General features: G+C 49.1%; 40 protein-coding genes and 3 tRNA genes. 17 read left to right on the plus strand and 26 right to left on the minus strand.

The genetic code is table 11. From position 1 onward, the window contains the following. Positions 1–190, plus strand: a 190-nt coding sequence (locus ABY802_RS04860) for an agmatine deiminase family protein (protein WP_372625885.1), incomplete at its 5' end; no start/stop codon positions are given. Between the two features lie 50 nt (positions 191–240). Here the strand turns inward: ABY802_RS04860 and ABY802_RS04865 are convergent. Next, on the minus strand, positions 241–873 hold the full coding sequence (locus ABY802_RS04865; protein ID WP_372625886.1) for a hypothetical protein: 633 nt from the start codon (positions 871–873) through the stop codon (positions 241–243). Positions 874–991: 118 nt separating this feature from the next. On the opposite strand from ABY802_RS04865, the gene ppiC reads away from it, so the two are divergent. Then, positions 992–1,267: a peptidylprolyl isomerase PpiC gene (ppiC, locus tag ABY802_RS04870; protein WP_372625887.1), complete on the plus strand. Its 276-nt coding sequence runs from the start codon at positions 992–994 to the stop codon at positions 1,265–1,267. On the opposite strand, the gene ABY802_RS04875 is transcribed toward ppiC, so the two are convergent. Continuing rightward, positions 1,264–2,535 carry a DEAD/DEAH box helicase gene (locus ABY802_RS04875; RefSeq protein WP_372625888.1) on the minus strand — a complete coding sequence of 424 codons (1,272 nt, stop codon included), beginning with the start codon at positions 2,533–2,535 and terminating at the stop codon, positions 1,264–1,266. The genes ppiC and ABY802_RS04875 overlap by 4 nt on opposite strands. A gap of 90 nt (positions 2,536–2,625) precedes the next feature. On the opposite strand from ABY802_RS04875, the gene ABY802_RS04880 reads away from it, so the two are divergent. From ABY802_RS04880 to ABY802_RS04905, 6 genes are all read left to right on the plus strand, one after another. Then, the gene (locus tag ABY802_RS04880; protein ID WP_372625889.1) at positions 2,626–2,895 is read left to right on the plus strand and encodes a GIY-YIG nuclease family protein; all 270 of its coding nucleotides are present in this window, start codon (positions 2,626–2,628) and stop codon (positions 2,893–2,895) included. Beyond that, positions 2,888–3,790: an AEC family transporter gene (locus tag ABY802_RS04885; protein WP_372625890.1), complete on the plus strand. Its 903-nt coding sequence runs from the start codon at positions 2,888–2,890 to the stop codon at positions 3,788–3,790. Before ABY802_RS04880 ends, ABY802_RS04885 begins: the two co-directional genes overlap by 8 nt. A 9-nt stretch (positions 3,791–3,799) precedes the next feature. Then, complete coding sequence (locus tag ABY802_RS04890; RefSeq protein ID WP_372625891.1) at positions 3,800–5,107, plus strand: mechanosensitive ion channel family protein; 1,308 nt, start codon at positions 3,800–3,802, stop codon at positions 5,105–5,107. After that, positions 5,108–5,926 carry an NAD-dependent epimerase/dehydratase family protein gene (locus tag ABY802_RS04895; RefSeq protein ID WP_372625892.1) on the plus strand — a complete coding sequence of 273 codons (819 nt, stop codon included), beginning with the start codon at positions 5,108–5,110 and terminating at the stop codon, positions 5,924–5,926. A 119-nt stretch (positions 5,927–6,045) separates the two neighbouring features. After that, positions 6,046–7,389, plus strand: coding sequence for a DUF4397 domain-containing protein (locus ABY802_RS04900; protein ID WP_372625893.1), 1,344 nt, complete (start codon positions 6,046–6,048; stop codon positions 7,387–7,389). A 246-nt stretch (positions 7,390–7,635) separates the two neighbouring features. After that, positions 7,636–8,337 (plus strand): hypothetical protein, encoded by a 702-nt coding sequence (locus tag ABY802_RS04905; protein WP_372625895.1) that lies wholly within the window; start codon positions 7,636–7,638, stop codon positions 8,335–8,337. A 66-nt stretch (positions 8,338–8,403) separates the two neighbouring features. On the opposite strand, the gene acnA is transcribed toward ABY802_RS04905, so the two are convergent. Both acnA and tyrS read right to left on the minus strand, forming a co-directional pair. Further along, a complete protein-coding gene (gene acnA, locus ABY802_RS04910; protein WP_372625896.1) occupies positions 8,404–11,118 on the minus strand; it encodes an aconitate hydratase AcnA in 2,715 nt (904 codons plus the stop codon). A 164-nt stretch (positions 11,119–11,282) separates the two neighbouring features. After that, positions 11,283–12,485: a tyrosine--tRNA ligase gene (gene tyrS / locus ABY802_RS04915; RefSeq protein ID WP_372625897.1), complete on the minus strand. Its 1,203-nt coding sequence runs from the start codon at positions 12,483–12,485 to the stop codon at positions 11,283–11,285. Positions 12,486–12,632: 147 nt separating this feature from the next. Here tyrS and ABY802_RS04920 point away from each other — a divergent pair, with 147 nt between their 5' ends. Both ABY802_RS04920 and ABY802_RS04925 read left to right on the plus strand, forming a co-directional pair. After that, positions 12,633–13,973, plus strand: coding sequence for a peptidoglycan DD-metalloendopeptidase family protein (locus tag ABY802_RS04920; RefSeq protein WP_372625899.1), 1,341 nt, complete (start codon positions 12,633–12,635; stop codon positions 13,971–13,973). A gap of 12 nt (positions 13,974–13,985) precedes the next feature. Next, positions 13,986–15,068: an anhydro-N-acetylmuramic acid kinase gene (locus ABY802_RS04925; RefSeq protein ID WP_372625900.1), complete on the plus strand. Its 1,083-nt coding sequence runs from the start codon at positions 13,986–13,988 to the stop codon at positions 15,066–15,068. 58 nt (positions 15,069–15,126) lie between these two features. Here the strand turns inward: ABY802_RS04925 and ABY802_RS04930 are convergent, their stop codons facing one another. From ABY802_RS04930 to ABY802_RS04990, 13 genes are all read right to left on the minus strand, one after another. Further along, positions 15,127–16,257, minus strand: coding sequence for a sodium ion-translocating decarboxylase subunit beta (locus ABY802_RS04930; protein ID WP_372625901.1), 1,131 nt, complete (start codon positions 16,255–16,257; stop codon positions 15,127–15,129). Positions 16,258–16,280: 23 nt separating this feature from the next. Further along, positions 16,281–18,059, minus strand: a complete 1,779-nt coding sequence (gene oadA / locus ABY802_RS04935; RefSeq protein WP_372625902.1) for a sodium-extruding oxaloacetate decarboxylase subunit alpha — start codon at positions 18,057–18,059, stop codon at positions 16,281–16,283. 12 nt (positions 18,060–18,071) lie between these two features. Beyond that, entirely contained in the window at positions 18,072–18,314 is a 243-nt protein-coding gene (locus ABY802_RS04940; RefSeq protein WP_372625903.1) for an oxaloacetate decarboxylase subunit gamma, read from the minus strand. Positions 18,315–18,567: 253 nt separating this feature from the next. Then, positions 18,568–19,131, minus strand: a complete 564-nt coding sequence (locus tag ABY802_RS04945) for a membrane integrity-associated transporter subunit PqiC (RefSeq protein WP_372625904.1) — start codon at positions 19,129–19,131, stop codon at positions 18,568–18,570. Continuing rightward, a complete protein-coding gene (gene pqiB / locus ABY802_RS04950) occupies positions 19,128–20,801 on the minus strand; it encodes an intermembrane transport protein PqiB (RefSeq protein WP_372625906.1) in 1,674 nt (557 codons plus the stop codon). The genes ABY802_RS04945 and pqiB overlap by 4 nt, the downstream gene beginning before the upstream one ends. Beyond that, entirely contained in the window at positions 20,801–22,129 is a 1,329-nt protein-coding gene (locus tag ABY802_RS04955; protein WP_372625907.1) for a PqiA/YebS family transporter subunit, read from the minus strand. The genes pqiB and ABY802_RS04955 overlap by 1 nt, the downstream gene beginning before the upstream one ends. Positions 22,130–22,461: 332 nt before the next feature. After that, positions 22,462–22,538: transfer RNA gene (locus tag ABY802_RS04960), tRNA-Arg, on the minus strand. Positions 22,539–22,573: 35 nt separating this feature from the next. Continuing rightward, positions 22,574–22,650, minus strand: a tRNA-Arg gene (locus ABY802_RS04965). A 12-nt stretch (positions 22,651–22,662) separates the two neighbouring features. Next, positions 22,663–22,752: transfer RNA gene (locus ABY802_RS04970), tRNA-Ser, on the minus strand. A 162-nt stretch (positions 22,753–22,914) separates the two neighbouring features. Beyond that, complete coding sequence (gene csrA / locus ABY802_RS04975; RefSeq protein ID WP_372625908.1) at positions 22,915–23,115, minus strand: carbon storage regulator CsrA; 201 nt, start codon at positions 23,113–23,115, stop codon at positions 22,915–22,917. A gap of 241 nt (positions 23,116–23,356) precedes the next feature. Continuing rightward, on the minus strand, positions 23,357–25,978 hold the full coding sequence (gene alaS / locus ABY802_RS04980; protein WP_372625928.1) for an alanine--tRNA ligase: 2,622 nt from the start codon (positions 25,976–25,978) through the stop codon (positions 23,357–23,359). A 10-nt stretch (positions 25,979–25,988) separates the two neighbouring features. Further along, a complete protein-coding gene (locus ABY802_RS04985) occupies positions 25,989–26,456 on the minus strand; it encodes a regulatory protein RecX (RefSeq protein ID WP_372625909.1) in 468 nt (155 codons plus the stop codon). 2 nt (positions 26,457–26,458) lie between these two features. After that, entirely contained in the window at positions 26,459–27,205 is a 747-nt protein-coding gene (locus tag ABY802_RS04990; RefSeq protein WP_372625910.1) for a hypothetical protein, read from the minus strand. Positions 27,206–27,398: 193 nt separating this feature from the next. Here ABY802_RS04990 and ABY802_RS04995 point away from each other — a divergent pair, with 193 nt between their 5' ends. After that, on the plus strand, positions 27,399–27,905 hold the full coding sequence (locus tag ABY802_RS04995; RefSeq protein ID WP_372625911.1) for a TIGR00645 family protein: 507 nt from the start codon (positions 27,399–27,401) through the stop codon (positions 27,903–27,905). Positions 27,906–27,941: 36 nt separating this feature from the next. Here the strand turns inward: ABY802_RS04995 and ABY802_RS05000 are convergent, their stop codons facing one another. Further along, the gene (locus tag ABY802_RS05000; RefSeq protein ID WP_372625912.1) at positions 27,942–28,703 is read right to left on the minus strand and encodes a substrate-binding periplasmic protein; all 762 of its coding nucleotides are present in this window, start codon (positions 28,701–28,703) and stop codon (positions 27,942–27,944) included. A gap of 168 nt (positions 28,704–28,871) precedes the next feature. Here ABY802_RS05000 and ABY802_RS05005 point away from each other — a divergent pair, with 168 nt between their 5' ends. Beyond that, positions 28,872–32,534, plus strand: coding sequence for an ATP-binding protein (locus ABY802_RS05005; protein WP_372625913.1), 3,663 nt, complete (start codon positions 28,872–28,874; stop codon positions 32,532–32,534). Between the two features lie 10 nt (positions 32,535–32,544). On the opposite strand, the gene metH is transcribed toward ABY802_RS05005, so the two are convergent. Genes metH through metA form a run of 3 tightly spaced genes read right to left on the minus strand, consistent with a single transcriptional unit; the run spans position 32,545 to position 37,209 of the window. Then, the gene (gene metH / locus ABY802_RS05010) at positions 32,545–35,166 is read right to left on the minus strand and encodes a methionine synthase (RefSeq protein ID WP_372625914.1); all 2,622 of its coding nucleotides are present in this window, start codon (positions 35,164–35,166) and stop codon (positions 32,545–32,547) included. Continuing rightward, complete coding sequence (locus ABY802_RS05015) at positions 35,166–36,230, minus strand: homocysteine S-methyltransferase family protein (RefSeq protein WP_372625915.1); 1,065 nt, start codon at positions 36,228–36,230, stop codon at positions 35,166–35,168. The genes metH and ABY802_RS05015 overlap by 1 nt, the downstream gene beginning before the upstream one ends. A gap of 43 nt (positions 36,231–36,273) precedes the next feature. Then, the gene (metA, locus tag ABY802_RS05020) at positions 36,274–37,209 is read right to left on the minus strand and encodes a homoserine O-succinyltransferase (RefSeq protein WP_372625916.1); all 936 of its coding nucleotides are present in this window, start codon (positions 37,207–37,209) and stop codon (positions 36,274–36,276) included. Between the two features lie 346 nt (positions 37,210–37,555). Here metA and ABY802_RS05025 point away from each other — a divergent pair, with 346 nt between their 5' ends. Continuing rightward, the gene (locus tag ABY802_RS05025) at positions 37,556–38,110 is read left to right on the plus strand and encodes a hypothetical protein (RefSeq protein WP_372625917.1); all 555 of its coding nucleotides are present in this window, start codon (positions 37,556–37,558) and stop codon (positions 38,108–38,110) included. A 28-nt stretch (positions 38,111–38,138) separates the two neighbouring features. Then, entirely contained in the window at positions 38,139–38,519 is a 381-nt protein-coding gene (locus tag ABY802_RS05030) for a hypothetical protein (protein ID WP_372625918.1), read from the plus strand. Between the two features lie 113 nt (positions 38,520–38,632). Here the strand turns inward: ABY802_RS05030 and ABY802_RS05035 are convergent, their stop codons facing one another. Both ABY802_RS05035 and ABY802_RS05040 read right to left on the minus strand, forming a co-directional pair. Then, positions 38,633–38,932 carry a type II toxin-antitoxin system RelE/ParE family toxin gene (locus ABY802_RS05035; protein ID WP_372625919.1) on the minus strand — a complete coding sequence of 100 codons (300 nt, stop codon included), beginning with the start codon at positions 38,930–38,932 and terminating at the stop codon, positions 38,633–38,635. Continuing rightward, on the minus strand, positions 38,929–39,171 hold the full coding sequence (locus tag ABY802_RS05040; RefSeq protein ID WP_372625920.1) for a type II toxin-antitoxin system ParD family antitoxin: 243 nt from the start codon (positions 39,169–39,171) through the stop codon (positions 38,929–38,931). Before ABY802_RS05040 ends, ABY802_RS05035 begins: the two co-directional genes overlap by 4 nt. Positions 39,172–39,205: 34 nt before the next feature. Here ABY802_RS05040 and ABY802_RS05045 point away from each other — a divergent pair, with 34 nt between their 5' ends. After that, entirely contained in the window at positions 39,206–39,553 is a 348-nt protein-coding gene (locus tag ABY802_RS05045) for a DUF2569 family protein (protein WP_372625921.1), read from the plus strand. 247 nt (positions 39,554–39,800) lie between these two features. Here the strand turns inward: ABY802_RS05045 and ABY802_RS05050 are convergent, their stop codons facing one another. Next, positions 39,801–40,364: a hypothetical protein gene (locus ABY802_RS05050; RefSeq protein WP_372625922.1), complete on the minus strand. Its 564-nt coding sequence runs from the start codon at positions 40,362–40,364 to the stop codon at positions 39,801–39,803. 137 nt (positions 40,365–40,501) lie between these two features. Here ABY802_RS05050 and ABY802_RS05055 point away from each other — a divergent pair, with 137 nt between their 5' ends. Both ABY802_RS05055 and ABY802_RS05060 read left to right on the plus strand, forming a co-directional pair. Then, complete coding sequence (locus tag ABY802_RS05055) at positions 40,502–41,482, plus strand: FAD:protein FMN transferase (RefSeq protein WP_372625923.1); 981 nt, start codon at positions 40,502–40,504, stop codon at positions 41,480–41,482. 81 nt (positions 41,483–41,563) lie between these two features. Beyond that, the gene (locus tag ABY802_RS05060; RefSeq protein WP_372625924.1) at positions 41,564–42,361 is read left to right on the plus strand and encodes a substrate-binding periplasmic protein; all 798 of its coding nucleotides are present in this window, start codon (positions 41,564–41,566) and stop codon (positions 42,359–42,361) included. 83 nt (positions 42,362–42,444) lie between these two features. Here ABY802_RS05060 and ABY802_RS05065 read toward each other — a convergent pair whose 3' ends face one another. Together ABY802_RS05065 and ABY802_RS05070 are read right to left on the minus strand one after the other, a co-directional pair. Beyond that, positions 42,445–44,022, minus strand: coding sequence for a hypothetical protein (locus ABY802_RS05065; protein WP_372625925.1), 1,578 nt, complete (start codon positions 44,020–44,022; stop codon positions 42,445–42,447). 25 nt (positions 44,023–44,047) lie between these two features. Further along, entirely contained in the window at positions 44,048–46,468 is a 2,421-nt protein-coding gene (locus ABY802_RS05070; protein ID WP_372625926.1) for a LamG domain-containing protein, read from the minus strand. Positions 46,469–46,629 lie beyond the last annotated feature (161 nt).

The following is a 46,629-nucleotide window of genomic DNA, read 5'->3' on the forward strand; positions in this document are numbered from 1 at the left end:
CTCTTACATCAATTTTTATTTGTGTAATGGTGGCTTAATTATGCCCACCTTCGATGACCCGAACGACGACGTGGCCGCTAGGATATTGCAACAGCTATACCCGGACCATCAGGTTGTGAAAGTACCTGGCCGGGAAATTTTACTGGGTGGTGGCAATATCCACTGTATTACCCAGCAGCAACCAGTTTAACAACACAAAAGGGAGCTTGCAGCTCCCTTTTTTAAAACGGCATAATTAAGCTATTTATATTCAACAACCATATAATACTCGTTCATTAACAAGTTTTTACGGCAAGCGTGCTGACGCATATTCGACCCTCTTAAACGCTCAAAACCACAGCGCATAAATTGATTTTCTGCACCGTATTTTTTCTTGAACTCTTCATATAACGGATTCAGAGAATCGAGTTGCTCCTGAGTCAGGTTCGCCGTTAACTCTGCATACCGGCGCTTCCAGTCAGTCGTATCTTGCTCGAGCGATAAACGCATCCAAACCAAACCTTCTTCAACATTAACCGGCACATCCTCTCCTGAGACCATTAACAAGCCAGCAAGATACTGCGCATATTTATCACCATAGCGGGCATAGCGTAAAATTTCAGGGAAAGCTTCGGCAAATTGTTTCTTTTGCACCAGTGCCAACATACTTTGGTAGTCGGCTGCATACAGCATAGACCGCATGCGCACTTCCTCTCGCTGCGGCGTATTTTCTTCTGCGCTAACAAAACTACTGCCACCGGCAATTAGTCCACCAGCCAATAATAGTGTTGATACAATGTTTTTCATAAATCCATTTCTCTTCAGGTCTGTTTGCAAAGAGTATAGCAGGCCTGAAATTTCAATCTGCTTACAAATTGTAAAACAATATGTCATATATTACGGCCAGTAACACATACTCCTTTTTTTATTTTAAAATCAGACTATAAAGTTTATATAACAACAGTTTAATGACTATAATCATACAGTTGAAATTTAATCAAAGTGATTATTGATGAAAGCCTGTGCCTTACATATTCTGGTAAACACCCGTGAGCAAGCTGAAAAGCTAAAGCAGCAATTGGCCAAAGGCGCCGATTTCGGCAAACTGGCAAAGCAGCATTCCCTGTGTCCGTCAGGCAAGAAAGGCGGTGATTTAGGTGAGTTTCGCAAAGGCCAGATGGTGAAGGCCTTTGACGATGTAGTATTTAAGCTGGCAATTCTTGAAGTGCACGGCCCAGTGAAAACCCAATTCGGTTTTCACCTGATTAAAACCCTGTATCGTAGTTAAGCCTTGCCGAGTGCTTTGGCTCTGAGTTTTGCTTTTAACTTACCCTGAGCCTGGCGTTTGGCTGCACCGTCGTTGCGCCCAGGCCGCTGACCTGGCGTGCGGGCAATGGCTTCATTCGGTGCCTGGTAACTTGGATCGTGTTCGTAGCCAGGTATAACTTGCGTTGATAACACCTGTTGCGTCAGTTTCTCAATATCCTGCAATGCGCCTACATCTTCCGGCGTTACCAGGGTTACTGCTATGCCGCTCATGCCGGCACGGCCGGTACGGCCAATGCGATGCACATAGTCTTCAGCAATTTGCGGTAAGTCGTAGTTCACCACATAGGGGAGTTCGGTAATATCCAGGCCACGGGCGGCAATATCGGTTGCCACTAACACCCTGACCAAACCCGCTTTAAAATCGGCTAATGCCTTGGTACGGGCGCCCTGGCTTTTATCGCCATGAATAGCAGCTGTTTTTAAACCGTCTTTTTGCAATTGTTTGGCTAGACGATCAGCACCATGCTTGGTTCGGACAAACACCAGTACCTGCGGCCAGTTTCGAGCACCAATTAAATGCGACAGCATTTCGCGTTTTCGATGCTTATCTACCAAGTAGACCTGTTGGGTAACTCTGTCAGCCGTTGCATTGGCCGCCGCCACTTCCACCAGTAGCGGGTTATCTAACAGCTCGTCTGCCAGCTTTTTAATATCGTTAGAATAGGTAGCAGAAAATAACAGCGTTTGTCTTTTCGGCGGCAATTTCGCCATAATACGCTTAATATCCACCACAAACCCCATGTCCAGCATGCGGTCAGCTTCATCCAGCACCAATACTTCCAGTTGGCTTAAATCAATGGTTTGTTGGTGTAAATGGTCTATTAAGCGTCCGGGAGTCGCCACCAGAATATCCAGCCCCTGCTCTGCCTCATCATACTGTGGCCTTATAGACACGCCGCCGTAGAACACAGCACTGCGACACTGCACATACCGGCTATAAGTCAACACGCTATCATGCACTTGCTGCGCCAGCTCTCGGGTAGGTGTTAGTACTAGAACCCTTACCTGGCCAGCAGTTAACACTTTAGGTGCATTGAGCAAGTGCTGCAGCAGTGGTAAAGTAAAGGCTGCAGTTTTACCGGTACCCGTCTGAGCACCGGCTAACACATCTTTACCGGAGCGAATAAGCGGAATACTGCGTTGCTGTACCGGTGTGGCTTCAGTATAGCCCTGCTCGGTTAATACCCGTAAGATAGGCTCTGCCAGCCCTAAAGATTGAAACGACATTGGTTATCCTGACTGCGCCTAAGCCAGAATGGCTAAGGCTAATTAAAGCGTGATTATAACAGATGCGCCAATAACAAGATATTCAGCAGCATGACAGCAGCACCCTGGTTTTTATATATGATCCGCACTGCGGGCGGCCAGCTTTATACTGGCATCAGCACCGATCCGCAGCGCCGGTTACGCCAACACAATGGCGAGCTGAAAGGCGGTGCAAAAGCGCTACGTGGTAAAGGCCCACTGCAGCTGGTTTACCAGCAAATTATGACTAACCGGGCCGAGGCCAGTAAAGCTGAGTATCAGTTAAAACAACTTTCAAAAGCTGCAAAAGAGCAGCGGATAAGCGAGCCACGTGATGGATAATTTTTACCTGGTACTGGCGTATCTGGTTATTGGCTTTGGCTTACGACGGTTGCCGGCCATGCCGGAAAATAGCGGCATTGTTCTCAATATCTATGTGTTATATGTTGCCCTGCCGGCCCTTATTCTGAAAAACGTACCACTGTTACAGTTCTCCACTGAACTGCTGATCCCGGCACTCACTCCCTGGCTGCTGCTATTAGCCGTGGTTGCGGCAGTGCTGTTAATCAGTAAAGTATTTAACTGGACCCGCGAAGTTACCGGGGCCCTGTTAATCGTATTGCCGCTCGGTAACACCTCGTTTTTAGGCTTCCCGATGACCCAGGCACTGTTTGGCAGTGAAGCGATGCCTTATGCTGTGGTGTATGATCAGGTTGGTTCTTTTATTGCCCTTGCCACTTACGTCACCATCGTCGCCGCTATTTACAGCCCGCAGGTTAGCAAACCAACCGCCAAAAGCATTGTGATAAAAATTATCTCTTTTCCATCTTTTATTGCGCTGGTTGCGGGACTACTACTAAAAAATGCGACTGTCCCCCCTCTGGCTGACGCCCTGATTAACAATCTGGCGGCGACCTTGGTACCTGTGGTAATGATAGCAGTCGGTTTTCAGCTAAGCTTTCGTTTTAGCAAAAGCGAAATATCGCCACTAATATCAGCATTGACCATTAAGTTGTTAATGATGCCTGTGCTGGCATGGGCAATCTGGCGCAGCCTTGGCCAGAGTGGACTGGCGGTGGATATCAGTATTTTTCAGGCAGCAATGCCACCGATGATCTCGGCCGGTGCCATTGCCATTATGGCGGGCCTGGCACCACGTTTAGTCAGTGGCATTATTGGTTTTGGTATTTTAATCGGGTTAGTCAGTTTACCCGTGGTTTATTGGTTACTGCGTTAAAGGAACATTATGGAAAAGTTGAACGAAATCGGCAGGTCAGTACTGACCAGCGTGCAACAATTTGATTTCTGGTGGCAGCTGCTGGCACTAGCTACCGCGTTGTTGCTGGCCTCACTGGCTAATCAGCGTTTACAAGCTTTATTAGAAAAACAACATGTTCTGGACACCGGCTTGCGCCATCTGGCGGTGCGCAGCATTCAACGCTTACTATGGCCGTTAACCGCGCTGGCGGTATTAATACCTGCCAAAATTGTTTTTGAAATGAACACTTTGCCGGTGCAAATCCTTGAAGTTGCCGTCCCGGTGTTAGTAGCCCTGGCTGTTATCCGCTTGGTTGTGTATATCCTGCGTAAGGCGTTCAATGTCAGTCCGTTACTAAAGTCCTCAGAAAACGCCCTGGCCGGTATTATCTGGTTTGGCGTATTACTGCATCTGGCAGGCTGGTTGCCCGGAATACTGGCGGTGCTGGAAAGTCTGGCCATGACCGTTGGCGAAACCCGCATCTCCGTACTGGCAGTGCTAAAACTGATATTAATGATTGCGCTGGCCTTTACCCTGGCAATCTGGCTGGCTGAATTTATCAGTCGACGGGTGCAACGCTCAGCCCACATTAGCCCGAGCATGCAGGTCGGCTTTGCCAAATTCAGTAAATTTTTATTGATCACCATTGCGTTTCTGGTCGCCCTGAATGCTGTCGGTATTAATCTGAGCTCACTGGCGGTGTTTGGTGGTGCCTTGGGTGTCGGCCTTGGCTTTGGTTTACAGCGTATCGCTTCCAATTTCATTAGTGGCTTTATTCTGGTATTTGACCGCTCTATTAAACCCGGTGACATTATTACCGTAGGGGATAAGTTTGGCTGGGTAGAGCAACTCAATGCCCGCTATGTCGTAGTGCGCAATCGTGAGGGCGTTGATACCCTAATTCCAAATGAAAATTTGATCACTTCTGAAGTGATCAACTGGAGCTACGCCGATACCAATGTCCGACTCATTATCAAAGTACAAATTAGTTATGACGATGATCCGGAGCAGGCATTAGCCCTGATGTTAGACTGCGCCAAGGTATCGCCACGCATTCTGACAGAGCCGCCACCGACTGTGCGGCTGATGGAGTTTGCCGATAGCGGCATTGAGCTGCAACTTCGGGTATGGATTGCCGATATGGAAAAAGGCACCGGTGAAATCCGCTCAGATATTAATCTGGCAATCTGGCGCGCTTTTAAAGCAAACAAGATCACTATTCCGTATCCGCAGCGTGACTTACATATTAAATCGGGCTGGCCTCCTGCCCCTCCAATCACAGCGAAAGAAGAGTAAATGGCAGATATTTTAGTAGTTGGCCTGGGCGATTTAGGTAGCAGAATCGCCATAGGTGCCTTGCATGCCGGAAATGCAGTGTGCGCCATGCGGCGCAATAGCCAATGCCCACAAGGTATCAGACTTGTGCAGCACGATGCCACACTGCCCTGGCCAGATATAACGGGCACCTTTACCGACGTCATATTATGTGTTGCGCCCGATGAGCGCAACGAAAGTGCCTATCGTCAGGCTTACCTGACAATAGGCGAGCGAGCACTGCAGTGGTTAGCGCAACATGCTAATCCGCCGCATGTCTGGGTCGTTAGCTCTACCGGTGTATATGGCCAGCAAAATGGCGAATGGGTGACCGAAGAGAGCCCGCGTCAACCTAGCTCTCAAACGGCAAAAATACTGGTGGCAGCAGAGGATTTCTGGTTTAACAGCGGTGTTGCTTGCACCATACTTCGCCCCGCTGGTATATATGGCCCGGGCCGTACCATGATGATTACAATCGCTAAAAAGGCCATCCATTTTATTGAAAATAAACCGGTCTACACCAACCGGATAGAAGTGTCAGACTGTGCCAGAGCTATTGTATACCTGGTTCAGCAGCGCCTGCAGGGGGTTAGAGTCGCTGATGCTTATAATCTCACTGACTTGCAGCCGGCTCCCTACACGGAGGTCATTGATTTTTTACAGCAGCAACTGCAAATCATCCCTGTCTCAGTAGAACAGCGCAATAACGGTAGTAAAAGGGTTAGCGCTAACCGTCTGCAACAAACGGGTTTTGACTGGCATTACCCCGATTATCAAGCAGGCTATCTGGCGTTGTTGTAAGGGGTTGCTGCGAACTGTAATTAAGCGTAACCAACTGTTTGTATTGGTAAAACAGCGTAGCTATACCGTCTATTATTCCTTAGGCTGTGCCGGTTTAACTCACCAGCATGGAACCTGATATGAAAACAAACTTTTCCACTCTACCCTTGTTATTAACCGCAACATTTAGCAAAACCCTGCTGCTTGGCGCGGTGCTTGCCCTAAGCGCATGCGGCAGCAGCGATGATCAACCGGAACCAAGCAAAAGTTATGTTCAGTTTTATAACGGTGCTCACACCAGCGCCGCACCTACCTTTTTACTAAACGATAGCACCATAGGCAGCGCCCGTTTCGCCGATGCCACAAACATCATTACCGTAGACAGTGCCAGCTATACACTGGATATTAAGGAAGCGACAGTCAGCAGCCCGCTGCTTTCTGCGGAATTAAACCTGAGCAAAGATCAGAAGCAGTTACTGATCCTGACCAATAGCACGGATCAATATGATTTCCTGAGCCTGAGCTTTGCTCGTGAAAAAGCGCTGGACGACGAATTCGATATGTATCTTGCTAATTTAGCCGTAAGCCAGCCCGCGCTGGATGTTTATCTGAGTGCGGCAACAGACACCTTTGCTGACGCGGATTTACTTGAAAACTTAACACTAAACGAACTGAGTACTGACGCCCGTCGAAAGGCTACCGGCAAATATAATCTGTATCTGGCAGCGCCCGGTGCTGCTCAGCCACTGTTCGTTGCCAAAAATCTCGATTTTGCTTATGAAAGTACTTATGTACTGGTTATCCGTGATCAGTTTGGCCCGATAGCCAACCAACTTGCTGTCGACGTGATTTTAAATTCCAGTAGTGTCGCCCGCCATACTCACCAAGATGCGCAGGCCCAATTCCGCTTATACAATAGCTTGTCACAGCCAGTGAATGTAGCATTAGATAACATTACGGTAGCCAGCTTTGCTGCGGGAAGTCTCAGCAGTTACAGTACATTGCAAAAAGGGGATTACAGCCTGTCGGTACATGACACTGCAGGCCAGCTACTCCTCAATAGTGCCTTGCTCAGTGCAATGGCTGGCGAAAGTCAGTTGGTGCTGTTATATCAGAACGAAAATGAGCGGCTCGAAGCACTGGCAGTTAAAGAGAGTGAAAAACCCCAAATTCAAGCCAACGATGTTATTGTCAGTAACCTGGTTGCTGATTTTAACCGGCTGCAATTTTATTTCATTCGTGACGATGAAACGATCGCTACCGCCAGACACCATATTAAAAACCTGGAATTTAAAAAACAACAAAGTCTTAATTTACCAAAAGACTATTACGCTATCGCTCTGGTCCATGTTGCTGAAAATGGCAGTACCACCCTGCTGGACAAAACGGACAGTATGATGTTGCAGCCTGGCAAACGCTATTTGCTCAGCGCCGAGCAAGACGATGCAGCGCCATCAGGCTATAAATTAAACCTTACTTTTTAAAACGATAACCAGCAACGCCACGAATTTCTTCGCGGCGTTGTTACTATTAAGCTGACAAACTTCAGTTTTTAGTAAATACTTAAGCGTTTATCAAGCTGACACGAGATCAGGGCCAGGCCTTTTTAGGGTTGTTAAGTATTTATGCCAATAGCTAAATCAGCGACACAAATATCAGCAGCATTTAAATCTGCCATACTGAGCCGACACAGAATCAGACAAGCTATAGCCATTGTTTCGCTGCTTGGTATGCTGACACTCCCCTCCTTACTTTGGGCTAAACCGCAACCGCTGCTACGGGGTGGTGTTGTCCAATCTTTCCCGGGTATCGCTGTCACTAAAGGTAATATCGAGCCAGAAGCAGCATATGGCCATGCTGAAATTATCAACTGCCTTGAATCAGCGCTCAACGTGGATATTGAATGGCAAAGTTTACCAACCGATCGCCTGCTTAAACTTACCCGCGAAAATGAACTGGATCTGATTTATCCGATGGGCTTTTCTGCCGAGCGAGACAGCTTCCTGCAAGCAAGTATTTGGCTGACCAAAGATGATGACTACTTTGTGTTTAAAAGCGGGGTGGTGACAGCAGAGGAGTTGCAGCAGGGTCAGGCTAAAAACCGGAGCATTGGCGTAAAACGCGGCTCGCCCCAGTTACACTTTATGCAAAGTAATCAGTATCAGCATATTCATCAGGTTTATGACTATCAGCAGTTGTTGCCTTTATTGAAAATGGACCGGGTAGAGTTGCTGGCTGTACCGCAACCTCTGGCAGAGCAGTTACAGTCTGCAATGCAGGCTGATGCAACAGAACATAATTTGCAACTTTACAACTACTACACCCGGGATGCGGGTTTTTATCTGTCGCCTGAATTTGCCAATGCCAACCTGCAGCGCTTCAATACAGCGGTTATTGAGTGCCGTCAGTTTGTGATAAACGCTAAGCCATAACACAAAAAAGCTGACATTACGTCAGCTTTTTACCAAGCGTTGTAACAAACGCCAGTAGCACCATACCTAGGCTGTGCCAATCATCCGACGTAATACATAATGTAAAATACCACCATGCTGGTAGTACGCTAACTCGTTACCGGTATCAATCCGACACAACATATCAATTTTCTGCTGGTCGCCATCCGGATAAGTAATTAGCACCGCAACCTTTTGTTTTGGCTTTAAAGTATTCAGACCACTAATACTAAAGGTTTCCGCACCGGTCAGTTGCAAATGCTTGCGATCAACTCCGGCCAGAAACTGTAACGGCAATACCCCCATCCCGATCAGATTTGACCGGTGGATCCGCTCATAAGATTCTGCCAGCACTGCACGAACCCCCAGCAGCAACGTACCCTTCGCTGCCCAGTCCCGGGACGAGCCGGTGCCGTATTCTTTGCCTGCAACGACCACCAAGGGTGTTTTCTGCTGCCGATAACGCTCTGCTGCATCATAGATATCCATTTGCTCCGCCGATGGCTGATGCAGCGTTACCCCACCTTCGGTGCCAGGTACCATTTCATTGCGAATTCTGACATTGGCAAACGTACCCCGTACCATTACTTCGTGGTTACCGCGCCGTGAGCCGTAAGAATTAAAGTCAGCTTTACTGATCCCAAGCTCTTTCAGATAACGCCCGGCCGGACTACTTTCTTTAATGCTGCCAGCCGGCGAGATATGATCGGTTGTTACCGAATCACCCAGCAATGCCAGTACCCGTGCATCACTGATATCTTTTATCGGTTCTGGCTCGCGGCCCATGCCCTGAAAAAAGCTGGGTTGGCGAATATAACTTGATTCCGGCCAGGTATAGGTTTTATCTTTGGGTACTTCAATTGCTTGCCAGGTATCATCACCACTGAATACGTCGGCATATTCGCTTTTAAACATACTGCTTTGCACTTTGGCCACTTCATCGGCAATTTCTTGATTGGTCGGCCAGATATCTTTTAGATAAACCGGTTTGCCATCTTGATCATTGCCGATAGGCTCTTCGCTAAGATCAATATTGACTGTACCTGCCAGCGCAAACGCCACTACCAGCGGCGGTGAGGCTAACCAGTTAGATTGAATAAACGGATGGATCCGGCCTTCGAAATTACGGTTACCAGACAATACTGCTGACACATTGAGGTTATTGTCAGTTATTGCCTGTTCCAGTTCTTTGGCCAGCGGCCCGGAATTACCAATGCAGGTTGTGCAGCCATACCCCACCAGATTAAAACCCAGTTGCTCCAGTGACGTCATCAGACCCGCTTTTTCAAGATAGCGCGTCACCACCTTTGACCCAGGGGCCAATGAGCTTTTCACCCAGGGTTTGCGGTTTAAGCCTTTTTTAAGTGCATTTTTTGCCAGCAAGCCCGCGGCCATAAGCACACTGGGGTTAGAGGTGTTGGTACACGAGGTAATGGCCGCAATAACCACCGCATGATGATCAAGTTTAATTTTCTGGCCATCAAGCTCAAAATGCCCATCATCCGCAGGTTGCGGCTGCGCGCCACCTTCATCATCCATGGCAGCTTTGCGCTCTTCAGCCGATTTCAACTGTAAGGCCAGCACATCATCACAATGTTGTTTCAGGGCCGGTAAACTAACCTTGTCCTGTGGCCGTTTCGGACCTGCCAGCGACGGCACTACTTTACTTAAATCAAGGTGAAGCACATCAGTATAAGTTGCCTTGTGACCCGGCTTACGCCACAGGCCCTGTGCCTGACAGTACGCTTTTACCCTGGCGATGACCTTGTCGTCACGACCGGTTAATGCCATATAATCGAGAGTTATCTGATCAACCGGAAAAAAGCCGCAGGTCGCGCCGTATTCTGGTGCCATATTGGCGATGGTTGCCCGGTCGGCCAGGCTCAGGTGATCCAGGCCATCACCAAAAAACTCGACAAATTTACCAACAACGCCGTGTTTGCGCAGCAACTCGGTAACAGTTAATACTAAGTCCGTTGCGGTAATGCCGGCAGCGAGCTTACCGGTGAATTCTAATCCGACCACTTCAGGAATAAGCATCGATACCGGCTGGCCCAGCATCGCCGCTTCTGCTTCGATACCACCAACACCCCAGCCTAATACCCCCAGGGCGTTAATCATGGTGGTGTGCGAATCGGTACCGACCAGGGTATCCGGATACGCTTGGGTGCCTTGCTCAGTATCTTTCGCCCAGACACTTTGGCCGAGGTACTCCAGGTTTACCTGATGGCAAATACCGGTGCCCGGCGGCACGACTTTAAAATTAGCAAAGGCTTGCTGACCCCAGCGTAAAAAGGTATACCGCTCAAAATTACGCTCCATCTCAATCGCCACATTTTGTTTAAATGCGTCTTCAGTAGCGAAATGATCCACCATCACAGAATGATCAATGACCAAATCCACCGGCGATAACGGATTAATTTTCTTTGGATCTTCACCGAGCTCTGCCACGGCCGCCCGCATCGCTGCCAAATCAACAACCGCCGGCACCCCGGTAAAATCCTGCATCAATACTCTGGCTGGGCGAAAAGCAATCTCCCGATCTGCATGGCCGTGTTTCTGCCAATCGACCAGCGCCTGAATATCTTGCTCGGTTACGGTATCCGCATCGGTATTACGTAGCAGGTTCTCCAGCAGCACTTTTAGGCAAAAAGGCAAGCGGTCAACCGTGCCATGAAGGGTAGCAGCTTTGGTTAGGCTGAAAATCTGATACTCCTGCTCTGCAACTTTCAGTACGTCGGCGTAGGGATTACTCTGGCTCATAACATTCCTCGGTTATTGCGTCTTGTCTAAGTGTAGTGCATCGGGGCGCAGATGCGAAAAAGCAAGGCAACACGTTAGTAAATTTCGCCGGCAACAGCCAATAAAAAGGCCGCCTGATGGCGGCCTGCTGACAAGCGACTTAACACTGTTGTGCTAAAACGACATCAACTCAGGGTAACTTTAGCAAACTTTCGTTTTCCTACCTGATAAATGGCGGTGCTGCCTTTTGTTACCTCAAGCCGGGTATCGTCTATTCTGGTGTCGCCGTTCAGTTTCACTGCGCCTTGCTTAATCATCCGCAGCGCTTCTGAGGTGCTTGCGACTAACCCAGCTTCTTTTAGCAGGTTAGCGATGGGCATGCTGTCGCCTTCAGCGCTGACGGTAAGCAGTGGAATATCATCCGGCAAGGCATTCTTGCTAAAACGCTGTGTAAAATCCTGATGAGCGGCTTCTGCTGCAGCCTCATCATGAAACCTGGCAATAATTTCTTTTGCCAAGCTGATTTTGATGTCACGTGGGTTAACACCTTGTGCCATTTGCTGCTTTAACTCGACTATTTCTGATAATGGCCGGAAGCTCAGTAAGTCGTAATAGCGCCACATCAGCTCGTCTGAAATTGACATGATTTTGCCAAACATCTCTGTCGGCGTATCGGTAATACCTACATAGTTGCCTAACGACTTAGACATTTTCTGTACGCCGTCTAACCCTTCGAGTAACGGCACCATCATCACCGTCTGCGGTCGCTGGCCCTCGTCTTTTTGCAACTCACGCCCCATCAGCAAATTAAAACGCTGGTCGGTACCGCCCATTTCAATGTCTGCTTCTAACGCAACCGAGTCCCATCCCTGCACTAACGGATATAAGAACTCATGGATGGCTATAGATTGATTATTAGCGAAACGCTTTTTAAAATCGTCCCGCTCCAGCATCCGGGCAACGGTCTGTCGCGCTGCCAGTTTAATCATGCCTGCAGCGCCCAGCTCTCCCATCCACTGTGAATTAAACGCTACCCGGGTTTTTGCCGGATCAAGAATTTTAAATACCTGTTCTTTATAGGTTTCAGCATTGGCCAGCACGTCTTCCCTACTTAGCGGTTTACGGGTAGCGTTTTTACCACTGGGATCACCAATCATGCCAGTAAAGTCACCGATAAGAAAAATCACCTCATGGCCGAGTTGCTGGAAAGTCCGTAATTTATTAATAAGCACGGTATGGCCTAAATGCAAATCAGGCGCGGTAGGATCAAAGCCAGCCTTTACTTTTAGTGGCTTGCCTGTTTTTAACTTGGCAATAAGCTCTTCTTCCAGCAAGATTTCCTCGCAGCCGCGTTTTAATTCAGCTAACGCCTGTTCCCAATCGGCCATTTTAAACTCCTGACTTAGTGCTATTTTGTCTAAACAACCGCCATTCTATAGCATGTTCCAGCCAGGGGAAACGCACAAAACTCTGGTATCTTCGAAAAAAAACGTTTATGCTCGGTTTTTGTGCGTTTCCAACAGATGACGGGGCTTATGCGGCAACTGGTAGCAAAAATTCCTTCTCAACACCGGGCGTTAATTCTCGCCGTGTCGGTATGTTTAGCCATTATTTTGTTACTGCCGTCCGAGCAGGCGGCTGCGTCAAAAAGCACGCACAGTAACTCGCTGGAAATTGGCAAACGTTACAGTTTAGCGATACCTCAGACGCAACAATCAGTAGACGAAACTGATACCAGTGACACCCTCGAGCCTGACCTCTTTGATGAGCTGGCTGCAGAAGATAATTTGCAGTGGTCCAGCCTGCAGGTTCAGCGCGGCGATGTGCTGTCAAATTTATTCAAAAAAGCCAATGTCAGTCAGCAAACCATGCTGGCCATTCTGGCACTGGGTGATACTACCAAGACTCTTACCAGACTCTTCCCCGGGGAAACCCTTGAGTTTGGTTTAAATGAGCAGGGTGAGCTGACCGAGTTGCGTTATGCCATTAATAAACTGAAAACGTTACGGATTAGCCGTGATCCAGAGGGCCAGTTTATCGCGCAAGAGCTGGAGAAAACCGTTGAACACCGCCAACAGTTTGCCAGTGCAGAAATTAAATCCAGCTTCTGGAGTGCCGGCATCGAAGCCGGGTTATCGGAAGCACAAATCATGAATTTGGCCGGAATTTTTGGCTGGGATATCGATTTTGGCCTGGATTTGCGGGCCGGCGACAGCTTTAGCGTGTTGTATCAAACCAATTATGTTGACGGTGATTTCGTGGGTTACGGCACTATTATTGCTGCCCAATTTCAAAATCAGGGCCAGGTGATCCAGGCAGTACGGCACACCGACGGCAATTATTACAAACCCGATGGTGCCAGCATGCGTCAGGCGTTCCTGCGTGCCCCCGTAAGCTTTCAATATGTTAGCTCAAACTTTAATCCGCGTCGTTTGCACCCGGTACTTGGCAAAGTGCGGGCCCATAATGGCGTAGACTATGTTGCACCGGTTGGTACGCCTATCATGGCCGCAGGCGATGGCAAAGTAACCCATTCTGGTTATAACAACTTAAATGGCAACTATGTGTTTATTAAACACGCCAACAACATTGTGACGAAATACCTGCACTTGTCCCGACGCAATGTTAAGGTCGGCGAAAGAGTAAAACAGGGTGAGACCATTGGCCGGTTGGGTGCTACCGGTCGGGTAACCGGCGCTCATCTGCACTATGAGTTTTTATTAAACGGGGTGCACCGCAACCCAAGAACAGTAAAATTACCACAGGCTACACCGTTACAAGGTGAAGAACGCGATGTATTTATTGCCAACGCGACCCCTGTGCTAGCCGAACTGCAAACGAAAGAACGGGTGTTATTAGCAAAGATAGCGCCATAAGGCAGCAATCTGATGTATTACATTGGCATGATGTCAGGTACCAGTCTTGATGGCATCGATCTGGTACTTGTCAGCTTCAACCCGCAGCCCCGCTTAGTAAGCAGCCTGCTTTATCCGTTTCCTTCCGAACTTAAACTACAACTTCAGCAGCTCTGCCAACCTGGTGACAATGAAATTGAACTGCTTGGCCTTGCCGAGCAGCAACTGGCTCACTGCTATGCCAGTAGCGTAACAGCGCTGCTGGCACAAGCCGGTATTGCCGCCAGCGCCATTGCTGCTATTGGCTGCCACGGCCAGACTATCAGGCACCGGCCCGATGCGCCGTTTCCATTCAGTTATCAGATTGGTGATATGCATAAGCTGGCAATGCTATGTAACATTCCGGTTATTGCTGATTTTCGCCGTAAGGATATTGCCTATGGTGGCCAGGGTGCACCTCTGGTACCGGCTTTTCATCGTGCGGTTTTTCAAGATAAGGAACAACAAAGAGCTATTGTCAATATTGGCGGCATAGCCAATGTCAGCCTGTTGTCCCCTGATAACGCGGTAACCGGTTTCGATACCGGCCCGGGTAATGCCTTGCTGGATAACTGGGTAATGCGCTGCCGCAATAAGCCTTATGATAACAACGGTGAATTTGGCAACGAAGGACAGTTGCTCCCTCAATTGCTACTTGCGATGCTGGCCGATCCCTACTTTGCCAGACCCGCGCCGAAAAGTACTGGCCGCGAATATTTTAATCTGGCCTGGTTGCAACAGTTTCAACCAGAACGCTTTAACCCAGCCGATGTGCAGCGGACATTGTGTCGTTTAACGGCACAAAGCATCCGTGACGCTTTACAATATCAGCAGCCGCAGCAAGTCTTTGTGTGTGGTGGCGGGGTTCATAACCGGGTATTGATGGCTGATTTAGCCTTACTACTACCGAATTGCACACTAAGCAGCACCAGTACCTTAGGTGTTGATCCAAACTGGGTAGAGGCATTGGCGTTTGCCTGGCTGGCCTGGGCTTATCAGCATAAGGTACCCGGTAACCTGCCTGAGGTTACCGGTGCCAGTAAAGCCTGTGTGCTGGGCGTTGCGTTTTTACCCTAAGGTAAAACAGCAACGACCTGCAGTACCGTTATCCTCCTTTAACTCGCTAACCTGGTTGCTAGCCCACTAACGCCAGTAATATACCGGCGGCGACCGCAGAGCCAATAACCCCAGCCACATTAGGCCCCATGGCATGCATTAACAGGAAATTATGGGGGTTCGCCTGCAAGCCCACTTTATTGACGACTCGCGCCGCCATCGGCACTGCAGATACCCCGGCCGCACCGATTAATGGGTTAATCGGCTGTTTAGATAGCTTGGCCATCAACTTAGCCATTAACACACCCGTTGCCGTGCCAATAGCAAAGGCTATTGCGCCCAGCACCAGTATACCCAGGGTTTGAGTGGTCAGAAACTTATCGGCACTCAGTCGTGAACCCACTGCCAGCCCCAGGAAAATGGTAACAATATTAATTAACTCGTTTTGAGCGGTTTTACTTAAACGCTCGACCACCCCGGCTTCGCGCATCAGATTGCCTAAACAGAACATACCAATTAACGGCGCAGCGGTAGGTAATAACAAAATGGTCAGCAGCACCAGCATCAATGGAAAGATAATTTTTTCCCGCTTACCCACCGAACGCAGTTGGGTCATCTGAATTTCCCGCTCTGCTTTACTGGTCAGGGCTTTCATAATGGGCGGCTGAATAATGGGTACCAATGCCATATAAGAATATGCGGCTACCGCAATAGCGCCAAGCAAATCAGGCGCCAGCTTCGATGCCAGAAAAATCGCGGTCGGACCGTCAGCACCGCCAATTATCGCAATGGCTGACGCTTCTTTTAAGGTAAAACTCAAGCCCGGTACCCAATTGAGCGCTATGGCACCAAACAGGGTGGCAAAAATCCCAAACTGGGCAGCAGCGCCTAAAAACAGCATTCGCGGATTGGCAATTAGCGCACTGAAATCGGTCATCGCGCCAACGCCCATAAAAATGAGCAACGGGAAGATGCCGGTACCAATGCCAACTTCATAGATCATATACAGTAAGCCGCCCGGCTCACCCATTCCTGCCAGTGGAATATTCGTTAGAATAGCACCAAAGCCAATTGGCAATAGCAACAAGGGTTCGAAACCGCGGGCGATGGCAAGATACAGAAGCAAAAAGCCGACCAGCATCATCACCACCTGGCCAACTGTAAAATGCACGATGCCGGTTGAGGCAATCAGGGTGTTAAGCGCGTCCATGTAAATTCCTTAAGCCGGTAGAACTACTCATAACTAATCAGCACGTCGCCCGTACTGACTGAATCACCCGCCGCGATATGGATACTGGCGATGGTACCATCGGCAACCGCCCGCACTTCAGTTTCCATTTTCATCGCTTCCATAATGATCACCACATCGCCCCGCTTAACCGTGGCGCCAACTTTAGTGGTAATTTTCCAGATATTGCCGGCAAGTGGCGCATTTAACGTAGCACCGCCAGTCACCGAAGCACTGCCAGGAATATTTTCTGAAACCACCGGCTTAATGCTGTTTAGCTCACCACTGGGTGCCACTTCAACTTCGTATGCCTTACCGTCTACCCTGACACTGTAAGCAGCCGGACCTGACGTTGCCTTAGGCTTGCTGGGCGCTTTACCTGTAGCTTCCTCTTCCTCTTCAGGAGCCGGTTCAAAGGCAGCCGGATTGTTGCGGTTTTTCAAAAATTTCAGGCCAACTTGTGGGAATAACGCATAGGTCAGCACATCGTCGATGGTGTCGTTGGCTAAGTCAATCGACTCAGCTTTAGCAATATCCAACAACTCACTGTTCAGTTTATCTAACTCGGGCTCGAGTAAGTCGGCAGGCCGACAGGTAATTGGCTCGGCACCATTAAGCACTTTTTGCTGCAATTCCTGATTGACCGGTGCCGGAGTCGCACCGTATTCGCCCTTAAGCACACCCGCGGTCTCTTTGGTGATACTTTTATAACGCTCACCGGTTAATATATTCAGTACTGCCTGAGTGCCAACAATTTGTGAGGTGGGGGTTACCAGTGGTAAAAAACCTAAATCTTCCCGAACTCTGGGGATTTCTTTTAGCACATCATCAAGTTTATCCAGCGCGCCCTGCTCTTTTAACTGGCTTTCCATATTGGTCAACATGCCGCCTGGTACCTGCGCCAGTAAGATCCGGGCGTCAACACCTTTCAGTGAACCTTCAAAACGGGCATATTTTTTACGAACGTCTCTGAAATACGCCGCAATTTCAGCCAACAGCTCCATGTTAAGACCGGTATCACGTTCAGTGCCTTCGGTTATTGCCACCATGGTTTCGGTAGCACTATGGCCATAGGTCATACTCATTGATGAAATAGCGGTATCGAGCATATCAATACCGGCATCTATCGACTTTTGGTACGTTGCGGTGCTAAGCCCGGTTGTCGCATGGCATTGCATTGCCAACGGAATGTTAGTTGCTTCTTTAATCCGGGTCACTAACTCCTCAGCCACATAGGGCTTAAGCAAGCCGGCCATATCTTTTATAAAGATAGAATCACAACCCATATCTTCTAACTGACGGGCCATATCAACCCACATATCGATGGTATGTACCGGGCTAACCGTATAAGAAATGGTACCCTGGGCATGTGCACCCACACTGATTGCTGCCTGTACCGCCGTTTGCAGATTGCGGATATCGTTCATTGCATCGAAAATACGGAACACATCAACGCCATTAGCATGGGCCCGCTCAACAAATGCCTTAACGACATCATCGGCATAATGACGATAACCCAGTAAATTCTGGCCGCGTAACAACATTTGTTGCTTTGTATTAGGCATGGCTTTTTTCAGCTCACGGATCCGATGCCACGGATCTTCACCCAGATAACGAATACAGGAGTCGAAGGTTGCGCCCCCCCAGGATTCCATTGACCAATATCCCACCTGATCAAGTTTCCCGGCAATGGGTAGCATATCTTCCAGCCGCAGGCGGGTAGCCAGTAATGATTGGTGCGCATCGCGCAACACTAACTCAGTTAATAATAAAGGCTTCGACATGCCAGCTTCCTCTTATTTATGTTGTTGGCGATATTGGTGAACTGCAGCACTGATAGCCGCAACGACTGCAGGTGATACACCAGACGTTGCCGACTCGGTTTTGCCAGCCGGGCTCGCAACCTTGGCAGGCGAAAACCGGCGCAGTAAGCGGCTCATCGCGGTCATCAGCAACACCAGCAGCAGTAAAAAAGTAAACACACTTACCATGCCAATGACCATCAGCGTGGCTGACTCTAGTAGTAAATCAGTTACCATCTGCTTGCTCTCCTTTTCCAGAGTGTGTTTTCAGCCGACCCGTGTTTTCAGCTACTAAGTGTTTCATGCCTGTAAAACCAATGCAAACAGCATAGTCTGGCCGTTGCCTGACTGCCGTGTTTAGTACCCGCATTATGGAGCCAAGCAAGCGGGCTGAATAATAGAACTGCGTGATGCCAGCCATTTCGGCTGCGAATCATCACAGACCTTTCGAAGTCTAGCCGTCTAGAAAGATAACCTGAAGCAATTCGGATTACAAGTGCTGCTGGCTGAGCTGGGCAATCAGGTCATCGACTAACTGCTGCCACCCTTTACTTAGCGCACTCACCATAGCAGGATAACCGTCCGCTGTTAGTGGTTGCCGATAACTAAAGCTGTGACTCGCACGTTTGTCGCCTGAAATCAGAGTGTAAAAACCCGTAATTACCGCCATACCATCATCCTGCGCATGAAACCGATCGACGGTTAGCTGCAGGCGTATATCGGCGGCGATACTAACCGGGCTTAGCTGCAACGCCGGCATTCTTGCCTGTAATTGCTCCGCCAGTAACCGGTACATTTGCTGATCCAGCGCATCGGCCCATAAATGGCGACTGGCGATTACCAGCTCTACCTCAGAGCGCTGCATCACCAGGCCCGCGCCATTCAAATAATTTGCGACCATAACTGGCTGCAAGTGCAAGCTGTACTGAGGCATCTGCCGTTGGTCAGGGTTGAGCACCGGCGGCGGCGCGCTAAGCTGATAATAGCTCACTGGTGGCGGACTGCTACAGGCAACTAAACCGCCCACCAGCAACATCGTCAATACTAATTTCATTGTCTGGCTTTCCTTGGTTCAGGTTCGGGCTGATCACTGGCATTGAATATTAATGAGTTACTTTGTTGATTCAAGGTTTTAATCACCGGTTGCAATTCCCGCAAAACCTGTTCAAGGGCCTGCAAATTGGCGTTCACACTGCCATATGCCGCCCCTTCTGGGCTAAAACCCTGCAAAGTATCACGTAACTGCTGTAAACTTAACTGGATATCTGCTGGCAACTGTTGCAGCTGCGGCTGATCGACCAGCGCTTGCATGCTGACCATCAGTTGCCGGGCATTTTCCATAACATCATTGGTTGCAGCGAGGGTTTGCTCGCCCTGCGCCAGCATCGATTCAACCGGCAAATTATTAATTTTATCCAGTGCCATCAGCAGTTTTTGTTCCATATTACTAAAACCACTGCGGGCCGAAGGCAGCGCCGGATACCCCGCTGACGTGCTTAGTTGTTGCTGCTCGCTAAATAACTGCTGACGCGCTTTGTCCTCGCGCCAGCTGCCGTTCATATCCAGATCGATATAAAGGGCACCGGTAATTAAGTTCCCGGTTTTCAGTACGGCATGTAAGCCATCTTCAATCGCCCGACGCAACTCGGTATCAAGCTGTGATAAATTTAACTTCTCATACAATCGTGCTGATTCGATCCGAATAAGCACCGGCACGCCCTGCTGCAGTGAGACCTCAAACGGTTTATCAATCGCAAAGAAAAACGGTACTGTCGCTACGGTGCCTACTCTGACGCCACGATATTCCACTGGCGCCCCGGCTTTGAGGCCTCGGACGGATTCATCGAAGAACACAAGGTATTCAATATATTGGCTATACATCCCCTCCTGAATGCTTTGTTTATCGGGAAATAGTTGAAATTCGGCCCCATCTGCTACCGGCTCGCCTGCAGGCCAGCCATCCATTAAGTCAAAACTCACACCACCGGTCAACAGGGTAGTCGCCGAGCCGATATCAACGCTTAAGCCTTCAGCGGATAGATCAAAAGCCAGACCACTGCTTAACCAAAAGCGGATATTGGCAGTGACCAGTTGATCATAGGGCTCACGAATAAATAGCTGAAACTGAGTACGGCGCTCTGATACATTAAAATCACTTAATTCTACCGTTCCAACCTCATAACCCCGGTATAACACAGGGTCACCGACCGCCAGGCCAGTGGTGTCGGCAGAATTTAAATTAACCCGCACACCAGGCGCATCAGCCGGCGCAACTGGCGGTGAATTTAGTAACGGATGACTAAGCTGGGTGTCACCAGCGTCACCAGGCTGCAGTTCAATATAAACCCCGGATAACAGGGTGTTCAGCCCGGTGACACCACCGCGTCCTACCTGTGGCTTTACTACCCAGAATTGCGAACCGGCATTGAGCAGCGGCGTCATATTTGGTTTCATCCGGGCCTGAATTAATACCTCAGTCAAGTCGTCACTAAGTTCAACCGACACAACCTGACCGACATCAACACTTCGATTTTTAATCTGAGTTTTACCCGCCACGATCCCTTCGGCATCTTCAGCGACCAGTAATAACATGACACCCTGATGCTGAAAATGGCTGAACAACATCCACAGGCCAATGAGCACTGCTGCTATCGGTACTACCCAGATAGGAGACCACTGTTTAATCACCCTGACGTTAGCCTTTACCTGTGCCGACTCAGTCACTATACCTTTCCTTCTGCTTGTCTGTATTGCATCGGTTTATCCACCTCTGTTTGCTGATTGTCCCAGAGCAGGCGGGGGTCAAAACTCACTGCCGCCAGCATTGTGGTAATAACCACAGCTGCAAATACCAGAGCGCCGATGCCCGGATAAACACTGGCCAGTAATCCGAAGCGCACTAATGCCGCCATAAAAGCAACCACCAACACATCTACCATGGACCAACGGCCAACCCAGTCAACTAACCGATAGACGTTACCACTGTATTTTGCTGTTGTTTGTTTTGACTTAGCAGCCAGATAACACAGCCAAAACATCAGCACAATTTTAATAATCGGAATAACCACGCTGGCCAGAAAAATAATAATGGCAACCGGATATTCGCCATCCTGCCACATCATAATAAAACCACTAATTATGGTGGAGTCGGTAACATCGCCAAATGACACAGTGCGCATAATCGGTAACATATTAGCCGGTATATACAGCACGCAGGCCGTAATAAGTAAGGCCAGCGTTTTCTGTAAACTGCCCGGCATGCGCACGGTTACCTCAGTATGACAGCGGCTGCAATGACGTTGGGTAAGCGGCACTACGGCTGTACAACAATGACATAATTTTAACTGTTGGTCCAAACCCGTACTACCAGCTTTTACTGCCGCATCCGGTTGCGGACTGGGTGCGATACTAGCCCACAACGCATGGCGGTCCAGTACCTGAAACGTTCGTAAGTGCAATAAGCAGAACAGGCAGAAAGCCCAGAAGCTCATCCCCAGCGAAATTTCTGCAGTAGCCACCAGCTTGACGAAGCTGATTAACAAACCCATCAGGAAAATATCGACCATACTCCAGGGTTTAAGCATAAAAAGTACCCTGGCTACCCAGATACGGGCTGGCAGCTGATAACGCATACCCAGTTTAAGATAGATAATTGCCAGCATACAGAACGCCGGAACCGCCTGGATAAATAGCCAGACCAGTATAGATAATACTTGTTGATACTCGGTAAACAGCACGGCCGAAGTATCAAAAAAATGAATTTCACTGCGGTTACCGGCCAGCGCCATGCTGACAAAGGGAAACAGATTAGCCAGCAATAACATTAACAAGGCTGATGCCGCGTACAAAGCCGGGCGCATAATCGGGTTAGGTTGGCGGGCGTCCAGCTGATGCTCGCAGCGCAGACAATGGGCTTGTTCACCCGGTGCCAATGCGGGCAAATATTGTAGTAAATCACAATGAGGACACAATACCAGTTCGTCTGGCCGCGAAGCCGCTATCTGATCCGGCTCCTGAGTCTGACATGCTGATAAAGTGGCAGTAGTATTCACGGGTTACCCTGAGCTGCAGTGTTAAAGGTAATCGTAGCCAAGTTACCTCATATAATCAGCAGTATATAACACTTTGCAGATAAGCAGAGGCTGAATGAAAAGAAAAAACCCGCTAAGGCGTTAACCGTAGCGGGTTCTTCGTATATGGTGGACGCAGGAGGATTTCAGGCGGCTATCCTGCCGCCTGCCCTGCGGGCCAGCTGAAGCTGTGCCAATTTGCTCCCGGCAAATTGGTCGAACCATCCGGAGCTTCTCAACCACCTGCGTCAGGCAGCATCATGCAAGTATAAAAAAACCCGCTAAGGCGTTAACCGTAGCGGGTTCTTCGTATATGGTGGACGCAGGAGGATTCGAACCTCCGACCGCTCGGTTCGTAGCCGAGTACTCTATCCAGCTGAGCTATGCATCCGTTGGTATTGCATTTTCTAAATTACATTTTATAGATGGTGGACGCAGGAGGATTCGAACCTCCGACCGCTCGGTTCGTAGCCGAGTACTCTATCCAGCTGAGCTATGCGTCCGCTCTATAAAAATGGCGGAGAAAGAGGGATTCGAACCCTCGATAGAGTTTCCCCTATACACCCTTAGCAGGGGTGCGCCTTCAGCCACTCGGCCATTTCTCCGCTCTGTGTTGCGGCGTGTATATTAATGTCTCAGGAAAATAAGTCAAACAATTTTTAGGACAGTAAAGTTTGTTTGCCGACCTTTTAAACAATTCGCTCAATATTTAACGGCAATTGATTAAAACGGTCTGTTTTGGTTACCAGCTTCCTGCCGGTAATTTTTTAGTTAGCTTCGTTAAAGCCGCCACCAGAGGTATCTTTTTCTGCCTGGATCCGCATATAAATTTCTTCACGATGGACAGACACTTCTTTTGGTGCATTAACACCAATTCGAACTTGGTTTCCTTTTACACCCAACACGGTAACCGTTACTTCGTCACCGATCATCAGAGTCTCACCAACACGACGGGTAAGAATTAGCATTCGCTTGCTCCTTTTCCTTGCAATTACAGTGACATTTCACCGTTGTTTTCGATAAAACGCCGTATAATAACTCAGCTGGCGCCTGCTGAAAAGCCAGCAAATGATATTTATAAACTGCTTCCAACCATTACGTACGCATTGTAGCAACTTTGGCACTGGCCGAAAGTTTTTCGCGATATACAACGGCATTACAACGGTCAGCAGCAGTTATTCGGTTTTACGCAACACCGGTTATCGGCGATCAGCTGTTTAGCTTATCACTGATGTACTGCTGCGCTTTTTCCAGCACGTCAGGTAACGCACTGCTGTCAGTGCCACCTGCCTGCGCCATATCAGGTCTACCGCCACCTTTACCACCGAGTTGCTCTGCTGCCCAGGCAACCAGTTGGCCCGCGTGCACTTTGCCGGTTAACTCGGTGCTAACGCCCGCAATTAAACTAACTTTAGCATCGTTTACCGTTGCCAGCAGAATAACCGCCGGTCTCAGTTTGTTTTTCAGCTCGTCCAGCATGGTTCTTAAGCTTTTCGGATCGGCCTGCTCAACCTGACTAACCAACACATTGACGCCAGCAACCTCAGTCACCTGGCTCTCCAGCGATGAACCGGCCTGACTGGCCATTTTTGCCTTTAACTGTTCAATGTCTTTTTCCAGGCCACGGCTTTTGTCCAGCGTTTGTTGTACTTTGTCGGCCAGACTTAGCATATCGCCTTTTACCAATGCCGCTGCTTGCGCGGCCTGTTGCTCCAGCGACTGGATATAATGCAGCGCGCCAATACCGCTTACTGCTTCAATCCGCCGGATACCTGAAGCAATGCCGGCTTCAGCCACAATTTTAAATAAACCAATATCACCGGTACGACTGACATGCGTGCCACCGCAAAGTTCGATAGAAAACTCACCCATCGATAATACCCGGACTTCTTCGTCATATTTTTCACCGAACAACGCCATGGCGCCAGCCGCTTTAGCTTGCTCAATCGGCATTAAACGGGTTTGCAGCGCGTTATTCTGTTGGATTTGCTGGTTAACCAAAAGCTCGATTTCCCGCAGCTCTGCAGCTTTAACCGCTTCAAAATGACTGAAATCGAACCGTAACCGATCTGGTCCTACCAACGAGCCTTTCTGGGTGACATGCTCACCTAATATTTTGCGCAGTGCAGCGTGCAACAAGTGGGTGGCTGAGTGATTCTGCTTTATCGCGCCGCGCCGCTCACTATCGATTCTGGCAGCAACTTTATCGCCAACCCGCACAGTTGCGCTGGCTTTTCCCTGGTGCGCGAATGCTTTGGCTAACTTAATGGTGTCGGCCACCGTAAACTCGCCCCCGCCGGCCAGCAGCAATTTTCCGGTATCCCCCATCTGACCACCAGACTCTGCGTAAAACGGTGTTTCATCCAGCACTACTAAACCACTATCACCCGCACTAAGACTGTCAACCGCTTTACCCTCACTGAAAATTTCAACGATGGTCGCATCAGCAAACTCATGCTCGTAACCGGTAAACGCCGTATGCTGAGCAGAGCTTAATGTTGCATTGTAATCCGCGCCAAAATTTGAAGCTTGCTGGGCACGTTTTCGCTGGGCCGCCATGGCAGCATCAAACCCCGGATGATCTATCGTCAGGTTGCGCTCACGGGCAACATCATTGGTTAAATCGACTGGAAAGCCATACGTATCATACAATTTAAATACCAGCTCCCCCGGGATCACGCTGCCGGTTAGCCCCTTCAGCTCGTCGTCCAGGATCGTCAGGCCACGTTCCAGTGTTTTACCAAACTGCTCTTCTTCAAGTCGTAGCGCTTTTTCAATAATGGCTTGCTTTTCAATTAGCTCAGGGTAAGCCTCGCCCATTTGTGCCACCAATGCTGCAACTAACTTATAGAAAAACGCGCCTTTCGCCCCCAGGGTGTTACCATGGCGCACGGCACGACGAATAATCCGGCGCAGCACGTAACCACGGCCTTCGTTGGCCGGCAGTACCCCATCAATAATCAAAAACGCACAACTACGAATATGATCGCTTACCACCCGCAACGATTTATCAGATAAGTCTGTGGCGCCGGTTATTTCAGCGGCAGCTTTAATCAGTGCGGCAAAGGTATCTATTTCATAGTTACTGTGCACGCCCTGCAATATCGCAGCAATCCGCTCCAGCCCCATACCGGTATCAATACTGGGTTTAGCAAGCGGTTGCATCTCACCACCGGCCTGGCGGTTAAATTGCATAAAGACGATATTCCAGATTTCAATAAAGCGATCACCATCTTCTTCCGCTGAACCCGGTGGGCCACCCCAGATATGCTCACCGTGGTCATAAAAGATTTCGGTGCACGGACCGCAAGGACCGGTATCCCCCATTGCCCAGAAATTATCAGAGGCATAAGGCGCGCCTTTGTTATCGCCAATCCTGACAATACGCTCTGCTGGCACGCCAATTTCATTCAACCAGATAGCATAGGCTTCATCGTCTGTGGCATAAACTGTAACCAGCAATTTTTCTTTCGGTAACTTGACTACTTCGGTTAAAAACTGCCAGGCATAGCCAATAGCCTCCCGTTTAAAATAGTCCCCAAAGCTGAAGTTACCCAGCATTTCAAAGAACGTATGATGGCGCGCGGTGTAACCAACATTCTCTAAATCATTATGTTTACCACCCGCCCGCACACAACGCTGTGCTGAGACGGCCCGGCTGTAACTTCGCTGGTCCTGCCCTAAAAAGACATCTTTGAATTGCACCATCCCGGCGTTCGTGAACAGTAAGGTCGCGTCGTTGCCAGGGATCAGCGAACTGCTGGCAACTACCTGATGTTGTTTACTGGCAAAATAATCAAAAAAAGCCTGTCTGATCTTGGCCGAAGTCATCGTCATGAAACTATCCTGTCCGGTTAGGTTGGTTTGTTAATTCAGTAAATACTGCCTTTATTTGCTCGCCACTAAAACCCCGGCGCTGCAAAAAAGCCATCCGTTTCGTTTTTTCTTTATAATCACTTATCGGGCTGTCGCCATATTTTTTCTGATAAGCGGCACTGGCCAATACCCACCAGTCGATGGCCAGTGATTGCAAACAGCGGTCTAGCTGCTGCGCACTGATTTTTTGCGCCCGGCATTCCTGCAGAAGGTAATTATAACCATAGCCCTGGCGTGCCCTGTTGCGTACCAGCATACTTAAAAACCGGCTTTCATCAAGGTACTGTTGTGCTTTGCACCACTCGATAACAGCGGTTAATTGCTCTGGCAAAGCCCCTTTGTGGCGCAATTTCTGACTCAACTGGGCTTCGCTGTAGTCTCGCCTGCTAAGCCAGTTTAAGGCGTTTTTTTTCAGCTCGGCGAGTTCAGCCATGGCTACACCTCTAATATGCCGTCATCAGCTGATTTTACCTGCAGCGCGAATACTTCGTTAAAAGACAAAAAGAAGGCAATGTTTAACAAAGGTAACACCACGATTAAGCCAATAAAAAACGTTGGCAGGGTTAACAGCACCAGCGCCATGCTCAGTAAACCAAATACGAGCAGCGCCGCCACATTACGCCAACAGGCAATAAAGCTGGTTTGCAGCACTGTTAGAATACGATGTTCTTTTAAAAAGTAAGCAATAGCAACCGCATAAGCGAATAACATAAACACCAGAGCAAACAATGCCACTAATAACAACAACTGCCAGGTAATCGTTATATCAGCAGTACTCTGACTCTCGATAGCAGCAGACATTGGCAACAGCAATTGCTGTTGAAAACTGATTAGAGGCGTAAACAGCAATACCTTAAGTGCACCAATTGTTAACAGGATTAAGCGGCAAGCCGGTTCAGCCAGCGGCTTAAACACCCAGTCAACCGTGACATGTTGCTGGTGTTGAACACCAACTATCGCTTTATAGAATCCGGCGGTTAAAAACGGATTCAGAAATACCCAGACTATTGCCGTCAGCTGATTAAGCTGTAATAAAAAACCCAAACACGCAGTCAGTAAAAACATGGCCATAAACAGCAGTGGCGTCTTTTTAAACAGCTGCCAGGCGCCAGACAACCATTGCAGCGATGCAGTGGCGCTGACCCTTCTGATAATCAGTTTCAGTTGAAACGGCTTTTCCACAGTAACCTCTTGCCGATGCTGACAGCCTATGCTGCCATTAAAGCCGGCTATCATACTGCAAAACTGCTTAAAATAAGAGAGCTGCGATTAATTTCAGCATCTGAGACAGAAATATGGCAAATGGCCGATAAGCAGGCTTGCTTTGCTGCGACTGGGCCGCATAATAGCAACATTATTTTATTGAGGCGTTACTATGGAAAAGTTTGTTGAAAATCTTATTTATTCTGCTCGCTGGATTATGGCACCAATTTATCTGGGGCTTAGCCTGGCATTGATAGCGCTGGCAATTAAGTTTTTTCAGGAAATTATTCATATCATCCCTATTATTTTCAGTATGAAAGAGGTCGAGCTGATTTTAGTCGTGCTGTCGTTAATTGATATTGCCCTGGTTGGCGGCCTGCTGGTGATGGTGATGTTTTCTGGATATGAAAACTTTGTATCAAGGCTGGATTTGGAAGGCAATGACGATAAGTTAAGCTGGTTAGGCAAACTTGACGCGGGCTCGCTTAAAAATAAAGTGGCCGCCTCAATTGTGGCCATCTCGTCTATTCACCTACTGAAAGTATTTATGAATACTGAAGTCATCGATAATGACAAAATAAAATGGTATTTGTTTATCCATATTACCTTCGTGTTATCCGCTTTTGCTATGGGTTATCTGGATAAATTGCTGCGCGACGACAAAACCAAAGCGCTTTGACGGGCAGTGCTTAGCTGAGTGCATAACTGGCATTGCTTAGCTGTCAGTGCGCAGCAGGCTATGTTGCAGCCCTTGGTTTTCCTCCCCAAAGTATTTACGTTGTAACCGCTGATACCAGCTATCCAGAATCACACTAAGCAGCGCTCGGTCAAAAGCACGTTGCACCTTCGCATCCCGAAATGCCGCCCGATAAACTGTAGTGTTAAATAACGGATGAATGGCCATCTCTTGGGAATCATCGTGCTGCAACCGATAATAATTGAAAATATTGCGGTCCATCACCACCACCTCAACCCGCTTTGACAGTAGCATGGTCAGTTGCGCCTGCTGATCAACCGTCTCACGGTAATTGGCTGAAATTCTAGCCATATCCGTGTAATCCGGCCCCAAAACCAAACGGGCATTCTGAAACGCAAGTACCAAATAGCGTCCCAGATCACTGCTGTTTTCAATGACCAATTTATCTTTTGCCAGACTGATCGCAACATTCTGATAACGAATATATGGGTTAGAATAGAACAGGCCAGCCTCTTCATTCTCTACTGGTTGTAAACTGGCGATATCGCCCTCGCCCTGCAACAACAGTGGCTTAATCCGGGCGTTGGGAACAAATAAAAATACCGGCTCATAGCCCATCCTGCTAACCACCTCAGCCAGCAATTCCACCTCATAGCCTGAAATATTTGCCGTATTTATATAAGGGGGTTTTTGCTGGCCTACCAGCACTGTCAAAGGCGCAGCTGCCAGCATGCCTTGCTGAGCTAGTAGCAGCAAACCCAGGATCCAGTTTAGTCGCACTGGCGCCTCCCTTGTTTAGTGTTTTAATGAGCATAACGTTTTTTCTGCAAACTGAAAGATTTTATTTACTAACGATGGTCACGTCAGAATGCTTGGCTCGGCAAAATACTCCAGTTAAGATAGGCCGCTTGTCAGTTTGCCGATAGCGGCCAAGAAATGGAGTTCACTGTGACCGACTTTAGGGGGTTTCGCGACCAGGGTTATGGGTTGCTGAGCAGGGTTACGTTGCTCATTATCGTTATACTGGCGCCAATCTCTGCGCTAGCCGCAACGTTTGAGCACGGTATGCCCATGCTGCATAACCTCAAACCCAAAGAATATCATGCCGGCACTCAAAACTGGGCGCTGCTGCAGGATCACCGTGGGGTGCTGTATGTAGGCAATAACGTCGGCGTACTGGAATACGATGGCCAGAACTGGCGGATCATGCAAACCGGCAACAAATCAGTGGCCCGCTCACTCGCCCTTTCTGCCGATGGCCGGGTTTATGTTGGGGCGAAGGGAGATATCGGTTACATCGATCATAGCGAAGGCCACTCCCGTTATCAGTCTTTACTACATTTAGTGCCCGAGAGCTTTCGTGATTTTCGGGATGTCAGACAGACCTTTGTCAGCGATGACAGTGTATATTTTGCCAGTCGCGATTATGTTTTCCGGTTGCATGAGGAAAAAATTGAGGTCTGGCGCAGTAACAGCAGTTTTTTAAAGGCGTTCTGGGTAAATCAACGCTTTTACATCAGAGAAGAAGGCACTGGCTTGCTGATGTTGGATCAGGGTAATTTTCAGTTGGTGCCAGGCGGCGAGCATTTTGCCCATGAAAGTCTTTTTGTACTCGAGCCCTACTCAGACAACACCTTGCTGGCTGCAAGCCGGGAAACAGGTTTGTATTTAATTGATAACAAAGGGGTTAAACGCCTGCCAACGGCTTATGATCAGCAGCTAAAACAGGCCGTAATATATTCAGGCCTGACCCTGAATAACGGCGACATTGCTCTTGGTACCGTCCAAAATGGGGTTTATATCCTGAGCAGACAAGGAGAACTGGTTGGCCACTATAATCGGAATTCCGGTTTGCTTGATCAAAATGTCAGAGCGTTATATCAGGATCATCAGGGGGGACTCTGGCTCGGGCTTGATCATGGCCTGTCGCGGATTGCCTTACATTCTGCTATTACCGCTCATCGCGGTGCCAGCGGCCTGGCAGGTAATGTGCTGGCACTGACCCGCTATCAGCAACATCTTTATGCTGGTACCAGCCTGGGATTATTCCGGTTGCAGCGCCGCCAGGATGGCAGTGGCGAATTTGTCCAGTTAGGGCCGCTGCAAAAGCAAACCTGGGGCTTTACCGAATTCCGCCAGCGCTTGCTGATTGCCAACAATGACGGCGTTTATCAGTTACTAGAAGAGCAACTTAGCTTAGTCAGGCCCTCGCCTCAGGCCAGTAAAATTTTACAGATCTCCGAGCGTGAGCCCAGTCGGGTTTATGTCGGGCTGCAGGATGGCTTGGCCACGATGCGTTACGTTGACGGCCAATGGCTTGACGAAGGCCGGGTACCAGGCGTAGAAGGAAACCTGAATAGCATCGTAGAAATGACAAATGGTGAGCTATGGCTCGGCACCCTGGCCCATGGTGTGTATCGGTTGCACTTACCCGCCTCCTGGCAGGGTGGTGGCTCAGTACCACTGGCAATCAGCCGTTTTACTAAAGAACAGGGTTTGCCCAGTCTGAACAGAAATTCTGTACATGTTTTTGCTGACCAGCTGTTCATTGCCTCGGTCCGTGGTATTCAAAGCTATAATCGCGACTTACAAAAATTCGAACTGGCTGCAGCGTTTAAAAACTTATTCAGCAATGAGCAGCCCTGGGTCCGAAACCCTGTTGCCGATGCAAAAGGCCGGATCTGGATGTTGCTGTGGGACAACGAGAACGGTACCCGCTCCGCAGGGGTAGCTATACCTGACGATAACGGCAGTTATCAGTGGCATGAGAATGCATTGCAGCCCTTATTCGATATTCCGCTGGATACCATTCTGGTGGAATGGCCGCTGATCTGGTTTGGTGGTGCTGAGGGAGTTTTCCGCTTTGCCGATGATCAGTATCAGCAACATCAACCTAAAGCTCCGCTGCTACGAAAAGTGTTGGTTGACCAACAACAACTTATTTATGGTGGCGGCGCATTACCCGACATCATTGCCCTGAGCAGTGAGCAACGGAATTTACGTTTTCAGTTCAGTAGCCCCAATTATAATCCGTTGCAACCCGATCAACTGCAGGTAAGGCTGTTGGGCCATGATAAAGAATGGTCCAGCTGGCGCCAGGAGCATTATCGGGAATATACCAACCTGCAAAGTGGCCGCTATGAGTTTCAACTAAGAGCCAGAAATGTCACAGGCCAGATTAGCACAGCGGACAGTCTGCATTTTCAGATAGCCAGCCCCTGGTACTGGCACTGGAGTATGCTGCTCGCTTATCTGCTGCTAAGTATCACATTGCTGTATTTGCTGCACAGATGGCGCATGCATAGCGCGATCACTGAACAACAACGTCTGAGCAAGCAAGTAGCCATGCGCACCGAACACCTGGAGCAGGCCATGCAGCAACTACAACAGGCGCGGGAAGCGGCAGAAAGCGCCACCCTGGCCAAAACCCAGTTTCTGGCGAATATTAGCCACGAGCTGCGCACACCGCTCAATGCCGTGCTGGGTTTTGCTGAACTGGCAGAAGCAACGCCGGCGGTAGAACACAAACAACAATATCTGCTGAGAATTCGTGCTGCTGGCAAAATTCTGCTCAGCATTATTAATGATATTCTGGATTTCTCTAAAATTGAGGCGGGCAAGCTAGTGGTTGAGCAAACCGATTTTTCACTGCGCGCGACGCTCACTCAGGTGGAAGATCTGTTCAGCAACCAGATCACCAGCAAGGGACTAAAGTACCAACGTAGTCTGCCGGCTACCATTGCAGACGGCCGCCGTGGCGATCCGCTGCGACTAAGTCAGATCTTAATGAACTTGTTAAGCAATGCCATTAAGTTCACTGTTAAGGGGCAAATCCAGTTACGTATTACCGCGCTGAACCATGACCAATTGCATTTTTCGTTAACCGACAGCGGCATAGGCATCAGCGCGAGTGAGCAAAGCCAGCTATTTCAGCCATTTCAGCAAGCCGATAATTCAGTGAGCCGAAAATATGGCGGCACTGGCCTTGGCCTGGCTATCTGCCAAAGACTGCTGCAAATAATGGATTCTGAGTTAACGCTGAAAAGTGAGCCTGGCGTTGGCAGCACCTTCAGCTTTACTCTTACCCTGCCCCCTGCCGCCGGCGATACCGGGCAAATAGAAGCAATCAATACTCAGTCCGGTGCACCTGGTGGTCATATTGAAAATATCAGTCAAAGTGAATACGTTAGTCACAGTGAAGATGTCAGTCATAGTGAGCATGACAGTAAAACGGATACCGGTGATACCCCCCGGATCCTGGTGGTTGATGACAATTATTTTAATCAAAACCTGCTGAAACTGATGCTGGAAAAAATTGGCTATCGGGTGCATGTAGCAAGCGGTGGCCCGCAAGCCCTGATCTGGCTGCAACAGCATAAACCCGCACTTATTTTGCTGGATATCGAAATGCCTGAAATGGATGGCTTTGCCACCCTGCAAGCCGTGCGCCAGCGCTCTGCGCTGGATCAGATACCGGTGCTGGCACTCACCGCGCATAATAACAGTGAGCTGAGCCGCCGGATCCTCAGCAGCGGCTTTGTCGATATTCTGACCAAACCTGTCGAGCTGGCAGAACTGGCAGCAAAACTAAAGCAGGTATTACCTGCCTGAAGCGACCGGCTCAGCGAAGATTCGGGGCCAGCCAGCTTTGCGCCTGCTCGGTGCTCCAGCCTTTTTTGGCCGCATACGCCTGCAACTGGTCATCCCCTATTTTGCTGACGGCAAAGTATTTACTGTCGGGGTGGCCAAAATACCAGCCACTTACCGCGGCACCTGGCCACATGGCATAGCTTTCGGTAAGCACTATGCCGGTTTGTGCCTCGACATCCAGCAGCTGCCACAAGGTGCCTTTTTCGGTATGCTCCGGGCAGGCCGGATAGCCCGGCGCGGGCCGAATGCCCTGGTACAACTCGCGAATAAGCTGCTCGTTATTCAACTCCTCGTCTGCCGCGTAGCCCCAGTACTCGCGCCGCACTTTTAAGTGCAGATATTCGGCCAGGGCTTCTGCTAAGCGATCGGCCAGTGCTTTTACCATAATGCTGTTGTAGTCATCATGCTCAGCGGCAAATTTTGCAGCAAATTCATCAGCACCAAAACCGGTGCTGACTGCAAAGCCACCAATATAATCGTTAACGCCGCTACCTGCCGGGGCAATAAAATCGGCCAGGCTGCAATTGGGCGCATTGTTACGCAGCTGCAACTGCTGGCGCAGATTATACAAACGGGCTTTTTCTGTGCTTCGGGTCTCGTCGGTGTACACCACAATATCGTCGCCGTCGCTGTTGGCCGGAAACAAGCCAAATACCGCTTTACCCTTAACGTGGCCCTCGTTAATCATGGTATCGAGTATCGCGTTGGCGTCTTTAAACACCCGTCGCGCCTCCATCCCCACTTCAGCATGGTTTAAAATGGCCGGATACTTACCGGATAACTGCCAGGTTAAAAAAAACGGCGTCCAGTCGATGTAATCGCGCAGCAGGTTTAAGTCAACATCCTGCCACACCTGTACCCCTGGTTGTTTCGGAGCGGGTGCTACTTTGCTTAAATCAAGCGTAAACTTATTGGCTTTCGCTTCGTTTAAGCTAAGCAACTTTTCACCCGGGCGCGAACGGGCATGCTGCTCGCGCGCCACCACATATTCGTTTTTAACCCGGTTTAAATAACCCGCTTTGCTGTCAACGCTAATTAATGACTGCACCACCGACACACTGCGTGAGGCGTTTGGCACATACACCACGCCATTGGCATAGTTTGGTTCAATTTTCACTGCAGTATGGGCTTTAGAGGTGGTGGCACCGCCAATTAACAACGGCTGGGTAAAGCCCAAACGGGTCATTTCTTTGGCCACATGCACCATTTCATCCAGTGATGGAGTGATCAGGCCCGATAAGCCAATTACATCAACCTCACGCTCTTTTGCTACCCGAAGCAGCTCAGCGCACGGCACCATAACGCCCAGGTCAATGACTTCAAAATTATTGCACTGCAGCACCACACCGACGATATTTTTGCCGATATCATGCACGTCGCCTTTTACGGTAGCTAACAGCACCTTGCCCTGCGCCCGGCCGCCTTCTTTTTCCAGCTCGATATAAGGCTGTAAATAGGCCACGGCTTTTTTCATTACCCGGGCCGATTTCACCACTTGTGGCAAAAACATTTTACCTTCACCGAATAGATCGCCAACGACGTTCATGCCGTCCATTAACGGCCCTTCAATCACGTGCAGCGGTTTTTCGGCGAGCTGACGCGCTTCTTCGGTGTCGATATCAATAAAATCGGTAATGCCTTTCACTAATGCATGTTCCAGCCGCTTATTCACCGGCAGGCTGCGCCAGGCATCATCTATTTTTTCTGCGACGCTGCCATCGCCTTTAAACTCGGCGGCAATCTCCAGCAGGCGCTCGGTGGCATCATCACGCCGATTGAGAATAACGTCCTCTACCCGCTCTTTTAACAGCGGCGGAATATCGTCATACACGGTGAGCTGACCGGCATTAACAATACCCATGTCCATCCCAGCGGCAACCGCATGATATAAAAATACCGAGTGAATGGCTTCACGTACCGCGTCATTACCCCGAAACGAGAACGACACATTCGATACACCGCCAGAGATTTTTGCATGCGGGCATAAGCGTTTTATCTCGCGGGTGGCTTCAATAAAATCCACCGCGTAGTTGTTGTGCTCTTCAATGCCAGTGGCGACAGCAAAAATATTCGGGTCAAAAATAATATCTTCGGGCGGAAAGCCAATCTGCTCGGTCAGAATCTGATAAGCACGCTGGCAAATTTCGACTTTGCGCACTTTGGTATCCGCCTGGCCTTTCTCGTCAAACGCCATTACCACTACGGCCGCACCATAGCGGCGCAGTAAAGTGGCCTGCTGTAAAAACGGCGCCTCGCCCTCTTTGAGCGAAATAGAGTTAACGACGGCTTTGCCCTGAATGCATTTCAGCGCCGCTTCAATCACCTCCCACTTCGACGAGTCAACCATAATTGGTACCCGTGAAATGTCGGGCTCAGAAGCCAGCAGTTGCAAATAGCGCACCATGGCAGCTTTGCTATCGAGCATCGCCTCATCCATATTGATGTCGATAATTTGTGCGCCATTTTCCACTTGCTGGCGTGCGACATCGAGCGCCGCTTCGTAGTCGCCGTTTAAGATCAGTTTTTTAAATTTTGCCGAGCCAGTAACGTTTGTCCGCTCGCCAACATTAATAAATCGGGCCTGTTGTCGCATTACCACTCCAGAGAAAAGGCTTCAAGGCCGGCTAAGTTAAAACTATGACTGGCAGGTTTAGGGCTCCTTGCCGGGGCATCTTTAACGGCATCAGCAATGGCTTTTATATGCTCTGGCGTGGTGCCACAGCAGCCGCCAACAATATTTAAAAAGCCCTGCTGTGCCCAATCGGCAATTTCTGCTGCCATCTCTGCTGCGTCTAAATCGTATTCGCCAAATTCATTTGGCAGGCCGGCATTTGGGTGTACCGATACATAGGCTTCAGACACCCCAGACAGGGTTTCAACGTAAGGACGCAGTAAATCCGGGCCCAGGGCGCAATTGAGGCCAAAACACACCGGCTCGACATGGGCCAGGCTATGATAAAACGCTTCGGTGGTCTGGCCCGACAAAGTGCGGCCCGAGGCATCGGTAATGGTGCCGGAGATCATGACCGGCAGTTTATAACCCACTTCATCAAACACTTTTAGCACCGCAAACGCCGCCGCCTTGGCGTTTAGCGTATCAAAGATGGTTTCCAGCATAATAATGTCGGCACCGCCCTCAATTAAAGCGTGGGTTGATTCAGTGTAAGCGTTCACTAACTCATCAAAGCTGACATTGCGAAACCCCGGGTCGTTAACATCCGGTGAAATTGATGCAGTGCGGTTAGTAGGGCCCAATACGCCGGCAACCAAACGCGGTTTATGCGGTTCAAGCGCCGTTATTTCATCGCACACATTACGCGCCAGCGCGGCCGCCTCACGGTTAATGCGCGCCGACAGGCCTTCCATCTGGTAGTCCGCCATAGCAATGGTGGTGGCGTTAAAAGTGTTAGTCTCAACAATGTCGGCACCGGCCAGCAGGTACTGGCGGTGAATATCGGCAATTAAATCGGGCTGGGTTAGCACCAGTAAATCATTATTGCCCTTAACATCACTGGGCCAGTTGGCGAATTCGCTGCCACGATAATCGGCTTCTTCTAACCGATGCTGCTGGATCATCGTGCCCATGGCGCCATCAAGAATGAAAATACGCTGTGAAAGTAACTGACGAAAATGCTCTGGCGTTAGTCGTGCGGTCATAAAATGCTCTTTGTTATTTCAAGTTGTTAAAACCTAAAGCGGCTTAAACACTTTGGCCAATCTGGCTTAGTTCAAACGGCGTGGCCTGATACACATAATAGTTCAGCCAGTTGCTGAACAGTAAAAAGGCATGGCTTTGCCACAGTTTCTGCGGCCCCTGCAGCGGGTCATTATTGCGATAATAGTTTTCCGGTAGTTTCGGCGCTGCGGTTGCGGTAGCACCAGCTAAATCACGCTGGTACTCTTCGTCTAAGGTGGTTAAATCATACTCCGGGTGGCCGGTAACAAACACCCGGCTGCCACTACTGTTCTGCAAAAGGTAGGCGCCGGTGACATCGGCCTCAGCCAATATATGCAAATCTTCGTGCTGTTGGTACTTCTGTTCCGGCACCTGAGCATAGCGTGAGTGTGGCACTAAAAATTCGTCATCAAAACCGCGCACCAGCGGGCACAGCGGCTGGGTGACCTGTTGCCAGTACACACCCGATAACTTTTCACCACGAATTTCCCGCTGTAAACCATAGTATTGATAAAGCGCGGCATGCGCTGCCCAGCACAAAAACAGGGTTGAGGTAACATTATGATCGGCCCAGCGCAGAATATCGCCAAACTGCGCCCAGTAGGTAACATCTTCATAATCAACCAAACCGAGCGGCGCGCCGGTAATAATTAAACCATCGTACTTTTGCTGCTGCACCTCAGAGAAATAACGGTAAAAGCAGTTTAAATGGCTCGGCGGCGTGTTTTTACTAACATGATCATCAATTCGCAGCAAATCGACATCGACCTGCAGCGGGCTATTGGCCAGCAAACGTAGCAGCTGCACTTCAGTAGCTATTTTGTTCGGCATCAGATTTAAAATGGCAATTTTCAACGGCCGGATATCCTGCGACTGCGCCCGGCTCTCGGTCATTACAAACACATTTTCTGCCGACAGCGCTTCTACCGCCGGCAACTGATCGATCACTTTAATAGGCATAGCCACACCCGGTTAACTGACATAGCGGCTATGTTGCGTAAAACCAGCGGCAATGTCAACTTCTATACGTTTAGATGGCTAAATATTAAATGCGCTGTGTCAGTCTCGCATTACAGTTTATCGGCGCATAACAAGTCTGTATTACCCAAAGGTTGGTTGCACCTTGTTAGACCTAATTTTCAGTATTTGTCAGATCTTTTAAAGTTATCTGTACCCATAAGTTATTGTAAATAAGCCAAAACCGATGTAACTTCATAAACATAGAATTTACAAAGACGGAAAAATCCGTGTTTAAATACGGATCTTTCCGCCCAACAAGCGTTAAGTGTAATAGGAGAATACATACATGGAATCAAGATCAACGTTTGTGACCGTTTTAGCGTGGATATTTATTGTTGGGTCAGGTTTCGCCTCTTTCGTCTCGGTTATGCAAGTCATTATGGTTTCAACTATGTTTAGTGGTGACGAATTCAGCTCTGTCCCTGAAAACGCTCCTGCGATGGTGAAGTTCATGTCGCAATATTTTCATTTGTTTATTTATGGGTTCTGTGCACTATCTTCATTCACTTTCATCTCATCCATTGCTCTGTTAAAACGCAAAAATTGGGCGCGTCTGGCATTTATCGTCATCTTGGCGTTCGGCATACTCTGGCAAGTGGGCGGTTTAGCTATGCAGTTTGCAATGTTTTCGGATTTTCCATCATCACCTAAAGGGGAAGGGTTTGAGGACTTTGAGCGCATGAGCAACATTGTTCGCTGGTTTAGCTTTGCGATGACCCTCTCCATTTCTGGCTTGTTTATATGGGTTATTAAAAAGCTTATAACTCAACCCATTATCGGAGAATTTACACTTAACAATTCAAGTAACTCGGACGGCCAAAAAGCGGCCGCCAGTTCATGAGGCGTTATGTGAACAAGGAGTTAAGCCTTTGAGACGGACAATATCTGTCATTTTTGCATTGTTATTAGTTGGCTGCACTAGTAGCAAAGCGATGCTTCAAACAGCTAATCCAGATGAAAATCAGTACAGATTCATCTTCGGTAGAATGCTTCTGAACCATGATAAAGTGGAATCATTAACTCCAGAAGCGCGTATAGCCAACTACGAAAAACAACTAAACAACGTTTTAAATAATGACAATAACACTAATAGCTGCTTTATTATTCCAGGTACAATAAACTTCGGTGAACCGGGTTCACAAGGAGAGGCACGAGTTAATTGTCATAAAACAGTCAATGTTCAAGTTCAAGAGGGGCTATTTACACGTGACGGCACTGCTTTCTACTCATATACTTTGTCCTATGAGTAGAGTGCAAAAAAATCACATAACAAACGGTTAAAACGGACAAATACTCGCTGTCACCTTTTTAGCAAAGACAAGTAACAAAGCCGCCATCAAACATTTGCGAGGTTAGCCGGGAGTTATGCGCCAAGTATCGGATTAACATCCATACTCTTATGAAGAATACGGATGATTTTAATTTGTTGACTGCCAATCTGTTGATAAAAGATGACGTGGCTACCTTGAGGGAATTTACGATATCCGATTCTGATTTCATCGCATGTTTTACCGATGTCGGGGTTTTCTGCTAACAGCCAAAATGAATCATCAAATTGTTTTAAATAGATATTTCGTTGCTCTTTTCTCCAGCGACGCTGGGTGAACAATGCGATATCTCGTAAATCGTTTTTAGCAGCAACGGTGAGATTAAATGGCTTCATCGAGAGTTTTCATTATCAAGTTCATTGATAAAGCTATCGAGGTCATATTCTGCGTCACCGCTTTGTTCGCCTTCGACAAGTAATTGACGAAGTGAGTTAAGTTTGATTTCTTGGTTTTCGAGTAAGCGTAGCGCTGAGCGAATGACTTCACTCGCTGAGCCGTAACGCCCACTTTGGATCTGGCTTGCAATAAAGCCCTCAAAGTGTTCTCCAATAGTTATACTTGTGTTCTTGGCCATGTGTAGTTCTCCGGATACCAGAAGATACCTAATTATGGTATTAAGTGAAATTATGATCAATGCGCATAACAAACAAATTTTATCGCCAGCAAAAAACGCTGGCTGCGACGTCGACCCGCTACGCGGCTTTTCGCCCGCTGCTGGCTGCGTTATGTACAAGGAGTATCATTTGGAAATTAAGGACGAGCAACAGGACAAACAACCTCTTCGAATTGGTGGCTGGTTAATACTTGTGGCCATAGGAGTAGTATTGTCTCCATTTAAAAACTTGTTGTATGTAGTTACCGACTTTATTCCTCTATTTTCTGATGGTACATGGGAGGCTATCACATCAGAAGGTAGTGAGTTTTACTTGACCACTACAATGTCCCAGAGAGGTTAGTAGTTGGTTTATGGAGTGCTTGGCACCACACGCTAGGTGGAGCAAAAGACGCTTGGGAAGGAAAAAGGCAGATTTTTTTGCTTCAATCAGATTCCTTTGAAATGGTATATCCGGCGTACTTTAGAAGAAACCTTGAGGAACAGCCAAGGATCGAAGCAATACTTAATGAACTGCCCAACAAGCGCGATCAAAAACATGCTCTTTGGGCACTCGACTCACAACACGTTGCTCGTCTTTGTGACGGGCGTTAAAACACCAGCGATAACTGGGTACCCACCGCCGTGCGACTAAACCTATTATTGTTTGTTGTGTGCTCAATATTCCCTGGCGTAACCAAGTCATAGTTCGACTGATATTTTACGTTATACCAATTCGCGTATAACTCAACGCGAATATTCTGGTGCAGTTTAAGTTCCAGCCCTGTTCTGGCCATAGCGTTACAGCAGCTGTCGTTGTTTGTATCTAACCACTGCATCAGGCTGCCATTTAAATCAATGCCGGCTTGAAAATATGGGCTAAGCCACCAGTCCATGCCCAGTCGTCCATACAGAAACACGGGTCTGATCCGGCCATCGCTGTAATCAATCGGCTGCTGTTTTAAAGTGATACGCTGATAACTTAAGCCGGCCTGAAAGTAAACTTCATTGCTGGGTTCTGAACGCAAACCAACCGAAATGCCACTGGTTTCGGCTTTGTCGCCTTGTTCGGTAAATACCGATAACACCTTTTGACTATCACTGAATACCGCGTGTGCCGCTGGCGCGACGAGTATCCCTGCCAGTGCCACCCCTGCCACTACTGATTTATACATCCTTATTCCACAACTAAAAATTTACATTAACCACTAAGGACGCAGATGTTAGCGCAAAGCCAATTAACGCACCAGCATTGAGTAAAATATCAAGCTCTGCAACAATACGGTTATTGCAAACTTTTAGCGGAACCATTGTGACATTAACGCGCTTTTTAACATGGCTTCAACACAGCGTACTGCTGCTGGCAGTGCTGGCCCTCCCTGTTAAAGCTCAGTGGTACCGGCTTCCCTTTCAGACCATGGGCACCCAGGCCTATGTTGAATTGTGGTCAGAAGACAACAATTTGGGTAAAGATTTGCTGATTGCAGTGCAAAACGAGTTTGAACGGATTAACCAGAAAATGAGCCCCTACCTGGCCAGCAGTGAACTGAGTTTGCTGAACCGGGAAGCGGCAAATGGCCTGGTGACCATCAGCCCTGAGTTTTATCAGTTGCTGCAGCAAGCTGAGCAGCTGGCAAAGCTCAGTGATGGCGCATTTGATATTAGTTTTGCTTCAGTCGGTTTTAGTTACGACTACCGGCAAAAAATTAAACCCAGTGCAGCTGAATTACAGCAGCAGCAACCGTTAGTCAACTATCGGCATATTCAGTTGCACCCTGCTAATCAGGTTAGCTTTAGCCGGCCTGGGGTTAAAATCGATTTAGGCGGCATCGCCAAAGGTTATGCCGTAGAACAGGCCATTGGCTTGCTGGCCAGCGCCGGAATTAAACACGCCCTGGTAACGGCCGGCGGCGATACCCGCTTACTGGGTGACAAACGTGGCCGCCCCTGGCTGGTGGCCATTAAACACCCACGCAAAAACGATGATATTGTGGCGCAATTGCCGCTAACAGACAGCGCGATAAGCACCTCGGGTGATTATGAACGTTTTTTTATTGAAGACGGCGTACGCTACCACCATATTCTCGACCCCAAAAGCGGCCAGAGCCCGTCCGGCCTGATGAGCGTGACGGTTCTCGGGTCAGACACAACCCGCACCGACGCCTTATCAACGACCTTATTCGTATTAGGGCTTGAACGAGGCATGGCATTAATCGAGAAAATTGACGGCTATGATGCTGTTTTTATTGATATAAACCATCAACTCTACTTTTCCAGTGGCTTAAACCAGTAAGCAAACTTTATATTAGGTTGTGCTTACACGCTAATTTGTTGTAGATTTGTTAGAAGCTTTTAGATGGTGAGAACTGCATTGATGCGCCCATTTTTATTATTATTCTTTGCGTTGCTGATGACACCAGTAGCAGCAACGGCAACCAGTTGCACCTTGCGGATGTCAGCCGAAACAGACTTCCCGCCACACCTTATTAAACAACAGCAGCAGTGGACCGGGTTGAGTGTTGAGCTAATGCAGCGACTGGCTCAAGAGCTTGACTGCGAATTGACCTTTATTCACAGCCCATGGCTCAGAGCAATACAATTGAGTGAGCAAGGTGAACTGGATGTCATTAGCCATTTCTCATTCAGCGAAGCCCGAAAAGCACACTTTGCTTTTATTGGTCCGCATCATATTGAAAGCATTTACCTGGTAGGCGATCCAAACAAGTTAGCCGCCAGCACTAAACTGGAGGAAATAACCAGTAACTCAGACTTTGGCAGTATCGCAACCTTGCACGGTGCCTATTATGGCGAGAAATTTGACCAGCTTAGTCAGCAACCTGCCTTTGCCCGCCAACTAGTGAGTATCAGTAGCATTCAGGATAAACTTGCGCTGTTAAGAGCAAATAGGGTTGATGCTATTTTAGAAGACATCAGTGTGTTGCAGTACTGGCAAACTCATGATTATCCTGACGCTAATCGCTACCAGCCACTATTAAGCGTATATGAAAGCCCGGTCTATTTTGGTTTTAGCCGCGCCTCACTATCGCCATCGCAACTTAAAAACATAGCGAATACCTGGCAGCGTCTGCATCAACAGGGCGAATTCGTCGCTATCTACAACAAATATGACATAAAAAACTATGCTAAATTATTGCCTGAACCCATTTTATAGGTATAAAAGATAAAGCCAGGGCGGCTTTATCTTTTACAACCTGTTGCCACTGACTCCCGTTAAAACCTCAACAAACCACGTCGCTAAACAATAGGCGCAAACGCGGTTAACCGATCCTGGCTGGCGGCATTACCTAAGCCATGAAATGGTGCCACTTCGGCTAACCTGCCCTGCTCACCATGCAAGGCCAGGTAATTGAGCATCACCGTTTGCACCAGCAAGTTCACATTATTTGCCGCCATTGACGAGCCGGTTTCTACCGACGCATCGGGGCGCATAAAGCCAATCTGCTGATGGCGCGCCTGCTCGGCAGGGCTGCCACCAAGTAAGGCTGGCCGGCCATTGGGGTTATACACCAGAATAGCTGACGCCGCCGTTGACGAATTATCACCGGTCCATTCGCCTTTGCCCCGGCCATTAACACTGTCATCAATCCGGCCGTTACTGGCTACCGAGCCATCAGAGTATAAATAAATCATCAGCGGCTGGTTGCGCCTGGCGGCATACTCCAGACAGGCACCAATGCAGCGACCGGCCCGTAAATCGCGCAGCTCACCCGTACCCCGCTCACCGGTATGATAATCATAGCCGCCAATGGTCACGGTACCGGCACCGGCAAAACCGTTAACCACCAGTTTCATCACTGAGGCCGTTTTACGGAATTCGGCATCGCTGTTAAATTCGGCACTGCTAAAAATACCGCCATCGCCGACGATATCCGGATCAGCGGCCGGATCAAGCGTGGCCGGGTTACCAAAACGATCTGCCAGATCGGCGCTTTTGACATAGCCGCAGCTGACCAGCTCTTTAATTACTTCATCGCGGGTGACGCCGGTGTTTACTCGTGCCAGCTTTTTGTCGCTTAAGCGCTGAATAGACTCCATAACCGCGACGGCATCGTTCTGATCCAGCAAGCCGAATAAATCGCCGACATCGACCAGGCCGGTGACATCACTGGGCCGGTCAATTTTGGTCGGCCGCCACTCCGGATTATAAAATTCAGCCGGCGCCATCGAGTTGGCACCAGAATCAGAGTTGCGCGAACCAATCAGCGGCATCAGAGAGCCATTCGCTCCCGCTTTGGCAATGGCAAACATCGGATTATGCGGATTATTACCAGTGTCATTTTCAGAGCGGGACGGCATCACTGCGCCATTGGTCATCGCCTGCGTTGCCATACTGGTCCGTTCTAAAATACCGGCAAGCATTTGGGAGTCGCTATGAAACGCCAGCCCCAACTGATCGTTGACAAAGCCACCGGCCGGGTCGGCCGCATTAACGGCTGAGGGCACCATATCGGCGGGCAACCCCAATTTACTGTAACCCTGAGTAGACAAGAAATCGAGCTGACCACCTGCCCCGCCGATCAGGATATTAGAGCCGGCAATATTAGCGCCACCGGCCAAATCGAAACAGATAAAGGGTATCTTACCCGCCCCTTCAACGTTGATACCGCACTGGCTTTTTAACAACTCCAGATCGGGAGATAAATCAGCGAACGCTTTGGTTGGGTTGGCAAATAAGCTAAATACCGAGCCGGTAGTCAGAATACCTGCGCCCACACTCAGGCCACAGGCGATAAAGTCACGCCGGGTTACCGGCCGGCTATGGCAGGCGTGTAATAAGGGCGCATCCGGGTGTAAGGCTTTTTTCAGTTTCATCAGTTAGCTCCTTGGTTCACCAGTATTAGTAAACCAGCATCTGGGCGCCGGCCAGCACTGCAGTGCAGGCTGCTTTGGCAATTGTTTGAGTACGCTGGCTATCGCAAGTACCGCTGCACTGGCTTAACCGGTCAATAAGATTGTTCAGCTCTGCCCTGCCATCGGCATCAGCGAGGGCCGATGCCGGCTGCAGTGGTGCAAACCGGCTTAATAGCGGGCTTATTAAGGCATCGCGATTCGCGGGGCTTAATGCCTCACTCGGGCTGGCATTGAAATTAACCTCCGGAAACCACTGGCTTCGCAGCACCGTGTTGTTTATTGCCGCATTACAATAGGCGATACCCAGTTGGGTAATCGCCATTTGCTGGGCTGAAATAAAGGTTTCAATATTGCTCAGCGCTGGTAACTGACGGGTGATGGTCTGATAGGTATTGGCTACCGCCGGTGTCGCCTGGGAGATGCCGGTCAGCTGGCTCATACTGGCATGAATAGCCGCGAAGGGCCGGATGCCCAGCTTACTGCTGTCAGAACTCGCCTGGCTGATTTGCTGCAACGCAAATTGTGGCTGGCTGCGCACGTTATTAAAGGTACCAATCTGGCCAAACGACAGGAAAAACTCGTCGCTGGCCGCCCCCGCCTCGCTGGCAATGATGGTTCCCAGCCCAGACATTGCCACCGGCTCGGTCAGGGACGTACCACTGGCAAAGTTAAACTGTTGCCGGATCCAGGCCTGACCTGATGTCACTTCCCGGCCATTAATCGCCAGGCCCATGTCGCTGATTAATAAATCGGCAGGCAACGCTGCACCATCCAGGTTAATCAGATACGGCTGGCTGAACAGGTAAGAGTAATTATCAAACTGCGCTACCTCAAACACGATATAAGTCTGTGGCAGGTCAATCAAATGGCCAATAGCAAACGGCAGAAAGAACTTCTGCCCCACTCCAATGCTGAAGTTCTGGGCAATTTGCTCCGGTGTCAACGCCCGGTTATGAATGGCAAGTAACCGAATACTGCCTTGCCATTGCCGGCTACCATCAGCTTCATTGCCCAGCATTAAGGCAAAGCTCTCGTCCCAGTTACTAATGGCGGCGGCTTCACTTTGCACACCACTGTCTTCGCCATTGACGTAAATACGCTGGCCGTTTACCGGGTCTTGCGTTAGTACCACATGTTGTAAACTGGCTTGCAGCAACTCATCCGCATCGGCGGTACTCAGTGCCGGCATACCAGCAAAATTACTGTTGGCGCTGCGCAGTAAAAAATCGTAATTATACTGGCTCTGGCCCAGAGTAAAGTTGCGGCTGATAGCACTGCCAGCATAACTGACAATAGCCGCTGGCCCCTCTTGCACCACATTCGCCGGTATTACCCATGCTTCTACCGTCATCTCACCGGTAGCGCCAATTAACGTAGCCAGCTTGGCACTGCTTTGGGTGCTTGCCTGCGCCCGGCCGCTGTTAATTTGCAGGCCCCATCCGGTTAACCAGGCAAAATCGCCCTGTATGTTAAGGTTTGCAGCCGGCTCTACCCCAGAGGTGTCAAACGCCTGACTGCCCTGGCCTTCTTTAAACTGATAAAAGGCAATCTGATTACTCTCGTAGCGGCCACCACTGGAAGCCACGACGCCATCTCCTAAGCGTAATGCTTTAGATGGCACCAGTTGTGGATCCAACTCAGTTATGGGAACGGCATCGCTAATGGCCGTTACCGCTGCCAGCATCACCGCAGCGTCACTGGCACAATCTGACCAGCAGTTATGAAACTCGCCACCCAAACGGGCAACCAGCCGTGACAACTCAGGGCGGTCCAGATTCATTAAATTACGGCTGGCCTGGTAAGCTGCATCAACATCGCTGGCAGCAAAAAACGGCGCCTGTGCCACTGACGCATCGGGGGCATGACAATTAACGCAATACTGGCGAACCAGAGGATACACCTCAGCGGCAAATAACGCCGGGCTCTCGGGTAATGCCTTACTGGCGCCCGGGTCGCGGATCACCGGTGCCACCAACGTTACCGCCGCTTGCTCTGCACCGGCAGTATTACCCCAGTTCCGTAACCACTGGGTAATGGTGTCGGCGCACGCCGTATTACTGCTTAACCAGCAATTGTGGCCGCCTGCGACTTTCTGCACCATCAGAGACTGCGCCGGATCAGCAAGATTGACCAGTGGTAATACCGCAGAGTACGCCATATTAATGTCGTCCCGGCGCACAAAAAAAGGCGAAGTGTTACCTTGCTGGTGACAACTGCCGCAGCGGTTGTCGGCCACCAGGTTGTCCCAGAGATTTATTTTAAATTCCTGCACATCAGCGGTTTGTGGCGCAGGGCCATTATAGTTGTTGGTATTATCCTGCACCGGTGGTGGCGGATTCTGCTCAACCTCAGCACCACCGCAACCTATTAACAAGATACTTAGCAAAACCAGCAGCGAAGTTCTCATGGTCACTCTCCCATACAATAAGTGGCAGTGTCGGTGAACACTTGTTTTAAGTTATAACCGGTCTGGCTGAAGCGCTCGCTGGTTTGCTGAATAAGATTAACATCAGCCAGCGATTCCGGCGGACGCAGGCAGGTGGTTTCAAAAGCTTTTTTAACCTGACA

Origin of the sequence: Arsukibacterium sp. (assembly GCF_041616895.1) — a bacterium.
Taxonomy (GTDB): domain Bacteria; phylum Pseudomonadota; class Gammaproteobacteria; order Enterobacterales; family Alteromonadaceae; genus Alishewanella.

Excerpts from the sequence above, each read along its gene's own strand:
- ABY802_RS05035 (WP_372625919.1), bottom strand. The coding sequence starts at position 38,932 with ATGAAGCCATTTAATCTCACCGTTGCTGCTAAAAACGATTTACGAGAT.
- ABY802_RS04875 (WP_372625888.1), bottom strand. The coding sequence starts at position 2,535 with ATGTCGTTTCAATCTTTAGGGCTGGCAGAGCCTATCTTACGGGTATTA.
- ABY802_RS04885 (WP_372625890.1), top strand. The coding sequence starts at position 2,888 with ATGGATAATTTTTACCTGGTACTGGCGTATCTGGTTATTGGCTTTGGC.
- metA (WP_372625916.1), bottom strand. The coding sequence starts at position 37,209 with ATGCCTATTAAAGTGATCGATCAGTTGCCGGCGGTAGAAGCGCTGTCG.
- ABY802_RS05015 (WP_372625915.1), bottom strand. The coding sequence starts at position 36,230 with ATGACCGCACGACTAACGCCAGAGCATTTTCGTCAGTTACTTTCACAG.
- ABY802_RS04905 (WP_372625895.1), top strand. The coding sequence starts at position 7,636 with ATGCTGACACTCCCCTCCTTACTTTGGGCTAAACCGCAACCGCTGCTA.
- ABY802_RS04930 (WP_372625901.1), bottom strand. The coding sequence starts at position 16,257 with ATGGACGCGCTTAACACCCTGATTGCCTCAACCGGCATCGTGCATTTT.
- ABY802_RS04880 (WP_372625889.1), top strand. The coding sequence starts at position 2,626 with ATGACAGCAGCACCCTGGTTTTTATATATGATCCGCACTGCGGGCGGC.
- acnA (WP_372625896.1), bottom strand. The coding sequence starts at position 11,118 with ATGAGCCAGAGTAATCCCTACGCCGACGTACTGAAAGTTGCAGAGCAG.
- ABY802_RS05060 (WP_372625924.1), top strand. The coding sequence starts at position 41,564 with ATGCGCCCATTTTTATTATTATTCTTTGCGTTGCTGATGACACCAGTA.
- ABY802_RS04890 (WP_372625891.1), top strand. The coding sequence starts at position 3,800 with ATGGAAAAGTTGAACGAAATCGGCAGGTCAGTACTGACCAGCGTGCAA.
- metH (WP_372625914.1), bottom strand. The coding sequence starts at position 35,166 with ATGCGACAACAGGCCCGATTTATTAATGTTGGCGAGCGGACAAACGTT.
- ABY802_RS04900 (WP_372625893.1), top strand. The coding sequence starts at position 6,046 with ATGAAAACAAACTTTTCCACTCTACCCTTGTTATTAACCGCAACATTT.
- ABY802_RS05040 (WP_372625920.1), bottom strand. The coding sequence starts at position 39,171 with ATGGCCAAGAACACAAGTATAACTATTGGAGAACACTTTGAGGGCTTT.
- ABY802_RS04940 (WP_372625903.1), bottom strand. The coding sequence starts at position 18,314 with ATGGTAACTGATTTACTACTAGAGTCAGCCACGCTGATGGTCATTGGC.
- ABY802_RS04865 (WP_372625886.1), bottom strand. The coding sequence starts at position 873 with ATGACATATTGTTTTACAATTTGTAAGCAGATTGAAATTTCAGGCCTG.
- ppiC (WP_372625887.1), top strand. The coding sequence starts at position 992 with ATGAAAGCCTGTGCCTTACATATTCTGGTAAACACCCGTGAGCAAGCT.
- ABY802_RS05050 (WP_372625922.1), bottom strand. The coding sequence starts at position 40,364 with ATGTATAAATCAGTAGTGGCAGGGGTGGCACTGGCAGGGATACTCGTC.
- tyrS (WP_372625897.1), bottom strand. The coding sequence starts at position 12,485 with ATGGCCGATTGGGAACAGGCGTTAGCTGAATTAAAACGCGGCTGCGAG.
- ABY802_RS04920 (WP_372625899.1), top strand. The coding sequence starts at position 12,633 with ATGCGGCAACTGGTAGCAAAAATTCCTTCTCAACACCGGGCGTTAATT.
- ABY802_RS05065 (WP_372625925.1), bottom strand. The coding sequence starts at position 44,022 with ATGAAACTGAAAAAAGCCTTACACCCGGATGCGCCCTTATTACACGCC.
- ABY802_RS04995 (WP_372625911.1), top strand. The coding sequence starts at position 27,399 with ATGGAAAAGTTTGTTGAAAATCTTATTTATTCTGCTCGCTGGATTATG.
- alaS (WP_372625928.1), bottom strand. The coding sequence starts at position 25,978 with ATGACTTCGGCCAAGATCAGACAGGCTTTTTTTGATTATTTTGCCAGT.
- ABY802_RS04925 (WP_372625900.1), top strand. The coding sequence starts at position 13,986 with ATGTATTACATTGGCATGATGTCAGGTACCAGTCTTGATGGCATCGAT.
- ABY802_RS04945 (WP_372625904.1), bottom strand. The coding sequence starts at position 19,131 with ATGAAATTAGTATTGACGATGTTGCTGGTGGGCGGTTTAGTTGCCTGT.
- ABY802_RS05070 (WP_372625926.1), bottom strand. The coding sequence starts at position 46,468 with ATGAGAACTTCGCTGCTGGTTTTGCTAAGTATCTTGTTAATAGGTTGC.
- ABY802_RS05045 (WP_372625921.1), top strand. The coding sequence starts at position 39,206 with ATGGTATTAAGTGAAATTATGATCAATGCGCATAACAAACAAATTTTA.
- oadA (WP_372625902.1), bottom strand. The coding sequence starts at position 18,059 with ATGTCGAAGCCTTTATTATTAACTGAGTTAGTGTTGCGCGATGCGCAC.
- ABY802_RS05025 (WP_372625917.1), top strand. The coding sequence starts at position 37,556 with ATGGAATCAAGATCAACGTTTGTGACCGTTTTAGCGTGGATATTTATT.
- ABY802_RS04985 (WP_372625909.1), bottom strand. The coding sequence starts at position 26,456 with ATGGCTGAACTCGCCGAGCTGAAAAAAAACGCCTTAAACTGGCTTAGC.
- csrA (WP_372625908.1), bottom strand. The coding sequence starts at position 23,115 with ATGCTAATTCTTACCCGTCGTGTTGGTGAGACTCTGATGATCGGTGAC.
- ABY802_RS04895 (WP_372625892.1), top strand. The coding sequence starts at position 5,108 with ATGGCAGATATTTTAGTAGTTGGCCTGGGCGATTTAGGTAGCAGAATC.